This is a genomic window from Arthrobacter sp. NicSoilC5 (assembly GCF_019977395.1).
Classification (GTDB): domain Bacteria; phylum Actinomycetota; class Actinomycetes; order Actinomycetales; family Micrococcaceae; genus Arthrobacter.
Genome location: NZ_AP024660.1, coordinates 2,731,650 through 2,788,413 on the forward strand (window position 1 = coordinate 2,731,650; position 56,764 = coordinate 2,788,413).

At 65.7% G+C, this 56,764-nt stretch carries 52 protein-coding genes and 3 rRNA genes (2 of these 55 only partly in view); 29 read left to right on the plus strand and 26 right to left on the minus strand.

Translation table 11 applies throughout. The features are described 5' to 3' along the window. The 8 genes from LDO22_RS12770 to rpmB all read right to left on the minus strand — a co-directional run. On the minus strand, positions 1–1,581 hold the 5' portion of the coding sequence (locus tag LDO22_RS12770; protein ID WP_224023627.1) for a glycoside hydrolase family 2 TIM barrel-domain containing protein. It extends 1,470 nt beyond the left edge of the window; 1,581 of the gene's 3,051 nt are visible here — the first part of the coding sequence; the start codon lies at positions 1,579–1,581; its stop codon lies beyond the left edge, outside the window. A 90-nt stretch (positions 1,582–1,671) separates the two neighbouring features. Further along, complete coding sequence (locus LDO22_RS12775; RefSeq protein WP_224023629.1) at positions 1,672–2,679, minus strand: LacI family DNA-binding transcriptional regulator; 1,008 nt, start codon at positions 2,677–2,679, stop codon at positions 1,672–1,674. 159 nt (positions 2,680–2,838) lie between these two features. Beyond that, positions 2,839–2,955: ribosomal RNA gene (gene rrf / locus LDO22_RS12780) — 5S ribosomal RNA — on the minus strand. A 157-nt stretch (positions 2,956–3,112) separates the two neighbouring features. Continuing rightward, a 23S ribosomal RNA gene (locus LDO22_RS12785) occupies positions 3,113–6,241 on the minus strand. A 503-nt stretch (positions 6,242–6,744) separates the two neighbouring features. Then, positions 6,745–8,266: ribosomal RNA gene (locus LDO22_RS12790) — 16S ribosomal RNA — on the minus strand. The 16S, 23S and 5S rRNA genes sit together here, the layout of an rRNA operon. A gap of 658 nt (positions 8,267–8,924) precedes the next feature. After that, positions 8,925–9,230, minus strand: a complete 306-nt coding sequence (rpsN, locus tag LDO22_RS12795) for a 30S ribosomal protein S14 (RefSeq protein WP_015938870.1) — start codon at positions 9,228–9,230, stop codon at positions 8,925–8,927. A gap of 2 nt (positions 9,231–9,232) precedes the next feature. After that, entirely contained in the window at positions 9,233–9,400 is a 168-nt protein-coding gene (gene rpmG, locus LDO22_RS12800; protein WP_013602737.1) for a 50S ribosomal protein L33, read from the minus strand. Then, positions 9,400–9,636 (minus strand): 50S ribosomal protein L28, encoded by a 237-nt coding sequence (gene rpmB / locus LDO22_RS12805; RefSeq protein ID WP_018763944.1) that lies wholly within the window; start codon positions 9,634–9,636, stop codon positions 9,400–9,402. The genes rpmG and rpmB overlap by 1 nt, the downstream gene beginning before the upstream one ends. A 314-nt stretch (positions 9,637–9,950) precedes the next feature. Between rpmB and LDO22_RS12810 the strand changes: the two genes are divergently transcribed. Genes LDO22_RS12810 through LDO22_RS12820 form a run of 3 tightly spaced genes read left to right on the plus strand, consistent with a single transcriptional unit; the run spans position 9,951 to position 12,770 of the window. Next, positions 9,951–11,417 (plus strand): ferredoxin reductase family protein, encoded by a 1,467-nt coding sequence (locus LDO22_RS12810; RefSeq protein WP_224023631.1) that lies wholly within the window; start codon positions 9,951–9,953, stop codon positions 11,415–11,417. Continuing rightward, the gene (locus LDO22_RS12815; protein ID WP_224023633.1) at positions 11,414–11,959 is read left to right on the plus strand and encodes an FMN-binding protein; all 546 of its coding nucleotides are present in this window, start codon (positions 11,414–11,416) and stop codon (positions 11,957–11,959) included. The genes LDO22_RS12810 and LDO22_RS12815 overlap by 4 nt, the downstream gene beginning before the upstream one ends. Next, the gene (locus LDO22_RS12820; protein WP_224023635.1) at positions 11,943–12,770 is read left to right on the plus strand and encodes an FAD:protein FMN transferase; all 828 of its coding nucleotides are present in this window, start codon (positions 11,943–11,945) and stop codon (positions 12,768–12,770) included. Before LDO22_RS12815 ends, LDO22_RS12820 begins: the two co-directional genes overlap by 17 nt. Positions 12,771–12,793: 23 nt before the next feature. Here the strand turns inward: LDO22_RS12820 and LDO22_RS12825 are convergent, their stop codons facing one another. Further along, a complete protein-coding gene (locus LDO22_RS12825) occupies positions 12,794–13,555 on the minus strand; it encodes an SGNH/GDSL hydrolase family protein (RefSeq protein WP_224023636.1) in 762 nt (253 codons plus the stop codon). Positions 13,556–13,611: 56 nt separating this feature from the next. Then, entirely contained in the window at positions 13,612–14,097 is a 486-nt protein-coding gene (locus LDO22_RS12830) for a MarR family transcriptional regulator (RefSeq protein ID WP_159629765.1), read from the minus strand. Positions 14,098–14,156: 59 nt separating this feature from the next. Between LDO22_RS12830 and LDO22_RS12835 the strand changes: the two genes are divergently transcribed. Continuing rightward, on the plus strand, positions 14,157–14,462 hold the full coding sequence (locus tag LDO22_RS12835; RefSeq protein ID WP_159629763.1) for a YciI family protein: 306 nt from the start codon (positions 14,157–14,159) through the stop codon (positions 14,460–14,462). Here the strand turns inward: LDO22_RS12835 and LDO22_RS12840 are convergent. From LDO22_RS12840 to LDO22_RS12865, 6 genes are all read right to left on the minus strand, one after another. Further along, positions 14,459–15,322 carry an SGNH/GDSL hydrolase family protein gene (locus tag LDO22_RS12840; protein WP_224023638.1) on the minus strand — a complete coding sequence of 288 codons (864 nt, stop codon included), beginning with the start codon at positions 15,320–15,322 and terminating at the stop codon, positions 14,459–14,461. The genes LDO22_RS12835 and LDO22_RS12840 overlap by 4 nt on opposite strands. 136 nt (positions 15,323–15,458) lie before the next feature. After that, positions 15,459–16,511 (minus strand): siderophore-interacting protein, encoded by a 1,053-nt coding sequence (locus LDO22_RS12845; protein ID WP_224023639.1) that lies wholly within the window; start codon positions 16,509–16,511, stop codon positions 15,459–15,461. Continuing rightward, the gene (locus LDO22_RS12850) at positions 16,508–17,323 is read right to left on the minus strand and encodes an ABC transporter ATP-binding protein (RefSeq protein WP_263422180.1); all 816 of its coding nucleotides are present in this window, start codon (positions 17,321–17,323) and stop codon (positions 16,508–16,510) included. The genes LDO22_RS12845 and LDO22_RS12850 overlap by 4 nt, the downstream gene beginning before the upstream one ends. A 1-nt stretch (position 17,324) precedes the next feature. After that, positions 17,325–18,362 carry an iron ABC transporter permease gene (locus LDO22_RS12855; protein WP_224027234.1) on the minus strand — a complete coding sequence of 346 codons (1,038 nt, stop codon included), beginning with the start codon at positions 18,360–18,362 and terminating at the stop codon, positions 17,325–17,327. A 56-nt stretch (positions 18,363–18,418) separates the two neighbouring features. Continuing rightward, complete coding sequence (locus tag LDO22_RS12860; RefSeq protein WP_224023643.1) at positions 18,419–19,501, minus strand: iron ABC transporter permease; 1,083 nt, start codon at positions 19,499–19,501, stop codon at positions 18,419–18,421. A 10-nt stretch (positions 19,502–19,511) separates the two neighbouring features. Beyond that, a complete protein-coding gene (locus LDO22_RS12865) occupies positions 19,512–20,600 on the minus strand; it encodes an ABC transporter substrate-binding protein (protein WP_224023645.1) in 1,089 nt (362 codons plus the stop codon). Between the two features lie 357 nt (positions 20,601–20,957). Here LDO22_RS12865 and LDO22_RS12870 point away from each other — a divergent pair, with 357 nt between their 5' ends. After that, positions 20,958–21,452: an FBP domain-containing protein gene (locus LDO22_RS12870; RefSeq protein ID WP_224023647.1), complete on the plus strand. Its 495-nt coding sequence runs from the start codon at positions 20,958–20,960 to the stop codon at positions 21,450–21,452. Positions 21,453–21,519: 67 nt separating this feature from the next. Here LDO22_RS12870 and LDO22_RS12875 read toward each other — a convergent pair whose 3' ends face one another. The 4 genes from LDO22_RS12875 to LDO22_RS12890 form a co-directional block, all read right to left on the minus strand. Next, positions 21,520–22,197, minus strand: a complete 678-nt coding sequence (locus LDO22_RS12875) for a hypothetical protein (protein ID WP_224023649.1) — start codon at positions 22,195–22,197, stop codon at positions 21,520–21,522. 183 nt (positions 22,198–22,380) lie between these two features. Next, positions 22,381–25,842 carry an ATP-binding protein gene (locus LDO22_RS12880; RefSeq protein WP_224023651.1) on the minus strand — a complete coding sequence of 1,154 codons (3,462 nt, stop codon included), beginning with the start codon at positions 25,840–25,842 and terminating at the stop codon, positions 22,381–22,383. Then, a complete protein-coding gene (locus tag LDO22_RS12885; protein WP_224023653.1) occupies positions 25,839–26,744 on the minus strand; it encodes a DUF4194 domain-containing protein in 906 nt (301 codons plus the stop codon). The genes LDO22_RS12880 and LDO22_RS12885 overlap by 4 nt, the downstream gene beginning before the upstream one ends. Next, entirely contained in the window at positions 26,737–28,194 is a 1,458-nt protein-coding gene (locus LDO22_RS12890; RefSeq protein ID WP_224023655.1) for a DUF3375 family protein, read from the minus strand. Before LDO22_RS12890 ends, LDO22_RS12885 begins: the two co-directional genes overlap by 8 nt. 260 nt (positions 28,195–28,454) lie before the next feature. On the opposite strand from LDO22_RS12890, the gene LDO22_RS12895 reads away from it, so the two are divergent. The 3 genes from LDO22_RS12895 to LDO22_RS12905 all read left to right on the plus strand — a co-directional run bounded on the left by LDO22_RS12895 (position 28,455) and on the right by LDO22_RS12905 (position 31,732). Further along, the gene (locus tag LDO22_RS12895; RefSeq protein WP_224023657.1) at positions 28,455–28,757 is read left to right on the plus strand and encodes a hypothetical protein; all 303 of its coding nucleotides are present in this window, start codon (positions 28,455–28,457) and stop codon (positions 28,755–28,757) included. Positions 28,758–28,818: 61 nt separating this feature from the next. Continuing rightward, entirely contained in the window at positions 28,819–30,819 is a 2,001-nt protein-coding gene (locus LDO22_RS12900; protein ID WP_224023659.1) for an acyl-CoA dehydrogenase family protein, read from the plus strand. Between the two features lie 64 nt (positions 30,820–30,883). Next, positions 30,884–31,732 carry a hypothetical protein gene (locus tag LDO22_RS12905; RefSeq protein ID WP_224023661.1) on the plus strand — a complete coding sequence of 283 codons (849 nt, stop codon included), beginning with the start codon at positions 30,884–30,886 and terminating at the stop codon, positions 31,730–31,732. On the opposite strand, the gene LDO22_RS12910 is transcribed toward LDO22_RS12905, so the two are convergent. Next, complete coding sequence (locus tag LDO22_RS12910) at positions 31,733–32,131, minus strand: YchJ family protein (protein WP_224023663.1); 399 nt, start codon at positions 32,129–32,131, stop codon at positions 31,733–31,735. Between the two features lie 163 nt (positions 32,132–32,294). Here LDO22_RS12910 and LDO22_RS12915 point away from each other — a divergent pair, with 163 nt between their 5' ends. From LDO22_RS12915 to LDO22_RS12935, 5 genes are all read left to right on the plus strand, one after another. Continuing rightward, entirely contained in the window at positions 32,295–32,948 is a 654-nt protein-coding gene (locus LDO22_RS12915; protein WP_224023665.1) for a hypothetical protein, read from the plus strand. A 39-nt stretch (positions 32,949–32,987) separates the two neighbouring features. Then, complete coding sequence (locus LDO22_RS12920; protein ID WP_224023667.1) at positions 32,988–33,992, plus strand: aldo/keto reductase family protein; 1,005 nt, start codon at positions 32,988–32,990, stop codon at positions 33,990–33,992. Beyond that, complete coding sequence (locus LDO22_RS12925) at positions 33,993–34,853, plus strand: SDR family oxidoreductase (RefSeq protein WP_224023669.1); 861 nt, start codon at positions 33,993–33,995, stop codon at positions 34,851–34,853. It abuts the gene before it with no gap. A gap of 86 nt (positions 34,854–34,939) precedes the next feature. Further along, positions 34,940–36,055, plus strand: coding sequence for a sulfite oxidase (locus LDO22_RS12930; RefSeq protein WP_224023671.1), 1,116 nt, complete (start codon positions 34,940–34,942; stop codon positions 36,053–36,055). Between the two features lie 54 nt (positions 36,056–36,109). Further along, on the plus strand, positions 36,110–36,493 hold the full coding sequence (locus LDO22_RS12935) for an RNA-binding S4 domain-containing protein (RefSeq protein WP_142070227.1): 384 nt from the start codon (positions 36,110–36,112) through the stop codon (positions 36,491–36,493). A 16-nt stretch (positions 36,494–36,509) separates the two neighbouring features. Here LDO22_RS12935 and LDO22_RS12940 read toward each other — a convergent pair whose 3' ends face one another. After that, positions 36,510–37,022, minus strand: coding sequence for a hypothetical protein (locus LDO22_RS12940; protein ID WP_224023673.1), 513 nt, complete (start codon positions 37,020–37,022; stop codon positions 36,510–36,512). A gap of 102 nt (positions 37,023–37,124) precedes the next feature. Here LDO22_RS12940 and LDO22_RS12945 point away from each other — a divergent pair, with 102 nt between their 5' ends. From LDO22_RS12945 to LDO22_RS12985, 9 genes are all read left to right on the plus strand, one after another. Then, positions 37,125–38,516 carry an HNH endonuclease signature motif containing protein gene (locus tag LDO22_RS12945; RefSeq protein WP_224023675.1) on the plus strand — a complete coding sequence of 464 codons (1,392 nt, stop codon included), beginning with the start codon at positions 37,125–37,127 and terminating at the stop codon, positions 38,514–38,516. Further along, a complete protein-coding gene (locus LDO22_RS12950) occupies positions 38,503–39,384 on the plus strand; it encodes a cytochrome c oxidase assembly protein (protein ID WP_224023677.1) in 882 nt (293 codons plus the stop codon). Before LDO22_RS12945 ends, LDO22_RS12950 begins: the two co-directional genes overlap by 14 nt. A 209-nt stretch (positions 39,385–39,593) precedes the next feature. After that, positions 39,594–40,130 carry a uracil-DNA glycosylase gene (locus LDO22_RS12955; protein WP_224023679.1) on the plus strand — a complete coding sequence of 179 codons (537 nt, stop codon included), beginning with the start codon at positions 39,594–39,596 and terminating at the stop codon, positions 40,128–40,130. 79 nt (positions 40,131–40,209) lie between these two features. Beyond that, positions 40,210–40,968, plus strand: a complete 759-nt coding sequence (locus LDO22_RS12960) for a phosphatase PAP2 family protein (protein WP_224023682.1) — start codon at positions 40,210–40,212, stop codon at positions 40,966–40,968. Between the two features lie 9 nt (positions 40,969–40,977). After that, positions 40,978–41,628 carry a DedA family protein gene (locus LDO22_RS12965; RefSeq protein WP_224023684.1) on the plus strand — a complete coding sequence of 217 codons (651 nt, stop codon included), beginning with the start codon at positions 40,978–40,980 and terminating at the stop codon, positions 41,626–41,628. Positions 41,629–41,669: 41 nt separating this feature from the next. Then, the gene (locus LDO22_RS12970) at positions 41,670–42,380 is read left to right on the plus strand and encodes a FadR/GntR family transcriptional regulator (protein ID WP_224023686.1); all 711 of its coding nucleotides are present in this window, start codon (positions 41,670–41,672) and stop codon (positions 42,378–42,380) included. A 30-nt stretch (positions 42,381–42,410) separates the two neighbouring features. Next, entirely contained in the window at positions 42,411–43,457 is a 1,047-nt protein-coding gene (locus tag LDO22_RS12975) for an asparaginase (protein WP_224023688.1), read from the plus strand. A gap of 7 nt (positions 43,458–43,464) precedes the next feature. Further along, positions 43,465–44,886 carry an aspartate ammonia-lyase gene (locus tag LDO22_RS12980; protein ID WP_224023690.1) on the plus strand — a complete coding sequence of 474 codons (1,422 nt, stop codon included), beginning with the start codon at positions 43,465–43,467 and terminating at the stop codon, positions 44,884–44,886. Positions 44,887–44,916: 30 nt separating this feature from the next. Next, positions 44,917–46,431, plus strand: coding sequence for an amino acid permease (locus LDO22_RS12985; RefSeq protein ID WP_224023692.1), 1,515 nt, complete (start codon positions 44,917–44,919; stop codon positions 46,429–46,431). A gap of 87 nt (positions 46,432–46,518) precedes the next feature. Here LDO22_RS12985 and ggt read toward each other — a convergent pair whose 3' ends face one another. Further along, positions 46,519–48,351 carry a gamma-glutamyltransferase gene (ggt, locus tag LDO22_RS12990; protein ID WP_224023694.1) on the minus strand — a complete coding sequence of 611 codons (1,833 nt, stop codon included), beginning with the start codon at positions 48,349–48,351 and terminating at the stop codon, positions 46,519–46,521. Between the two features lie 88 nt (positions 48,352–48,439). Between ggt and LDO22_RS12995 the strand changes: the two genes are divergently transcribed. From LDO22_RS12995 to LDO22_RS13005, 3 genes are all read left to right on the plus strand, one after another. After that, on the plus strand, positions 48,440–49,387 hold the full coding sequence (locus LDO22_RS12995; protein ID WP_224023696.1) for an L-lactate dehydrogenase: 948 nt from the start codon (positions 48,440–48,442) through the stop codon (positions 49,385–49,387). Between the two features lie 122 nt (positions 49,388–49,509). Further along, positions 49,510–50,826, plus strand: coding sequence for a GNAT family N-acetyltransferase (locus LDO22_RS13000; protein ID WP_224023698.1), 1,317 nt, complete (start codon positions 49,510–49,512; stop codon positions 50,824–50,826). 77 nt (positions 50,827–50,903) lie between these two features. Next, positions 50,904–51,452 (plus strand): flavodoxin domain-containing protein, encoded by a 549-nt coding sequence (locus LDO22_RS13005; RefSeq protein ID WP_224023700.1) that lies wholly within the window; start codon positions 50,904–50,906, stop codon positions 51,450–51,452. Here the strand turns inward: LDO22_RS13005 and LDO22_RS13010 are convergent. Beyond that, the gene (locus LDO22_RS13010; protein WP_224023703.1) at positions 51,419–52,042 is read right to left on the minus strand and encodes an HD domain-containing protein; all 624 of its coding nucleotides are present in this window, start codon (positions 52,040–52,042) and stop codon (positions 51,419–51,421) included. The two genes, LDO22_RS13005 and LDO22_RS13010, sit on opposite strands and share 34 nt — an antisense overlap. A gap of 9 nt (positions 52,043–52,051) precedes the next feature. Further along, complete coding sequence (gene gluQRS / locus LDO22_RS13015) at positions 52,052–52,951, minus strand: tRNA glutamyl-Q(34) synthetase GluQRS (RefSeq protein WP_224023705.1); 900 nt, start codon at positions 52,949–52,951, stop codon at positions 52,052–52,054. 317 nt (positions 52,952–53,268) lie between these two features. On the opposite strand from gluQRS, the gene LDO22_RS13020 reads away from it, so the two are divergent. The 3 genes from LDO22_RS13020 (at position 53,269) to LDO22_RS13030 (ending at position 55,980) form a co-directional block, all read left to right on the plus strand. After that, positions 53,269–53,745 (plus strand): Lrp/AsnC family transcriptional regulator, encoded by a 477-nt coding sequence (locus LDO22_RS13020; RefSeq protein WP_159629701.1) that lies wholly within the window; start codon positions 53,269–53,271, stop codon positions 53,743–53,745. Between the two features lie 85 nt (positions 53,746–53,830). Next, positions 53,831–55,321: a WXG100 family type VII secretion target gene (locus LDO22_RS13025; RefSeq protein WP_224023707.1), complete on the plus strand. Its 1,491-nt coding sequence runs from the start codon at positions 53,831–53,833 to the stop codon at positions 55,319–55,321. 56 nt (positions 55,322–55,377) lie between these two features. Continuing rightward, positions 55,378–55,980: a hypothetical protein gene (locus LDO22_RS13030; RefSeq protein ID WP_224027235.1), complete on the plus strand. Its 603-nt coding sequence runs from the start codon at positions 55,378–55,380 to the stop codon at positions 55,978–55,980. Positions 55,981–55,995: 15 nt separating this feature from the next. On the opposite strand, the gene LDO22_RS13035 is transcribed toward LDO22_RS13030, so the two are convergent. After that, the gene (locus LDO22_RS13035; protein WP_082006995.1) at positions 55,996–56,451 is read right to left on the minus strand and encodes an Lrp/AsnC family transcriptional regulator; all 456 of its coding nucleotides are present in this window, start codon (positions 56,449–56,451) and stop codon (positions 55,996–55,998) included. A 106-nt stretch (positions 56,452–56,557) separates the two neighbouring features. Here LDO22_RS13035 and LDO22_RS13040 point away from each other — a divergent pair, with 106 nt between their 5' ends. Next, a protein-coding gene (locus LDO22_RS13040; RefSeq protein WP_224023709.1) for a LysE family translocator crosses the window boundary here: on the plus strand, positions 56,558–56,764 show its 5' portion. 435 nt of this gene lie beyond the right edge of the window; the window shows 207 of its 642 coding nt (coding positions 1–207); the start codon lies at positions 56,558–56,560; its stop codon lies beyond the right edge, outside the window.

The following is a 56,764-nucleotide window of genomic DNA, read 5'->3' on the forward strand; positions in this document are numbered from 1 at the left end:
GCCAGGCCCGTTGCCCATGGCGTGGACGTATTCGCACAGCATGAACGGCATGGCGCGGCGCCGCGCATCGAGTGCGGCATCCTCCAGGGCCGGTTCAATGCCCCGCCCGATGAGCTCCGTCTCGGCCTGGCTGGCGTACATCCGTGAGTAGACGTCCACGTCTGGCGAGGACCAGTCACCTTCGTAGTGGATGGGACGCGACGGATCACGGTCCTTGGTCCAGCGCGACATGGCCGCCAGGTTCCTGCCGGTGCCCGCCTCGTTGCCCAGCGACCACATGATCACCGAAGGATGGTTTTTGTCGCGCTCCACCGTCCGCTGCATCCGGTCCACCAGCGCAGCCTCCCACCGCGGATCATCGCTGGGGTTTTGTGCCCAGCCGGCGCTGTGGAAGCCGTGCGTTTCCAGGTCGCATTCAAGGACGACGTAAAAGCCCAGCCGGTCCGCCAGCGCAAGGAACTCGGGGTGCGGCGGGTAATGCGAGGTCCTGATGGCATTGATGTTGTGCTGCTTCATCAACCGCAGCTCGGCCTCCACCACATCCCGCGGCACCACGCGGCCAAGCCGGGGGTGGTGCTCGTGGCGGTTTACGCCGCGAAGCAGGATCCGCCGGCCGTTCACTTTGAACTGGGCGTCCTCGATGGTGATGCTCCGGAAGCCCAGCTGCAGCGAGACAGTCTCGCCGGGGGTGCTGACAGTGGCGTCGTAGAGGCGTGGGATTTCAGCGGACCAGGGCTCCACGCCGGGGATTTGCTGCTCCACCCCGGCGGCCAGCTCGAGGCCAAGTTCCGGAACGCGGACGACGGCGTCAATCGCCTGCCCCGAGCGGGTCACCTCAACGCGGAGTGAGCCGGCGCCCGTTCCCGGGTGGTAGCCCGCGTGGACAAAGACATCGTCGATCCCCTGCGCCGGCCGGCCCTGAAGCGTTACGTCCCGGAAGATGCCCGGGAGCCACCACATGTCCTGGTCCTCCACGTAGCTTGAGGCGGAGAACTGGGCCACCCGGACCGCCAGGGTGTTGGTTCCTTCCACCAGGACGCCGGAGACATCGAATTCGTGGGCCAGCCTGCTCCCGCGGGTAGACCCCAGTTCCACCCCGTTCAGCCACACGGTCCCGGCCGAATCGATGCCATCGAACCGGAGCACGGCGTGCGGGAGGAACTCCGGGCCTGCCTCAAAGGCCACCAGGTGGTCGCCGATGGGATTGGCATCCGGCACGTGCGGGGGTTCCACCGGGAAGGGGAACTGGACGTTGGTGTAGGCCGGAGAGCCGTGGCCATGCATGTTCCAGCTCGAGGGGACGGGAAGGGCAGTGAACCCGGACAGCCCGTTGCCGCGCTGCCACCCGTCGTTGGGTGCGGTCCGGATGCCGGGGCTCAGCCGGAACTGCCATTCCCCGTTCAGTGAGAGCCTGGGTGCGTCGGATTCGAGGTGCGCCCGCGCTGGAAGGCTTCCCCGCCCCGGTGCCGGCGAGGCCAATTCCCTGGCCTCCGCGGCACCAAGCTCCAGGAAGCGGGAGGGGGCCGTGGCTGTGGCGGCGGAGCCGTAACCGGCAGTTCCGGCTCGGTTGTGCAATGGCATGTGTCTTCCTTGGCGGGGAGGAGTACGGTACGTGAACGTTCACGGTGCTGCAGAAGAAGCCTAACCGTTCGATTTCCATTTGAGTAGGGGTCAGGCGGACTGCCGGAGGACAAGCTGATGCCGGAGGGTCAGGAAGGCCTCGGGGCTGCGGTCCTGGACTGCGCCGGAAAGCAAGCTGTCCACGAGTCCGACGGCGGCGCGGCCCACCGCGTGAAGGTCCAGCGAGAGGGTGGTCAGCTCAGGGGTGAGCAGCTCCCCGAGTGGTATCCCGTCCATGCCGATGACCGGACAATCGTCCGGGGCAGACCTGCCAGTTCCCTGGAGCGCCTTCAGTGCGCCTGCTGCCATCAGGTCGTTGAAGGCGAGAATGCCGTCGACGCGCCCCCCGCTCGTCAAGAGCAGGGCGATCGCCGATTTGGCAGCGGCCGCGGACGGCTCCGCCGGCAGGCGGGTGAGGTGCACGCCTGCCTCTTCGGCCTCGGCCGCTGCTGCCGCGCTGCGGCTGCTGGCGTTAGTGCCTTGGTCCGAGTCCAGGAAGATGATGTTCCGGCAGCCCCGGGACGACAGGTGCCTGAGGGCGAGCCGGGCAGCGTGACGGTAGTCGAAGGCGATTCCTCCGGCGGTGTCCGTGCCCGGGTAGTCGATGGCGACGACGGGGCGCCGGCCCATCAGCGCCTGCGCTTCATCGGGGTGCGGCGCAAGGTAGCCGATCAGCGCATCCACCTGGGGCGCAAGCCGGGCAGCGGCAGTTACGGCGCTGCCGGTGCCATGGCCGTAATCGTCCATCACCACGTTCCAGCCACGCTCGGTGGCAGCCTCCACCACGCTGGAGGCGAAGGCCGGAAAATACGGGTTTGTCAGGTCCGGGATGGCGAGTCCTACGGAAGTCCGGGCGCCCTGCACCAGGCCCTTCGCAAAGCGGCTGGGGATGTACCCCATTTCCGCCGCAAGTCCCTGGACCCGTTCCCTGGTTTCCTGGCTGATGCCGGCCATGTCATTCATGGCGCGGGTCACGGTCTGGCGTGATACACCGGCTGCAGCTGCCACATCCAGGATGGTGGCCCGCTTGCCCCTGGGTCCTTGGATCTGGGGGGTCATAGACGGTAAGTCTAGGCGGCTGAGCCACATGCGCCAGTAAATGTGGCTGGTGAGCGCGGGTTTTGGGGACCGTACCTGATGGAGCAGCCCAAGAATGTTTTGTTTGTTAAATGTGGGAGGCCCCAACCGTGTGGTTGGGGCCTCGACCATTAATAGTTGTTCCGGCGGTGACCTACTCTCCCACACCCTCCCGGGTGCAGTACCATCGGCGCTGTGGGTCTTAGCTTCCGGGTTCGGAATGGGACCGGGCGTTTCCCCCACGCTATGACCGCCGTAACCCTTGTACCCGAACCCCGCAGGGGGTTGGGAAGTCTTGTGGTTACAACATCCCTGCCCGCGGGCAGGGGGTGGTGTTGTATTCAATTGTTAGGTTCCGCCAACAGGGTTGTTGGTTGGGAACCACATAGTGGACGCAAGCAGAATGTTTTTCTGTGTGGTGTAAGTTATTGGCCTATTAGTACCGGTCAGCTTCACGAGTCGTTAGTCCTCGCTTCCACATCCGGCCTATCAACCCAGTGGTCTGGCTGGGGGCCTCTCACACATAATGTGTATGGAAATCTCATCTTGAAGCGAGCTTCCCGCTTAGATGCTTTCAGCGGTTATCCCATCCGAACGTAGCTAATCAGCGGTGCACTTGGCAGTACAACTGACACACCAGAGGTTCGTCCGTCCCGGTCCTCTCGTACTAAGGACAGCCCTTCTCAAATTTCCTGCGCGCGCAGCGGATAGGGACCGAACTGTCTCACGACGTTCTAAACCCAGCTCGCGTACCGCTTTAATGGGCGAACAGCCCAACCCTTGGGACCTACTCCAGCCCCAGGATGCGACGAGCCGACATCGAGGTGCCAAACCATGCCGTCGATATGGACTCTTGGGCAAGATCAGCCTGTTATCCCCGAGGTACCTTTTATCCGTTGAGCGACGGCCATTCCACAATGTACCGCCGGATCACTAGTCCCGACTTTCGTCCCTGCTCGAGATGTCTCTCTCACAGTCAAGCTCCCTTGTGCACTTACACTCGACACCTGATTGCCAACCAGGCTGAGGGAACCTTTGGGCGCCTCCGTTACTTTTTAGGAGGCAACCGCCCCAGTTAAACTACCCATCAGGCACTGTCCCTGACCCGGATTACGGGCCGAAGTTAGATGTCCAAAGTGACCAGAGTGGTATTTCAACGATGACTCCACCCGAACTGGCGTCCGGGCTTCAACGTCTCCCACCTATCCTACACAAGCCACTCCGAACACCAATACCAAACTATAGTAAAGGTCTCGGGGTCTTTCCGTCCTGCTGCGCGTAACGAGCATCTTTACTCGTACTGCAATTTCGCCGAGTTTATGGTTGAGACAGCGGGGAAGTCGTTACTCCATTCGTGCAGGTCGGAACTTACCCGACAAGGAATTTCGCTACCTTAGGATGGTTATAGTTACCACCGCCGTTTACTGGGGCTTAAATTCTCAGCTTCGCCGTGAGGCTAACCGGTCCTCTTAACCTTCCAGCACCGGGCAGGAGTCAGTCCGTATACATCGTCTTGCGACTTCGCACGGACCTGTGTTTTTAGTAAACAGTCGCTTCCCCCTGGTCTCTGCGGCCCCGATCCCCTCCCGGACGCGAAGTCCGTTCAAGGTTGGGGCCCCCCTTCTCCCGAAGTTACGGGGGCATTTTGCCGAGTTCCTTAACCATAATTCTCTCGATCGCCTTAGTATTCTCTACCTGATCACCTGTGTCGGTTTGGGGTACGGGCGGCTAAAACCTCGCGTCGATGCTTTTCTCGGCAGCATAGGATCACCAAATCCCCCCAAACGGGGGTCCCATCAGATCTCAGGCTATATGAGTGGCGGATTTGCCTACCACTCGCCCTACATCCTTAGACCGGGACAACCATCGCCCGGCTCGGCTACCTTCCTGCGTCACACCTGTTAATACGCTTGCCTCCCAGGATCAGGTCCCGCGCTCCACCAAAACCCTTCACCCACAAGGGGTGTCAGGCAGGTCTCGGGCGGTTAGTATCCCCTGTTCAACATGGACGGTTTTTCGCCGGTACGGGAATATCAACCCGTTGTCCATCGACTACGCCTGTCGGCCTCGCCTTAGGTCCCGACTTACCCAGGGCAGATTAGCTTGACCCTGGAACCCTTGATCATTCGGCGGACGGGTTTCTCACCCGTCTTTCGCTACTCATGCCTGCATTCTCACTCGTGTAGGCTCCACCGCTGGTTTACACCGCGACTTCACTGCCCACACGACGCTCCCCTACCCATCCAGACGCCTGAACCACAAGGGCTTAGCTAAATATCTGAATGCCACAACTTCGGCGGTGTACTTGAGCCCCGCTACATTGTCGGCGCGGAATCACTTGACCAGTGAGCTATTACGCACTCTTTTAAGGGTGGCTGCTTCTAAGCCAACCTCCTGGTTGTCTGGGCAACTCCACATCCTTTCCCACTTAGCACACGCTTAGGGGCCTTAGTTGGTGGTCTGGGCTGTTTCCCTCTCGACTATGAAGCTTATCCCCCACAGTCTCACTGCTGCGCTCTCACTTACCGGCATTCGGAGTTTGGCTGACGTCAGTAACCTTGTAGGGCCCATTAGCCATCCAGTAGCTCTACCTCCAGCAAGAAACACGCAACGCTGCACCTAAATGCATTTCGGGGAGAACCAGCTATCACGAAGTTTGATTGGCCTTTCACCCCTACCCACAGCTCATCCCCTCCATTTTCAACTGAAGTGGGTTCGGTCCTCCACGACGTCTTACCGTCGCTTCAACCTGGCCATGGGTAGATCACTTCGCTTCGGGTCTAGATCACGCCACTCACACGCCCTATTCAGACTCGCTTTCGCTACGGCTGCCCCACACGGGTTAACCTCGCGACGTAACACTAACTCGCAGGCTCATTCTTCAAAAGGCACGCCGTCACCAGAATCAGACTGGCTCCGACGGATTGTAAGCACACGGTTTCAGGTACTGTTTCACTCCCCTCCCGGGGTACTTTTCACCTTTCCCTCACGGTACTGGTCCGCTATCGGTCATTAGGGAGTATTTAGGCTTATCAGGTGGTCCTGACAGATTCGCACGGGATTTCTCGGGCCCCGTACTACTTGGGATACTCTCACAGGCGGTACAAACACATTACGGTTACGGGACTAACACCCTCTCTGGCCGGCCTTTCAAAACCGTTCACCTATGCGCGCACATCACACCCCACCAGCCCGGCAGAACTGGTATGGAAAGTCCCACAACCCCGACCATGCAACGCCCGCCGGCTATCACACATGGAACGGTTTAGCCTGATCCGCGTTCGCTCGCCACTACTAACGGAATCACTATTGTTTTCTCTTCCTGCGGGTACTGAGATGTTTCACTTCCCCGCGTTCCCCCCACGCACCCTATGTGTTCAGGTACGGGTCACCAAGTCACTCGCGCGCTTGGCGGGGTTTCCCCATTCGGACACCCTGGGATCACAGTCCGGTTATCGACTCCCCCAGGCTTATCGCAGATTCCTACGTCCTTCTTCGGCTCCTAATGCCAAGGCATCCACCGTGTGCTCTTAAAAACTTGACCACAAAGATCAAAAACATTTTCGAGAGAACCACGAAAACTGTCCCGCGCACCCAAAGGCACACGAACCAGATCCAGGTTCATTTATCTTGGAAATTGCTTCTTATACAAGATGCTCGCGTCCACTATGTAGTTCTCAAACAACAACCCCACACCACACACCCCACACACACGTGCGTGGACCGTCATGGCAGGGAAACCAGAAACAAACAAACCCACCAGAACACCACCCACACCCCGAAAGGCGAAGACAGCGAACCCGTGGTCCTGTTGCCTCAGGACCCAACAGTGTGCCAAACACGAAAACCACCACATCACCACGCCCACCGTTCCAGAACCACCAGGGTTCGTACTAGGAAAAGACACGACAACACAACGGCCGCTATTTGTTGATATTCCACCCATGAGCACCCGCCGCAGGACAATCGCCTGCGCAACGGGCTTGCTTCCTGACAACCCCCACACCCGGACATACATCCAGGCCGGTTGTTGTAGGTGCTCCTTAGAAAGGAGGTGATCCAGCCGCACCTTCCGGTACGGCTACCTTGTTACGACTTAGTCCCAATCGCCAGTCCCACCTTCGACAGCTCCCTCCCACAAGGGGTTAGGCCACCGGCTTCGGGTGTTACCAACTTTCGTGACTTGACGGGCGGTGTGTACAAGGCCCGGGAACGTATTCACCGCAGCGTTGCTGATCTGCGATTACTAGCGACTCCGACTTCATGGGGTCGAGTTGCAGACCCCAATCCGAACTGAGACCGGCTTTTTGGGATTAGCTCCACCTCACAGTATCGCAACCCTTTGTACCGGCCATTGTAGCATGCGTGAAGCCCAAGACATAAGGGGCATGATGATTTGACGTCGTCCCCACCTTCCTCCGAGTTGACCCCGGCAGTCTCCTATGAGTCCCCACCATCACGTGCTGGCAACATAGAACGAGGGTTGCGCTCGTTGCGGGACTTAACCCAACATCTCACGACACGAGCTGACGACAACCATGCACCACCTGTAAACCGACCACAAGTGGGGGACCTGTTTCCAGGTCTTTCCGGTTCATGTCAAGCCTTGGTAAGGTTCTTCGCGTTGCATCGAATTAATCCGCATGCTCCGCCGCTTGTGCGGGCCCCCGTCAATTCCTTTGAGTTTTAGCCTTGCGGCCGTACTCCCCAGGCGGGGCACTTAATGCGTTAGCTACGGCGCGGAAAACGTGGAATGTCCCCCACACCTAGTGCCCAACGTTTACGGCATGGACTACCAGGGTATCTAATCCTGTTCGCTCCCCATGCTTTCGCTCCTCAGCGTCAGTTAATGCCCAGAGACCTGCCTTCGCCATCGGTGTTCCTCCTGATATCTGCGCATTTCACCGCTACACCAGGAATTCCAGTCTCCCCTACATCACTCTAGTCTGCCCGTACCCACCGCAGATCCGGAGTTGAGCCCCGGACTTTCACGGCAGACGCGACAAACCGCCTACGAGCTCTTTACGCCCAATAATTCCGGATAACGCTTGCGCCCTACGTATTACCGCGGCTGCTGGCACGTAGTTAGCCGGCGCTTCTTCTGCAGGTACCGTCACTTACGCTTCTTCCCTACTGAAAGAGGTTTACAACCCGAAGGCCGTCATCCCTCACGCGGCGTCGCTGCATCAGGCTTGCGCCCATTGTGCAATATTCCCCACTGCTGCCTCCCGTAGGAGTCTGGGCCGTGTCTCAGTCCCAGTGTGGCCGGTCACCCTCTCAGGCCGGCTACCCGTCGTCGCCTTGGTAGGCCATTACCCCACCAACAAGCTGATAGGCCGCGAGTCCATCCAAAACCACAAAAGCTTTCCACCAACCACCATGCGATAGTCGGTCATATCCGGTATTAGACCCAGTTTCCCAGGCTTATCCCAGAGTCAAGGGCAGGTTACTCACGTGTTACTCACCCGTTCGCCACTAATCCACCCACAAGTGGGCATCATCGTTCGACTTGCATGTGTTAAGCACGCCGCCAGCGTTCATCCTGAGCCAGGATCAAACTCTCCGTTGAAAACAAACAGACACAACCAAAACCACCGGAAATAACGGTCATAATGGCTGCACAAAATTTGAAACCAGCTAAAAACACCAAACCACACCACAGGGGCGGCACGATTCGGCAAATTCAACCAATTACATACATAATCGGTATCAACAAACTTGGCACACTATTGAGTTCTCAAACAACAGACACACCCGGCACCACCCAAACCAACGTTCAGGATCGCTCCGGAGCAACTTTTCAAAGTTACCCGATCCCCACCTCCGAAGCAAATCCATCTTTCAGGATTCACATCGAATTGAAGACCGCCCCACACCGATTTCCAGCGCCCTAAAGAGCAACCAGATTCTGGCCTTGATTTGGGGTTTTGGCCACCCGGTGAACAGTTCTTCACTGTCTCCCCCGCGGCGACTTAGAAAACAATACACGCACACCGGTCCCATCGCAAACCGGCCCTTCGGAGGCCGGAAATCCCCGGTATTCCGCGCGAAACCCGGGGTGGAGCGCCTGCGCAACCTGCCGTCGTCGTCATTCTGCCGCTGTGTGCTGCCGCACAGGTGTTTCCTGGCAGGGCCGGCCGCTGAACAAGCAATGGGTTAAACGCAGAAGGGCCGGCAACCCTAAGGTTGCCGGCCCTTCTCAAGCAGCTGGAATCAGCGGTGCTGGATTACCAAGAAGACTTGGTGATGCCCGGGAGCTCACCGCGGTGAGCCATGTCGCGGAAGCGAACACGGGAGATACCGAACTTCTGGAAGGTGCCACGGGGGCGGCCGTCGATGATGTCGCGGTTGCGCAGACGGATCGGGGACGCGTTGCGGGGCAGCTTCTGCAGGCCCAGGCGGGCTGCTTCGCGTGCTTCGTCGGTTGCGTTTTCGTCAACCAGGGTCTTCTTCAGTTCGAGGCGCTTGGCAGCGTAACGCTCAACGATGACCTTGCGCTGCTCGTTGCGAGCAATCTTGGACTTCTTAGCCATGTTTAGCGCTCCTCTCGGAATTCGACGTGCTGGCGGATCTTGGGGTCGTACTTCTTCAGGACCATGCGGTCCGGGTCGTTACGACGGTTCTTGCGGGTCACGTAGGTGTAACCCGTGCCCGCGGTCGACTTGAGCTTGATGATCGGACGTACGTCCTTGTCCTTAGCCACTAGAGCTTCACCCCACGAGCCAGAATGTCGGCGACGACTGCGTCGATACCGCGCACGTCGATGGTCTTGATGCCACGTGCAGAAACCTGCAGCGTGACGTTACGGCGCAGGGACGGAACCCAGTAGCGCTTCTTCTGGATGTTCGGATCGAACCGACGCTTGTTGCGGCGGTGCGAGTGCGAAATGCTGTGCCCAAAGCCCGGCTCGGCCCCGGTCACTTGGCAGTGTGCTGCCATGACTTCTCCTCAAGAATTGAAAGTAATGATCCGCATATCTGCTGCTGGACCATGCTGCCAAGTGCGACCCACAGAATGTACGGGCAACGGTTAGTTACGCAACTTGAGCCCCTAACTACCGGCCACCCTGGAGAAAATTACCGGGCAACCGGAGCAATTGCGCACGCTCCGCGCACTTAGCGCCTACCAAGTCTACGAGTTGACGCAATTAAAGACCAATCGGGTGTATAAGGGCTTGCCCCTGTTGAAAGGTCACAGCAGCCGCTGGCCCCTTTTCACAGCAGGGACATAGCTTCCCCAAGCATGTTTGATGCATGAACACACAGCTCCTGCCGGCATCACCGGCCGCAAGCAGCTCCGGCCGCCCGGAGCTCTCACCACCGAAGATACCCGCCCGCGGCTGGTTCGCCCGCCAGTACCGCCGGCGCCTGCTGCGGACGGACTTCCTGACCGTCATTGCCTGGGCATCCGTGGCTGCCGCCATCGCCTTATGGCTGGCAGACGGCGGGGCCACCAGCATCACCTCGCCCGCCTCGCTGTTCACGGCGGCGGGAATCGTGGCCGGCCTGGCGGGTATGGACCTGGTCCTGCTGATGCTGCTCCTGGCCGCGAGGATCCCGTTCATCGACCGCACCATCGGCCACGACCGGGCCCTGGAATTCCACGGCAAACTGGGCAAGCCCTCCCTCTACCTCCTGTTGGCACACGGCCTCCTGCTGGTCATCGGGTACGGCATGGCCGAGGGACTGGACCCGGTCAGCGAATCCATCAACCTGTGGGTGCAGGTCCCCGACATGTGGCTGGCGTTCGTCTCCATGGCCCTGTTCATCGCCGTCGTGGTGACCTCCCTGGTGGCTGTGCGCCGGCGCTTCCCGTACGAGTTCTGGTACGTGGTCCACCTGCTGACCTACGCGGCGGTGGCAACGTCAATCCCGCACCAGTTCAGCGTGGGCGGCCTCTTTGCGGCCGGCACCTGGCAGCGGTGGTACTGGCTCGCCATCTGCATCTACACCGGCAGTGCCCTGGTGTACTTCCGCATCCTTGAGCCGGTTCTGGCCACCGCGCGCCACCAACTGACGGTGGCCCGCGTGGAGGCCGTGGCTCCGGGCGTGGTGAACATCGTCATGCGGGGACGGAAGCTGGACCAGCTGGCGGGGACGGGCGGACGCTTCTTCATCTGGCGCTTCCTGGCGCCGGGCATGTGGTGGCACCCCCACCCGTTCAGCCTGTCCGCGGAGCCCGTGGTCAACGGCCGGGACGGCCAGGGGACGCTGCGGGTCACCGTCCGGAACCTCGGCGACGGCTCCGCCCAGCTGCTCCGGCTGCGGAAGGGCACCAAGGTGGCCCTGGAGGGTCCCTACGGATTGCTCAGCACGGCAGCCCGGACGAAGAACAAGGTGGTGATGATCGGCGCCGGCATCGGCATCACTCCCCTGCGCGCGCTGTTGGAGACCACCCCGTTCGCTCCAGGCGAGGCCACGGTCCTGCTCCGCGGCCACACTGACAAGGAGCTTTACCTGGGCACCGAAATCCTTGACCTCTGCCAGGCGCGCGGGGCCCGGCTCTTCCACCTCACCGGGCCGCGGGGCCCTGGCCGGTCCACCTGGCTTCCCGAGGACTCGGTGCGCAACGGCTACAGCCTTACCTCCTATGTGCCGGACATCAGGGATGCGGACGTCTACGTCTGCGGCCCGGCGGCGTGGGCGGCCAATGTCATTGCGGACGCCGGGAAGGCCGGCGTCCCCGAGGAACAGATCCATCACGAAAGGTTTGACTGGTGAAAATTCGCGGAACAGTCGCAGCAGCTTTGGCCTCCGCCGGGATCCTCCTGGCGGGCTGGCAGACAGGCACGCAGGCCGGCGGCATCAGCACCGTCGCATCAAGTACGACGGCGACCGGCACCACGGGTGCAACAGGCACCGGGTCCACGGGGACGGGTTCGTCCGGGTCGGCCGGGTCCTCCAGCTCATCGGGCACCGCAGGGTCTTCCGGGTCAGCAAGCTCCTCCGGGTCCTCCGGTTCGTCCAGTTCGTCCAATTCCTCCGCGTCCGGCACCTACAAGGGCAACACCGTCCAGACCCGGTTTGGCCCCGTGCAGGTCCAGATCACGGTGGCGAACGGGAAGATCACCGATGTCACGGCGCTGCAGCTGACCAATACGGACGGCAAATCCATCCAGATCAGCAACCGCGCGGCACCCCTGCTCCGCAGCAAGGTCCTGGCGGCGCAGTCTGCCAATGTCCAGACCGTCAGCGGCGCCACCATCACCAGCGACGCCTACCTCACCTCACTCCAGGCAGCCCTCGATGCAGCAAACCTCTAACCCCCTGCCCGCCACGGCAGGCACCACCCTGAAGGCCCGCACCTTTGACTGCATGGGAACGGTCATCGGCCTGACACTGCCGGTGGACTCCCCCGCGGAAGGGCAGCCGGGGCTCGACGAGCTCGCAGCCGCCACCGCCGTCGTCGAACGCCTGTTCCGGGACCTGGACGAAACGTTCAGCCTGTACCGCCCCGATTCGGAAGCCAGCAGGCTGGCGCGCGGTGAACTGACGCTGCCCCGCGCCTCGGCGCAGATGCGCGAGCGTTATGCCGAAGCCCACGAGTGGCGGCTGCGCACGGAAGGGGCCTTCACCCCTGAAAGGCCAGACGGGGTGCTGGATCTGTCCGGGATCATCAAGGGCCATGCCATCCGCGCGGCCGGGACGTCGCTCGTGGCCCTGGGCCGCCGGGACTGGTGTTTGAACGCCGGCGGCGACGTCCTGGTCAGCGGTTCGCCGCACCCCGGCAGCGCCGAACCCTGGAAAGCCGGCGTGGTGGACCCTGCCGACCGACTGACCCTCATCACGGGATATCCGCTGGGCGGCAACAGCCGGCACAGCGCGATGGCCACCTCCGGCTCCGCTGAACGCGGCGAGCACATCTGGCGGGTGGGAAGCAGGGCCGGTGACGACGGGTTTGTCCAGGTCACCGTTGCCGCCGGGGATATTGTCACCGCCGACGTTCTGGCCACGGCGATCGTTGCCGGCGGGACACGGATGCTGGACCGTGCCGCGGACAACTGGGACGTTGCCGTGCTGGCCATCCGCGCGGACGGCTCGATCCTGGCGACTCCGGCGTTCCAGCCGGGGTAGGAGAGGCGCAGCCAGGACCCGCGCTACAGCCGCGTGAGCTGGGGGTACTTGGCCTGCAGGTTGTCCCCGGAGGATTTCCCGGTGACGCGGCGGACCACCCACGGCGCCGCGTATTCGCGGAACCACTGGGCGTTGGCACGGATGGCGTCGGCCCCGCTCAGTTCCGGCACCGGAGTCATGGGCGGGACGTCGATGGAGTGGTCACATTTGAGGACCTCAAGCACGCGCTTGGCCATGTTCGCGTGGCCGGCGGCGGACATGTGCATCCGGTCGTGGGCCCACATGCCCCAGTCGTAGTACTCGCTGAAGCGCCAGTAGTCCACCAGCAGGGCGCCGTGGTCCCCGGCGATCCCGCGGACCAGTTCGTTGTAAATGGCAGTGCGGCCCCGCATGGTGCCGAATACCTTCGAACCCCGGGCGTCGAAACCCGTGAACATCACCACGGTGGCGCCGGTGGCAGCGAGCTTCGCCACGGCGTCGTTGTATTCCACGAGGAGATCATCGATGTCCACGCGCGGGCGGAGGATGTCATTGGCGCCGGCGTAGATGCTCACCAGGGTGGGGTTGAGTTCGACGGCGGCGTCCACCTGTTCAGCCAGGATTTGGCGGAGCTTCCTGCCACGGATGGCCAGGTTGGCGTAGCCGAAGTCCGGGTCCGCGGCGCAGAGCTGTTCCGCCACACGGTCGGCCCATCCGCGGACACCGTTGGGACGTGCCGGGTCGTCGTCACCGACGCCTTCGGTGAAAGAGTCGCCGAGTGCCACAAACCGGGAAGTGAAATCCATGCGGTTAGTTTGCCACCCGTTGCCGGAAGCAACCAATCGCCCGGGATGCTCTCGGGTCAGGCCTGGGTTTCGCGCAGGATCCAGTGGTCCGAGTCCAGGCGTCCCACCACTTTTTCACCGATCCGCGCCAGGTCCAGCACGTCCTGTTCAGTCAGGGCATCGAGGAACAGGTCACGGACGTCCTCAACATGCGCCGGGGCCAGGCCGACAATCGTGGCCATGCCTTCCTCGGTGAGGTGGGCCGTGGTCACCCTGGCGTCGTGGGGGTGCGGGCGGCGTTCCACCCAGCCGCGCTTCTGCAGCTTGGTCACCACGTGTGAGAGGCGGGAGAGGGAGGCGCTGGTGCGGGCTGCGAGCTCGCTCATGGGCAGGAACCGGTCCTCGGCTTCGGACAGCATGGCCAGGACGGTGTAATCGAACAGGGACAGTTTTCCCGCGGCGTGCAGCTTGGTGTCCAGGGCGGCAGGCAGCAGCGTATTGATGCTTACCAGCGCCAGCCAGGCGCGGCGTTCGTCAGCGTTGAGCCAGCGGGGTTCGGTCATGTTCCCTATTCTACGATTGATCCTTCAAGTAGCTGGTGCGGCGCCGGTAGGCTTGCCCCATGTATGTTGTCTCCCTCACCTACCGCGTGCCCCAGGAGATCGTCGACTTCCACAACGACGCCCACATCGCCTGGCTGCAAAAGGCGTTCGACGACGGCGTGTTCATCGCCGCCGGACGCAAGATTCCGCGCACCGGCGGGTTGCTGCTGTCGCAGGCCGAACGGGAAACCCTGGACGCGAGCCTGGCGCAGGATCCGTTCTACACCAACGGGGTTGCCGACTTCGAAGTCATGGAATTCCATGCAGGCCGGGTGGCCCCGGGCTACGAAATCCTGCTGGACACCCCTCCCCAGCCCGCACCCTAAGGCGGGCTGCTTCCCGAAGGTATGCTGCCGGCGTCGGACGTTCCGGCGGCGAGCTTCTTCAACCCGCCGTTCCGCGGAACCTTCACCGGCTGGGGCCAGCGCGGGGTGAGGGTGTCCCCCAGCGTGACCCCACGGAGCTTGCGGCCGAAGAGCGGCAGGACCCAGTCGTGGACCCAGCGGCGCTGGCGCCGCTCCCACTCGCGCAGGCCGGGCCGGGCGGGTGGTTCCCAGTCCCTGGGTTTGATCTTGTGCGGCACGCCCAGCTGGTCCAGCACCTGCCCGGCAAGGTATTTGTGCCCGGCTTTGGACATGTGAAGCCGGTCCGAGTCCCACATCCGCCGGTCGTGGAAGGCGTCCAGGCACCAGTAGTCCACCAGCACGGCCCCGTATTTATCCGCGATGTCCCGGACCCGCTGGTTGTAATAAGTGTTGCGCTTCTTCAGTGGCTCCAGCAGGGCGGACACCTTGACGTCGAACCCCGTGAAGAGGACCAGCGTGGCCCCGGTACCGGCCAGCCGGGCCACCAGCTGTTCGTAGTCCGCCATGAGCGCCGGCATGTCGGTCTTCAGGTCCAGGATGTCGTTGCCGCCGGCGTAGAGCGTGACAAGCGTTGGCCGCATCCGCAGCGCCGGTTCCAGCTGCTCGTCGACGATGTGCCGCAGCCGCTTGCTCCTGATGGCCAGGTTGGCATATTTCCACCCTGGCTGCGCCTTGGCGAGTTTCTCGGCCACCCGGTCGGCCCACCCCCGCACCCCGTTGGGCAGCCGCTCATCCCGATCCCCCACCCCTTCGGTAAAGGAATCCCCAAGGGCAACAAACACCCGCCGCCCGGAGTCAGGAAGCAAGGGATCAGAGGACACAGCCACGAAAGTACCGGGACAAGTCAAAGGAATCACGACGCCGGGATGAACAGTAAGTGATGGGGCGTCCCGGAAATGCTGGCAGGATCTGATGGGGCGTCCCAGAAATACCGGCAGGATCTGATGGGGCGTTTGGCTAGCCTTCGGCTTTGCCCTGCCGCCAGTACCCCATGAACGCCACCTGTTTCCGGTCGATGCCCACGTCCCGCACCAGGTAGCGGCGCATGTCCTTGATGACGGCTGCTTCACCTGCGATCCAGGCGTAGAACGGCATGGCACCGGCGGGCATGTCCGGGTTCTTGGTGGCGCTGATGGCGGCGGTTTCCATCCGGGACGGTGTCTCCCAAAGGATGTCCTCGTCCACGTTGACGTCTTCGGGCTCGGGACCTGCGCCGGCGTCGGAGGCTTTGATGCCCACCCAGCCCGGCACGGGGACGGCTTTGCGCACGGCCTCATGCAGCAGCTGCCCGTGTGGCCGGGACCGCCCGATGGCGGCGCCGCGGGCGAGCCAGGTGATTTCGATGTCCGCCGGGGAGCTGAGTTCGAGGAAGTCGCCTGCCTGCGGGACTTCCAGGAGGGCGTGGCCACTCATGTATGGCGGGAGCGTTTCCAGGATCGCGGAGATGGCGGGGACGGCGGTTTCGTCGCCGGCGAGCAGGACGCGCTGGGCCATGCCGGGGCGCCACTCGATACCGGAATAGGTTTCGGCGGTGACGCAGTGCGCGGCGCGGTTGTTCGGGCCGATGAGGGTGAGCGGGTCGCCGGGTTTGGCCTTGGATGCCCAGTCCGCTGCCGGCCCGGCGTGCCCATCCTCGTCGGCGTGCATCACGAAGTCGACGTCGATCTCGGGGTACACCGCATCCAGCCGCGCCTCCCGGACCGTATAGGTGCGCATGGAGCCGCGCACGGCCGGGTCCATGGCCAACCAGTCCCGGTACCAGCCGGCGTGGGCGGTGTCGAAGGCGGGGACCGGCAGGACCGACCCGTCGGGGGCCTGCGATGGAATGACGAGCTTCACCCGCAGGTCCAGGGTGTGGCCGTGGACGCCGAAGTCACGCAAGGAGTAGCCGCCGAAGGTGATCCTGCGGAACGTGGGGCTCAGTTGCTGGACAGCTGAGACGGTCACCTCGAAGGCAAGGCTCATCGGCTGGGTTGCCGGCTGGGTGGCGGCGCTTTCCCGGGTCTTCATGAAACGAGCTCCAGTTCGGTGGTTGTGGCGTGGTGGCGACCAATGGGAAGGATCAGCGGGGTACCGGAGACGGGGTCCGGGATGACGCGGCTCTCCAGGCCGAAGACGTTTTTGACCAGGTCCTCCGTCACCACGTCGTGCGGGGACCCCAAGGCCGCCACGGCGCCGTCCTTCATGGCGATGACGTGGTCAGCGTAGCGGGCGGCCAGGTTGAGGTCGTGCAGGACGATGGCCACGGTGGTGCCGCGCGTGCGGTTCAGGTCCGTCACCAGGTCCAGGACCTCCACCTGGTGGGCCAGGTCCAGGTAGGTGGTGGGTTCGTCCAGCAGCAGGACGTCGGTTTCCTGGGCAAGGGCCATGGCGATCCAGGCCCGCTGCCGCTGGCCGCCGGACAGTTCGTCCACGTCCCGCCCGGCGAGCTCCAGCGTTCCGGTGGCTTCCAGCGCGCGCTGCACCGCGGCGTCGTCCTTGACACTCCAGTTGCGGAAGAAGCCCTGGTGCGGGTAGCGTCCCCGCCCCACCAGGTCGCGGACGGTGATCCCGTCCGGGGCGCTGGGGTGCTGGGGTAGCAGGCCCAGGGTGCGGGCCAGTTCGCGTGCCGGGCGGGAATGGATGTCCTTGCCGTCCAGGGTCACGGCGCCGCTGGCGGGTTTCAGGAGCCGGGACAGGCCGCGCAGCAGGGTCGACTTTCCGCAGGCGTTGGCGCCCACGATCATGGTCACCCTGCCTTCGGGGAGCCGGACGCTGAGCCCGTCCACCACGCAGCGCTGGTGGTAGCTGAGGGTCAGGTCCTTGGCTTGGAGAACTGCCACGTCAGGCATCCTTTCGGTTGGCCGTGACCAGGAGCCACAGCAGGAACGGGGCGCCGAGCGCGCCGGTGACCACGCCCACCGGGAGCACTGTGCCGCCCAAAAACAAGGGGGCCAGGTTGGCGGCGAAGTAGTCGGCCGCCAGGACAATCAGGGCGCCCACCATGGCCGACGCCGGCAGGCTGGCTTTGCCTGTGAAGCGGCGGGCGATGGGACCGGCCAGGAAGGCGACGAACGAGACCGGTCCGGCAGCCGCCGTCGCCACTGCTGCCAGCGATACCGCGACGACCACCAGTGCCAGGCGCGCGGTGTTGACCCGGACGCCCAGCCCGGCCGCTGCGTCATCCCCCAGTTCCAGGATTCGCAGCGGCCCGGCGATAAGCCCGGTGGCGGGAAGCAGGGCGGCGAGCGCAAGGAAGAGGATCCCGGCGCGGTCCCAGTTGGCGGAGTTCAGGGATCCGTTCAGCCAGACCAGGGCGTCGGCGGCGGTGCGGATGTCGGCCCGGGTCATGAGGAAGCTGACCACGGCCTGGAGGGCTGCCGCGGTCCCCACACCGGCCAGGACCAGCCTGTTTCCGGCAGCGGTTCCCCTGCCGGTTCGGCGGGCGCCTCGGGAGATCGCGTAAATCAGGGCCGCCACGGCCAGGGCACCCGCCAGCGCCGCCGCGGACACAGCGGCACCGGATACGCCGAAAACAACGATCGCAACAACCGCCGCCGCACTGGCCCCCGAGCTGATGCCAATAACGTCGGGGCTGGCGAGGGGGTTCCGCAGCATGGTCTGGAACAGGGCGCCGGCCAGGCCGAACGCGATCCCGATCAGGGTGCCGATGACCGCGCGGGGAAGTTTGTTCTCCATCACGATGAAGCTGGCTCCCGGAATCTTCGCGCCGCCGGTGAGGTGGTTGATGACGATGGTGAAGAAATCCGAAATGGTCACCGTGTAGCTGCCCAGCAGGACGGACGCGAAGAACAGGATCACGACGGCGGCAGCCAGCATCGCGGTCCGGTGCAGTCGCCCCCGTCCCCCGCGCTGCTCCATCACTTCTGGCCCCTTGGGACCGGTTTTGGCAGCCATATCTGATAGCGCAACGCCGGTCACAGGCCTGCCCCTTTCCCGCGGCGGACCAGCCACACGAACACGGGGGCGCCGACCAGGGCGGTCATGATGCCCGCCGGGATTTCACCGGGAAGCAGCACCACCCGGCCAACGATGTCCGCGCCCAGCAGCAGCGCCGGGGCGGCCACCAGGGACAACGGCAGGATCCAGCGGTAGTCCGGGCCGGTGAGGAAGCGCACAGCATGCGGGATCACCAGGCCAACGAAGCCGATGGGCCCCGCCAGCGCGGTGGCCGTGCCGCACAGCAGGACCACCCCCAGGGCCACCACGGCGCGGGCCAGGCCCACCCGTTGGCCCAGCCCGCGGGCAACGTCGTCCCCCAGGGCAAGGCTGTTGAGGGTCCGCCCGGCCAGCAGCACGACCAGCGCACCCGCCGCCAGGAACGGCAAACCCGGCAGGAGTACCGGCCAGTCACGGCCCGCGATGCCGCCCACCTGCCAGAAGCGGAACCGGTCGAGGGTGTCCTGGCTGGAGACCAGGATGACGTTCATGAGCGATGACAGCCCGGCGCTCAATGCTGCTCCCGCCAGCGCGAGCTTCACCGGCGTTGCGCCGTCCCGGCCCAGCGAGGCGATGAGGTACACCACGACGGCGGCCGCGGCGGCCCCGGTGAACGCGAACCAGATGTAGCCGGTGAAGGTGGTGACGCCGAAGAGGTAGATTCCCGTGACCACCCCCAGGGCAGCTCCGGCGTTGACACCGATGATGCCGGGATCGGCCAGCGGATTGCGGGCAACACCCTGCATCGCCGCACCGGCCAGGCCCAGCGCACCGCCGGCCAGCAGGCCCAGGACGGTCCGCGGGATACGGGCGTGCACCACGGCGTGGTCCCCGTTTGCGGGATCGAATGCTGTGAGCGCCTGCCACACAGTGCCGAGGGGAACGTCACGGGCGCCCACGGCCAGCGATGTGCCGGCCAGGAGGACCAAAACGACGACGGCGGCCAGCAGCCAGGCAGCAGGTTTCCTTCCCCGAGCATCACCCCGGAGGGTGCCCGGGGCTGCCGTGACCGGCACCTGGGTGCCGTTGTCCGCTGCCGGAGGCGCCGTCGTCGTACTCATGGAGGTGCGCCTACTTCACTGCGTCCGCTGCTGTGGCAAGCTGCGGGAGGAACGTGTCCAGGGACCACGGCAGGCTCAGCGGCGACGATGCCGAGATGGAAAGGGTCAGCATGTTGTCCGAATCGGCCACCAGGGCACCATTCTTGATGGCCGGGATCTGGCCGAGGAGCGGGTCCGCCTTGATGGCGTCGGTTGTGGAGGCATCCGGAACCCAGGTGACGAAGATGTCCGACTGCAGTTCATTGGCTTTTTCGGCGGACCACGGAATGTAGAACTCCTTGGAGCCCTTGGAGTTGTCCGCCACCACCGGGGCGAGGGTCATGCCGATCTCGCTGAGGAAGCGGGGGCGGTTGTCGTTGGCGGTGTAGACGTTCACGCCGTCGCCCTTGGCGGGCTCCAGGTTGCCGTAGATGAAGCTCTTGCCTTGGATCTGCGGGTACTGGGCCACCTTGTCCTTGACCGTCGATTCGGTGTCGGAAACCAGTGTGGCGGCTTCGGCGTCCTTGCCCAGGGCCTTGCCGATGATGATGGTGGAGTCCTGCCAGGACGTCCCATAGGCCACCTCGGGGTGCGCCACCACGGGAGCGATTTCGCTGAGCTTCTTGTAGTCCTCTTCCGTCAGGCCCGAGTAGGCGGCGAGGATGACGTCCGGGCTGAGCTTGGCAATCTCCGTGAATTCGATCCCGTCCGCTTCCGAGTACTGGGCGGGGGCCTTGGCCGAACCGAAGCCCGCGCCCAGTTTTTCCAGCGCGGCGTCCTTCCAGGGGGTGGAGCCCTTGTCATTGCCGCCCCACTCGTTCCTGGGGACGCCCACCGGAACCACGCCCAGCGCGATGGCGACATCGTCGTTGACCCAGGAAACGGTGGCAACCCGGGTGGGCTGCTTCTCGATGGTGGTACTGCCGTACACGTGCTCGATGGTGACGGGGAAGGCGGTGCTGCTGCTGGAACTGCCGGCATCCGCAACGGTGGTGGCGGGACCTGTGCTGCAGGCAGACAGCGTGAGGGCCGCCGCAGCCAGCACTGCGGCAGCCTTTCCGGCCGAGGAAAACAGCGTGCGGCGGGTGGGCGCTGGGCCGGGGAAGAGGGGGAACGACACGGGGCTCCTTGAATCGGGCTGATCAAAACTTAAGTAAGGCTAACCTATGTAAATACGCATTACGCAACACTTTTATCACCTAATCCACCATCGTGACGAAAACCACATTCTGCGATTGGCTGCTTGGACAGGACCCGCATCCTTTGGCAGGATGGCCCTTGCTGGTCCGGCTTTTGAGACACAGGACGGCTGAACAGGAAAAGGACAACGGGAACGATGCGCACGCAGAGGGCCAACCGGGCCGCCGCTGCCGTGGAGAGCGGGGTGGCCGCATTGGCCTGCACCGCGGAGACTGACTGACTCCCCCGTTACCCCTGGCCCGGCTCCGGGCTGCCCACCTTCACGAAAGTTTCAGCCATGCAATCAGTCACGTCCCAGCAGATCCGTTCATCCTTCGTCAACGCCAGCCGCTCGGAAGCTGCAAAGCTCACCCTGCCCAAAAACTTCGAATCCCTCGACTGGGGCAGCCTGGAGTTCCTCGGCTGGCGGGACGAGAAGATGCCGCTGCGCGGCTACCTCGTGGTCCCAGGGCAAAAGGGCCTCACCGGGATCATGCTCCGGGCACCCGAAGGAGGGGCCAAAAAGAACCGGTCGGTGCTGTGTGAGCTCTGCCGGGATGTGTTGTCCAAGGAGGACGTCTTGTTGTGGGTCGCCAAAAGGGCGGGCCAGTCCGGGCGGAACGGCAACACCGTCGGCACCCTGATCTGCGCCGACTTCGTGTGCTGCGGCAACGTCCGCAGGGAGCCGCCTGTCAATGAGATCAATCCAGATCCCGCAGCCGTGGTGGAACGCCAGATCAAGGGGCTTCAGGACCGCACGGCGCAGTTCCTGGCGCGCGTTCAGGCCAAGTAGGACGTCAGGCGAAGCAGGCGGGGGAAGTCCCGTTCACGGCCGTGAGCGGGACTTCCCTGCCTGCCGGTCAGCGGTAGGAGAAGCTCATCAGCACAGCCTTCAGCGCCTGGCCTTCGGCGCCCCAATACCAGGCCTTCGCCGCGTCATCGTTGGCGAACGGCTGCGCGTCGAACAGGACGTCCGCGCTCAAGACCCGGTCGCCAAGCAGTACCGGACCTTCCCGCACCTGTCCGTCCGGGGAAACAGGCAATCCAGCCGTGAGTTCCATGCGGTATCTTGCGGCGCCTTCACTGCGGTCTACAAAGAACGATGCATGCGGCGTGGGAACAGAATGGTCCCGGAGGCCCAGGACAGGGTCTGTTTCGATGACGGTCCGGGTGGCAGAGCCGGCGACGACGTCGGCGATTTGACCGTAGTAGATGTTGATGCGGCTGCTTCCTTCGGCATCGTGAACCGTAGCCGTTCCCACATACGGAGTTTTCGGCGGCTCGAAAAGCTCCACCGTCCAGTCCGCCGGGTGGCTGAAGGACAGCCGGCCGTCGGGAAAGGTGAAGACGTCCGGCCCCGGGGGAACCGGGGAAGATGTGGCGGCGGGAACTATTGCCCGGCCCGGGTCCGGGGCCACGGTGGAACTGGCGGCGGACGCCGGAGATGAACCGACATTCGCCGGGGTCCCCTCCGCGCAAGCTGCGAGAGGGAGCAGCGCAGCAGCGAGCGCGAGCGGTGCGCATTGAAGAAGGCGCATGGGAAGGCCTTTCAAGAGGACGCCATTGTTCACTCTTGGAACAGCGCGGACCCAGCTTCCCGCAGTACCGATGGGATTTCTTCAGGCGAGGTGTGGTTGGTCATCCCAGAGTGGCACAACGAAAACACCGGCCACCATTGCCCGCACAATAATTCCACCTATTTGTTATATTGCCCGGCTTTCTCAGCGAAGGACGATGTCCACCGGGTTCGCCTCCGACCGCCAGGCGCCCTCCTCGCCGGCGCGGGGACGGATCACCGGCGCTGTGAGGACACCGGAGCGGTTGGTGCGCCGGTCCCGGAGGATCTCGGTGACGGAGCCCAGGTGCCGGGACAGGTCGATCACGTTTTCAGGTGCGGCCAGCAGCAGCTGGAATCCGAATTCGTGCAGCGCCTTAATTCCGGCGCCGGCGAACTCCTCCGACGCGAGCACAAAGGCCTCGTCCATCATCACGGTGCCGTAGGTGGTGAAGCCCTGCTCGGCGATGCCCAGCTGGTAGCTCAGGGCCGCGGCCATGATGAAGGCGGTGAACCGTTGCCGCTCGCCGCCGGACATGGAGCCGGTGTCGGCGTGCATGAACACTTCGGTCTTCTTACCGCCACGGGGGCCGGTGACTTCCCGGTGCTCCTTGCACTGGATGAACAGGTGCCCGCGCACGTCCAGCACCTCGGCCCGCCACCTCCGGTCCTCGGGCGCCTGGGAGCCAAGCCGCTTCACCAGCGTCTCCAGGGATTTGTAGCGGGCGGTGAGCTCGCCGTCGTCGTCCCCCTCAGCGCCGGAACCCTCCGCCCGGCCGGCCTCCGATTTGGCCGGGCGGCTGTGCCGGGCCTTCAACGCGTTCTGGATGGCATCCTTGAACTGCTTGGCCGTCGGTGGCAGCGTCTGCTTGATGTCCAGTTCCAGGTAGCTGCCCTCGTGGAAGTTCACCTGCGACAGGATGCCGTTCAGGGGCAGGATGCGGCTGGTGATGGAGCGGCGTTCCTCGTCCAGCAGGTGCAGCAGGGTACTGAAGGACTCGTGCGTGCGCTGGTTGAAGAACTGCCGGAACTCCGCCTCCTGCGCGGGCAGGCCGTCGTTCACGATCGCGTGGTAGCGCGCCTCGAATTCGCTCGCGGCGCCGATGCTGGTGCCGTGGTCCGCCGAGATGGCGCTGCCCCACTCGCGCACGAAGCCTTCGAAAATGCGGGTAAGCCGCTCCGCCGTCGCCTGCCCCCGCGACTCCGCGGTGTGCAGTTCGCCCAGCAGCGCGGTCCGCACCCGGTTGGCCAGGTTGTCCAGCTCGTGCATTTCCGTGATCTCGCCGAAGTCGGCGAAGTAGGGTTCCAGGGCTTTGACGGTGGCGTCCGACGGCGGCGCCTGGGCCAGGCGGTCGCGCGCGGCTTCCAGCAGGCTGTCGGCAGCCGTCAGCTGGCGGTCGAGTGCCTTGTATTCGCTTTGCAGGACCGCTGCGGACTCGGTGCTGGACTGGTGCTTGTGCCGGACTTCCTCGATGGTGGCACGCAGCGGCTCCAGGTCCGCCTGTGCCGCCAGGGCATCCTTGAGCCGCTGCTCGATCCGCGCCAGCTCATCGGCCGCCACCGCGGCAGACACCTGTTCCCAGGGACGGTCGTCTTCCGCGATCCGGCGCAGTGCGTCAAGCTGCCGGCTCATGCCCTGGTGCGAATCCTCGCGGCTCTGCGCCAGTTCGGCGGCCTTGGCCACTTCCTGCCGGAGGTCCTCCACCTGCCCGGCCACGAGCTCCAGCTTGGCCGCGTTGTCGAAGCCCAGGACGTAATCCTGGCGGCTGGTGAACCGGTCGTCCTTCTCCACCGTGTGGCGGTTGCGCTTGACCACGCCGCCCAGGCTGAGGCCCTTGTCCAGGGCGGCCAGTTCGTCAGGATCCTCCACGCAGGGGTAGGCGAAGTCGAGGGCGATCCGCTCGCGGACCCATTCGCCGGCTTCAGCAGCCGCACCCGAGGCGAGGATGTCCAGCTTGGTGAGCAGGTCGCCGTCGCGCGCGTCCTCCACGGCGAGCGCGCCGCCGGCGAGCGGCTTGGAGACATCCACGGCCCGCAGCGCGCCGCGGACGTTGTGGTCGTTGAGGTAGCGGGTCACGGCGCCGAAGTGCTCGCCGGGAACCAGCAGGGTGGTGGCCAGGTTGCGCAGCGCCCGTTCGGCAGCGGGGCGCCACCGTTCCTCCCCTTCGGCGAGGTCCATGAGCTCGCCGGCGAAGGGCATGCGGTCCTCGGGGATGCCGGTTGCCGCGGCAATGGCGGCGCGGTTTTCAATGCTCGACGGCGGCAGCAACGATTTGCGCGTCTTCAGTGAGACGAGTTCCTGCTCAGCCGCGGCCAGTTCGCGTTTCCGGCTGGCGTGCGCGTCGAACGCCTCGAACCGCAGCTCCTGCAGGGCCTGCGAATCATCCTTCAGCTCGGCGGACCGGGCCGCCGCCTGCTCGTGTGCCTGCTCCCAGCCGGCGGCGCTCCACTCGAGCTGCAGGCCGGCGTCGGCCAGTGCCTGCTGGGCTGCCTCCTCCACCTGTTGGCGGAGTTTCAGGCCAACCCGGGCGTTCTCAAGCGACTGCTCGATTGCCGAGATCGCGTTGCCGCCCTGGTTGTTGTAGTCGGTTTCAAGCTGCCGCAGCTCCTTGGCCAGGCCGTCCCGGACCGCACGCTCGGCGCCGAGTTCCTTGGCCTTTGCCTGCGCCAGCTCGCGGAAACGTACCAGGGTCTTCTGGTGAACCGTGACGGCCAGCTGCTGCCGGTACGCCTCGAACTCCCCGCCCACCAACTCCCGGAGCCGGTTGGCATCCAGCAGCGACTGCGCGTACTCCCTGTTCAGTCCCGGGACCGGAGCCAGCTGGTCCCGCTGCTGCCGGACGTCCTCGAGCCGCTGGCGGATGGACATCAGGTTGCTGAACTCCTCCACCACATCGTCCGCGGCGGCCAGCGTGGCAGGAGCATCCAGGACCTGGTCGCGGAAGAAGGTGTTGACGCTGCCGCCGAGGCCCTTGCCGGCCTGGATGACGCGCAGCAGGGGCAGGGCCTGGTCCGAGCTGATCCCCAGGAGGCGCCGGAACCGCTCCGCGAATGCCTTGTGCACGTCGAACACCTGGGCGTGCGGGAAGAGCGTCTCCAGCGCGCCTTTGGTGAAGCGCTTGTCCGCGATGCCCTCCACCGCCTCAAGGTCCAGCGGCACGTTGTCGATCAGGTAGAACCGGCCCACGCTGGACTCGGTGCCGTTCTTTGGCAGGTCGAACAGGGCCGAGACCGTCACCCGTGTCCCGGCGGCGTTGTCGAACGTGAGGGCGACGGCGGACCAGGTGGCACCCGGGCGCTGGAACGCGCTGGCCGAGCCCTCGCCCACGGCCTTGTCCCCCACCTTGCCGCGCATGTACGTGAAAGTGGTCCGCTTGTCCTCCACGGCACCCGAACGCTGCGCGGCGGCCTCGTTCGACCTCGGCCGGGCGTCGAACACCCGCAGCATCGCATCGAACAGCGTGGACTTGCCCACGCCGGAGTTACCCGTCAGCAGGGTTCCGTTCCGGTCCACGTGCATCGTGTGCGCGCCGTGGAACGTCCCCCAGTTGACCACCTGCACCAGCGCCAGGCGCATCTGCCCGGGGTTGGTCACGTCCCCCAACGGAAGCATGCTCGCGATCGTCACTTGGTCACCTCAGTCTTGCTTTCGTCCGCCTCGGCACCGGCGTCGTCGTCCCCCGCACCGTCCTCGTCCTCGTTCTCGTTCGACGAAGAGTCATCGAGGTCCAGCATTGCCTCTGTGCCGGCGGCGTCGGCCGAAGCCGCTACCAAGGCCTCGATGTGGGCCGGGATGTCGCCGATGTTTTCGAACGGGAGGGCCAGGGGCAGGGCGTTGGAGATGGTGTAGACGTCGTCCAGCCCAGTGGGGAGCAGGAGTTGGCGGGCCAGGAGCTTGGTGATGGCTCGCGTGACCACGTCCGAGTCCCGCAGGGCGTCCTGCTGGCCGGCGGGCTGGTAGTGCGCCACCAGGTCCGTGATTTCCTCGCGGGTGATGGTGGGGTCCGTCTGGGCCGTGACGTGCCGGTCCAGCAGCAGGCGCAGCCGGAGGAGCACGATGGTTTCCACCCGGCTGAGGGCGCGCTGCTGGCGCAGGATGCTGGACCGCGTGTTGCCGCCGATCACCTCCGGATCCACGGGGCGCAGGACGGCGATCTTCCGCTCGTGGTCCAGCTGCAGGGTCAGGAACAGCTCGGAAAGGCGGCTGCGCAGGATCACCTGGTTGTCCAGCAGCACCGTCCAGAGCTTTTCGTCCCGGCCGCCGTCAATGTAGGGGCCCTTGAGGAGCTTCACCAGGGCCTGCCGCACCTTCATCGACAGGACTCCGGTGTCGCCGGGGAACAAGGCGGCGCCGTCGACGAAGGTGTCGCGGGGTGAAACTGCAAAGGGGTACTCAGCGCCCGATGCCGCCCCCGCCCCTTCGCCGCGCGGCTGATCTTCGATCAGCCCAGCGCGCGGCTCCGACAGGCCCGATGCCACTCCCTGGGCGGCATCGGGCGCTGGGGTCGTGTCGTGTGAAACCTCAGTCATCTGAATCCTTTGCGAGCGTGACCACCGGCAGGTAGGCCTTGCGGGTGGAGCCGTCTATCTGTTCGAAGTCCAGGCCATCCCAGGCGCCGCGGTTGAAGTCCGCCCCGGCGTGGAGGGCTTCCGACAAGAGGGCGCGGATGGTGTTGATGTGCTGCTCTTCGGGCGGCAGCTGGTGCCAGGCATCGGCAAGGGTTGCAGCTCCTGCCATGGCCGCCCGGACCACCGCCGGTTTGGCCTTGCCGGTCCTCGGCGAGCGCACCCGGTCCGAGTCCGTGAAGGCGATGGGATCGGCCAGGCGGGGCGGTGCCGCGAACTCGTCGGGATCGAAAAGCTTCACCATGGACAGGGACTCAAAGCCGGCGTTGTAAAGGACCGGCCCGGGGACCAGCCCAGGGCGTTCCCGCTCGTACGGCAGGGAACGGATGGCCTGCTCCGCTTCGCGCAGGACCTGCCGCAGCCGGACCGACTGGCGGAAGTCGTCGCTCTGGACGTAGGTGTTGAGGCTTTCGCTCAGCTTGCCGTAGATGCGCTGGATCTGGCTGTGCTGCTGGCGGAGTTCGGCCACCAGGTTCTTCAGCGTTTCCCGGTCGTCGGGCGAGAGGTCGTCGGCGAACTGCCGGCTCAGCACCTCGCCGATCGCCGACCGGAACCTCAGCTGCTGCTGCGGATCCTCCAGGAACGCCGTGAAGGACCGGAACGTCCTGCCCTCGGGACTTTGGCGGAGCCGCTTGTCGGCTTCCAGGACCTGCGCCATGGTGGCGCCCTTGGTCAGGGACTCCTCGATGATCTGGTTGCGGAGGCCGCCCACCAGTTCCTCGATCCGGTCACGCATCTTCTTGTAGTCCGCGGGCAGGCTGGCCGCCAGGTCCAGGATGTTTCCGGCGGCCTCCACCGCTTCATCGTCGTCCAGCAGGCCGTCGAACTCGCCGGTACTGATGTCCTGGATGAGCTGCTGCCGCTCTTCGATTTCCTCTCCGAGGGCTTCGAGCCGGGCGCTCTGGTCCGGGTTGGTTTCGTTGGCGAGCTTTTCCACGTCTCCCAGCAGGGTGCCCAGGCGGGACCCGTTCAGGGTGGACCGCTCGCTGGAGAGGCTGTCCAGGAAGGCGAGCACACGGGCCGCAGGCTCGGTTGCCTCGTAAACGATCTGGCCTGACTGGTTGCGGCGGGTCAGGAACTGCCGCCGGGTCCATTCGTCGCCAAAAGCCTTTCCGTTGGCCCCTCCTCCCAGCCCGGGATCCTGGCGGCGGAGCTCCTCAAGGAAGGAGTCGACGTCGGCATGGAATTCCTCGAGCGGAACCTGCGGCCGGGTGCGGGTGAAGGAAGCCTGGAGCACGGCAATCACCCACGGCGCCGAACGCGTCAGGGCCCAGGCAGGTCCCTTGGTGAGGAGTTCGAGGTCCCGGAGCCGGGCGCTGATGGCGTCAGCGGATGACCTGGCGGAGCGGGGCACGCACTCTCCTTGGGCTGGTGGGCGGGGGCTGGGCAGGAGGTGGCCCGAAGTGGACGGACCGGAAAACTGCCAACTACAAGGTTAACGCAGGCCGCCGCGACCGCTTCGTGACCTACCTGCGGGTAGTGTTTCAATCCCGTATCAACAGTCACATCTGCCCCATCCAGCACTGGCTGGGCGTGCGGCCGTCCCCCTACGCTTCTGCTACTGGTCTTCGCCACCGCAGTCTTTTGCACAGCAACGTCGCAGCAGGGGGATTCATGCAGTTCGATTTAAGCTCAGTGGAAACAGCCACCCTGGTCTTCATCGGGACCCTGGTATTTGGCGCATTATTAGCCGCCTTCGTCCTCACGGCCGGACTGGTTGCCCTGGTAGTGCTGGGGGCAGGAAAGCTCACCTGGATGGTGGTGGTCAATACCCTGATGGCCGTAGTCCACGGAATCAACGCCGGCTGGGAAAGGCTGGTCCACCGCGCCTCAGCCGTCGAGCTTCCCGGCGATTTCCAGCCCCAGCCATCCCCTAGCACCGGAACCTACCCGCGGGTAATCTTGAGGGACAGCTGAAGGGTTCTCCAACCCGGCGGATCCATGGCTACACCGGCCAATCCGGCCAAGGAGATAACCCATGACCTCCGCAACTGACAGCCAGGCCAAAGACGCCCCGGCTGAAGAAACCCCCGTCCCCGCCGGAAACATCGGCGCCGGAGCTACCGCCGAAGATGCCCGGGCCGTCGCCGAGGCCGCCCGGGAAACAGGCTGGGACCGCCCCAGCTTCGCCAAGGGCCTCTACCTCGGCAATTTCGACCTGGACCTGGTCCATCCGTGGCCCGCCGCGGACCCCGCCTCCGTGGACCGGGGCGAGGAGTTCATGTCCCGCCTCACCGAGTTCGCGAAAACCATGTCCGGGCGGGTCATCGAACGGGATGCGAAGATTCCGGACGAATACATCAAGGGCCTGGCGGACCTGGGTGTGTTCGGGATGAAGATCCCGGAGGAGTACGGGGGGCTGGGCCTCTCCCTGGTGTATTACGGCCGGGCCCTCGCCCTGCTGGGCAGCGTGCACCCGAGTCTTGGCGCCCTTATCTCCGCCCACCAGTCCATCGGCGTGCCGGAGCCCGTCAAGGTCTTCGGCACGCCCGAACAAAAGCGCGAGTACCTTCCGCGGTGTGCCGCAGGCGCCGTCACGGCCTTCCTCCTCACCGAACCCGACGTCGGGAGCGACCCCGCCCGCCTGGGCAGCACGGCAACGCCAACGGACGACGGCGAAGCGTACCTTTTGGACGGCGTGAAGCTTTGGACCACCAACGGTGTGATCGCCGAACTGGTGGTGGTGATGGCCGTGGTTCCGGCGCACACCGACGCACACGGCACCCGGCACAAGGGCGGCATCAGCGCCTTCGTGGTGGAGATGGATTCGCCCGGCATCACGGTGGAGAACCGCAACGCGTTCATGGGCCTGCGCGGCATCGAGAACGGCGTGACCCGCTTCCACCAGGTGCGCGTGCCGGCCGCCAACCGGCTGGGCCGCGAGGGCCAGGGCCTGAAGATCGCACTCACCACACTCAACACCGGCCGCCTTGCGCTCCCGGCACTGTGCGTGGCGTCCGGTCGATGGAGCCTGAAGATTGCCCGCGAATGGTCCAATGCGCGCACCCAGTGGGGCAGGCCCGTGGGTGAACACGAGGCCGTGGGTAAGAAGATTGCGTTCATCGCGGCCTCGGCCTTTGCCCTGGACGCGGTGTTTGAACTGTCCGCCGAACTTGCCGATGCGGGGCAGAAGGACGTCCGCATCGAAGCGGCGCTCGCAAAGCTCTGGGCCACGGAAATCAGCTGCCGGATCGCGGACGAGCTGGTCCAGATCCGGGGCGGGCGGGGGTTCGAAACGGCCGAGTCACTGGCCGCCCGCGGGGAACGCGCAGTACCGGCGGAGCAGCAGCTGCGGGACCTCCGCATCAACAGGATCTTCGAAGGGTCCTCCGAAATCATGCGGCTGCTGATTGCACGGGAAGCTGTGGACGCGCACCTTGCCGCCGCGGGCGACCTCGCCTCCCTGGATGCGAGCCTGGCCGACAAAGCGAAAGCCGCCGTCGGCGCTTCCGGCTTCTACGCCAAGTGGCTCCCCAAGCTGGTGGCGGGCGCCGGCATGGACCCCCGCTCGTATGGCGAGTTCGGCAGGCTGGCCAGGCACCTTCGCTTCGTTGAACGCTCATCGCGGCGCCTGGCACGGCAAACTTTTTACGGCATGGGTCGGTGGCAGGCCAAGCTTGAGCGCAAGCAGGCGTTCCTGGGCCGCGTGGTGGACATCGGCGCGGAACTGTTTGCCATGACCGCCTGCTGCTCCCGGGCCGAGATGCTCCTCAAGTCCTCCCCTGACAAGGCCGCCGGCGCCTACGAGCTCGCCGATGCCTATTGCGAGCAGGCAAGGGTGCGCGTGGACGAATACTTCGACCAGCTGTGGCGGAACACGGACGACGCCGACCAGGCACTGACGCACAAGGTCCTCGCCGGCGATTATGAATGGCTGGAAGTGGGGGTCCTGGACCAGTCCGAGAGCACGGGCCCGTGGATCGCCGACGCTTCGCCCGGGCCTTCTGCCAAGGAGGACCTCCACCGGAAGTACCGGTAAAACTGCAGGTCACAAAATAGTAAGCACGCTTGCTATCACTCGGGGCGGGTGGTTGAGTTGAGCCATGAGCAGCTCAACGGACCCAGAGAACCTGCCTCCCCGCCGTTCCCGGGAGGACGAAACCACCCGGGGCGGAGGCCACCGGGAAGCAGCCGCGGACGACGCCGCCACACGCTCGATGGACCAGGCACCGGTCCGCCCCAGGGACCGCGACCGGGCCGTGGACCGGGACTATGTGGCGCCGACGGCCGAGCGGACGTACGCTCCTGCCCCGACCAGAGCGACACCCGTGGTGGCACCCGCGGCGGACCCAACCCTGGCAGACAGGGAAACTGCCGTGGCGCGCCAGAAGGAGCGGTTCGGCGGCATCAAGGTTGGCTCTGCCTTCTTTGGCTGGCTGACCGCCACCGGAATGGCCGTCCTGCTGACCGCACTGGTGGCAGCGGCCGGGACCGCCGTGGGCCTCGCCAGCAACACCGACGTCAACCAGGCCGTAAACCAGGCCGCCCAGAACAGCGGCACGGTCGGTTTGGTGGGGATCATCGTCCTGCTGGTGATCCTGTTCCTCTCCTATTACTGCGGCGGCTACGTGGCAGGCCGCATGGCCCGCTTCAACGGCGTCAAGCAGGGGATCATGGTGTGGATCTGGGCCCTGATCGCGGCCGTTGTGGTGGCGATCCTGGGGCTCGTGGCAGGGCAGCAGTTCAACGTCCTGGCCAACCTGAACAGCTTTCCGCGCATCCCCATCAATGAAGGACAGCTGACCACCACCAGCATTATCGCCGCGGTGGTGGTTGCGGCGGTGGCCCTCGTGGGTGCGGTGCTCGGCGGCCTGGCGGGCATGCGGTTCCACCGGAAGGTTGACCGTGCCGGGTTCACCCCGGACAGCGAGTTTTACGACGACGAGGAGTAGTCAGGCGAGGATGTCGCCGTCCACGTACAGCCAGTGCCCGCCCTCCCGGACGAACCGGCTGTTCTCGTGAAGGACGCCGCGGTCCTTGCCGTGCCGGTAGAACGCCTTGAATTCCACGGTTCCCTCCGTGTCGAAGGGACCCCCGTTCCCGGTGGCCACAATGTCCAGGCGGCGCCATTCCATGGCAGGGTCCAGGTCCAGGGCTGCCGGCGCGGTGGACGGATGGTAGGTGCGCAGAAGGTAGGCCTCGTCGAGCAGGGCAAAGGCGCTGTACCGGGACCGCATCAGCTGTTCCGCCGTGGCGGCCTCCGCCCGGCCGGAATGGAACCGGCCACAGCACGCCGCGTACGGATCTCCGGACAGACATATGCAGTTTGCGGAATCTTTTGATGCGGTCACCCGGTGATGCTGTCATATCGGGTAACAGCTTCGCTACAACCTGGCACCGGGCCCTGCCCGCCCGGGCACGGCCGGACAAAAATCCGTATGGTGGAGAAGGAGCTTTGCGCCCGGCCTTGTGCGCCGCACGCGGGCCCAGGATGTTGGCCAGAGAGGAGAAGACGTGGAGAACCCGGACACTCTCGTCCTCAACCTGACCTTCCTGGGCACGATGGGCGTGGCTCTCCTGATGTTCCTGGTCCTCTTCCTGCTTGGAGTTATCACCCTGGTCCTCGCGGGCCTGGGGCGCCTCACGGCCGTCGTGCTGATGACCCTGCTCGGGCGGGCGCCCGGCAAACGGGACTCCGCCGGTTCCGCCGGCGCACCCGCCCGGCAGCCCCGCCCGCGAACGACGTTCCGGGAACGTGCCGCCGCGCTGAAGCCGGGCCGGCTGAAGGAGTCGCTGCGGACCGCCGTCGTACGCCGCCCGAAACTTGCCGCAGCCCGCCCTGAACCGCAGGTCCTCGCCGAAGACTGGGCCTCCGCCGTCGCGGAAGCCGACAAGCGCGCCCAGGCCAGGGCGCGGGCGGCTGCACCGGAAATCAAACTGTCCGTGCGGGATCTTCCGGATCCGGCCGTCCCCGCGGACAAGGTCTACGAGGTAGCCCCGCTGGTGGAGTCCGCCCTGCACAACCACCGGCCGCCCCATGAGATGCCGCGGTCCTTCAAGAAGCCCCAGCCGCTGCATCCGCTGCCGCCGCTGGATACTGGGTCCCTCGTATCGCTGGCCGGCCCGCAACAGGTACTCAAGGAGCAGCAGGCCAAGGAGAATGGCTAAGCCCTTACCCTGAGCAACCATGTGGGTTAGCGTGAACACATGGAATTCAGATACCTCGGAAACAGCGGCTTTAAAGTCTCGGAAATCACGTTCGGCAACTGGCTGACCCACGGTTCACAGGTGGAAAACGACGTCGCAACCCAGTGTGTGCGCGCCGCCCTCGATGCCGGCATCAGCACCTTCGATACGGCGGACGTCTACGCGAACACAGCAGCGGAAACCGTCCTGGGCCAGGCCCTGAAGGATGAGCGCCGCGAGTCCCTGGAAATCTTCACCAAAGTCTTTGGCCCCACCGGCCCCAAGGGCAAGAACGATCTTGGCCTGTCGCGCAAGCACATCATGGAATCCATCAACGGTTCGCTGCGCCGGCTGCAGACGGACTACGTGGACCTCTACCAGGCCCACCGCTACGACTTCGAAACGCCGCTGGAAGAAACCATGCAGGCGTTCGCGGACATCGTCCGGCAGGGCAAGGCGCTGTACATCGGCGTAAGCGAATGGACAGCGGAACAGCTCCGCGAAGGCCACAAGCTGTCCAGGGAACTGGGCTTCCAGCTCATCTCCAACCAGCCGCAGTACTCCATGCTCTGGCGCGTGATCGAGGCCGAGGTGGTCCCGGCGTCGGAAGAGCTGGGCGTGTCTCAGATTGTCTGGTCGCCCATGGCCCAGGGTGTCCTCAGCGGCAAGTACCTGCCCGGCCAGCCCGCCCCCGAAGGCACTCGCGCCACGGATGAAAAGGGCGGTGCCAAAATGATCCAGCGGTGGATGCGCGACGACGTCCTGGCAGCCGTGCAGGAACTGAAGCCGATCGCCCAGGAGGCCGGCGTCACCATGCCGCAGCTCGCTGTGGCCTGGGTGCTGCAGAACCCCAACGTTGCATCCGCCATCGTGGGCGCCTCCCGTCCGGAGCAGATTGCCGACAGCGTGGGCGCGGCCGGCGTGAAGCTGGAGGCGGAGGTCCTCAAGCGGATTGACGACGCCGTCGGTGGCCTCGCCGAACGCGACCCCGCACAGACCAAGTCGCCGGCTACCCGGGAAGCCTAAGTGGCATCCCGGACGGAACTGCCGGACCTCGCTGTCACCGGATCCACCGGAGGCCTGGGCGGAATGGTGGCGCGGCAACTTGCCGCGTCCGGTTTCGCCCAGCGCCTGCTGGTGCGCGACGCCGCACGCGCTCCGCAGCTGGATGACGCACATCCGCTGGTGTGTTCCTACGGGGACGGCGCCGCCTCCCGCCAGGCGCTGGACGGGGCGAAAGTCCTGTTCATGGTGTCCGCCGCCGAGGCCGAAGACCGGCTGCAGCAGCACTACGCATTCGTGGATGCTGCTGCAGCTGCCGGGGTGGAGCACGTGGTGTACACCTCCTTTTTCGGCGCGGCACCGGATGCCACCTTCACCCTGGCCAGGGACCACTACGCCACCGAGGAACGGATCAAGGCGTCCGGGATGGCGTACACCTTCCTGCGCGACAACTTCTACCTCGACTTCCTGCCGCTGATGACCGGCGACGACGGCGTGATCCGGGGCCCTGCCGGGGATGGTGTTTTCTCCGGGGTGGCGCGGGAGGACGTTGCCCGCAGCGCCCACGCCGTGCTGCGGGATCCTGCCATCCACACGGGCAAGACGTACGACCTGACCGGCCCGGAGGAACTGAGCATGGCGCAGGCTGCCGAGGTGCTGAGCGCCGGCACGGGGCGGTCGGTGCGCTACCAGCCGGAGACGGTGGAGGAAGCCTACGCGTCACGGGCTTCCTACGGCGCCCCGCAGTGGCAGCTGGACGCGTGGGTCAGCACCTACACGGCCATGGCGGCCGGCGAGATGGCAGGGCTTTCGCCGGATGTGCACGGACTGACCGGGCAGGACCCCATCAGCCTGGCCGAGTTCCTGACCCGGCCGGTGCTGTAGCCCGGTTAATTTCGTTGACGGGCGGGTTGGCCCGGCGTAGACCTGTGGCGGGGGGACTTTAGTCCGCCGAGCAGAATCGCACCGCCATGAATCCCAGCAACCAGCAGTCCACCCGGCAGGAGCCAGCGCCTGCTCCGGCGCCAGCCGCACAGCCTTCCTCCGGCCCGCTCACCTCGGAGGAACTGCAGCTCGCCGCCCGCAACCATTCCATGCCGCTGGAGGCACTACGCCGCGAGGTCACGCCGCCCGGACTCCACTACGTCCTCACGCACTTCGACATTCCCGACCTGGACGTTTCCTCCTGGCACCTGCGGATCGGCGGTGCCGTGGAACGTGCCCTCGAGCTGAGCATGGCCGCGCTTCGCCGCGACCCGGCCATCACTGTGCCCGTCACCCTTGAGTGCGCGGGCAATGGCAGGTCGCTCCTGGAGCCGCGGCCCCTCAGCCAACCCTGGGTCCTGGAGGCGGTGGGCACCGCACAGTGGACCGGCGTGCCGCTTGCCTATCTTCTGGGCAAGGCCGGGGTGCTGCCGGACGCGGCGGAGGTGGTGTTCACGGGGGCAGATGCCGGGGTGCAGGGCGGCGTCCCCCAGCGCTACGCACGCAGCCTGCCGATTCGCGAGGCCCTGCGTCCCGACGTCGTCCTTGCCTACAAAATGAACGGAGCCGTTCTGCCGCCGCAGCATGGTTACCCGCTGCGGCTGGTGGTCCCGGGCTGGTACGGGATGGCCAGCGTCAAGTGGCTGGAGTCCATCGAGGTGGCCAGGGCACCGTTCACCGGCTTCCAGCAACAGGTTGCCTACCGCTACCAGAGCTCCGCGGACGACGGCGGGAGCCCGGTTTCGCGGATCAGGGTGCGCTCGTTGATGGTCCCGCCGGGTGTCCCGGACTTCTTCACCCGGCGGCGTTTCCTCCGTGCGGGCCCGGTGATGCTGGAGGGCCGGGCATGGTCCGGGGAAGGCGCCGTGACCGCCGTCGAGGTGGGGATCGACGGCACCTGGCTGCCCGCCCACCTGGATAAACCGGCAGGTGGTTTCGCGTGGCGGAGGTGGAGCCTGCCCTGGGTCGCGGACCCGGGCGAACACGTCCTGGCCTGCCGCGCCACGGACATCACCGGCGCCACCCAACCACAGGAGCAGAACTGGAATTACCAGGGAATGGGAAACAACGTGGTGCAGCGGGTCACCGTGACGGTGGAGTGACGCTGGACCGGCTTCCCGGGGCGGCACCCCCTGGGGCTATACTCGGTGCCAATTATGACCAGCCTCCCATCCGCTCCCGCCAGTGTCCGAATCGATGCGTGGCTGTGGGCCGTCCGCGCCTACAAGACGCGGTCTGCCGCCACTGCAGCCTGCCGCGCAGGGCATGTCCGGCTGAACGGCAACCCCTCCAAGGCTTCGGCAACGCTGGTGACCGGCGATACCGTCACGGTCCGCATGCCAGGCTACGAGCGCATCCTTGAGGTGCGGCGGCTCATTGCCAAACGCGTCGGGGCCGAGGCGGCATCGCACTGCTTCACCGACCACACTCCCCCGCGGCCCGTCCTTCCGGCGCTTGGGTTGCCGCAGCGCGACCGGGGCGCCGGACGGCCCACCAAGAAGGACCGCCGAGAGATGGAGCGGTTGCGGGGCCCTGCCTAGCGGACGTGCTGCCGCGTCAGGCACCCGCCTTGGTGCGTGCCTGCACCAGGTTGGCGAACGGCAACCGGCCATATTCCTCCACAAAGGCAGCGTGGTAACCCGCTTCCGCGCTGCTCAGCTGGCCGGCCGGAAGTTCCTTCCACGCAACGGCCAGTGATTCCGCGTCAGCGAGCTGCCAGACAAGCCGCCCGTCCCAGTGGCCGGGCGGCTTTCCTTGCCCAAAGTCAACGAACTCCTGGATCTGGCGCCGAAGCCCCCGGTTACCCTTGCTTCCGGGTCCGGCCTTTCCCAAGTAGAGAACGACCGCGGCGTCCACCCATTCGGTGGCCAACACGGCTTCGGGGAGGGAAGGGTCCTTCTTCTTGAAGACTCCGGCGGTGCTTTTCGTGAGAAAGCGCCCCTGGAAGTCTTCCGGCACAACGACGGCGAAGAGGCCTGTGCCCTGCGGAATCCTCATGGTTTCGAGGTTTCGGATAGGCCGGAATCCGGCGAAGCCTTCGACCTTCAGGCCCTTCCTGGTGAACTGCATAATTCATTGAACCGCATGGCACGGGCCATTGCTGCGTTTGCGTTTTCCACATAGGGACTTTGGGTGGCCGGGATTGTCACACCCTGCTGGAAGACTTTGGCTATGGAAGCGGTTTTGGAATCGGCGGCAGTACAACAGGGGGTGCGGTGCGCCGAACCTTCCAGTGTTGGTCCCACGCCATACCCGCCCGCCGCACCTTCCATTGGGGATGTCCTGGACCTGCTCGCCCGCGTCCCGGTCCCTGGGGATGGTGCGGGCATGATCGAGCAGATTCGTGGGTTGGAGCATCTGAAGTCCTTGGCGGGTGCCCGGCAGGCTGATACCGCTGTCGCTTTTGATTTATCCCAGCGGCGGGAGCAGGCCGAGGCCGGGGTCCCGGCTGACGAGCAGGGCGCCGGGGTCGCGGCGCAGATCGCGTTGGCCCGGCGTGAGTCCCCCGCCCGGGGTTCCCGGTTGCTCGGCCTGGCCAAAACCCTCACCGGCATGCCGCACACGTTCCAGGCGTTCCGGACCGGCCTGTTGAGCGAGTGGCGGGCCACGCTGATCGTGAAAGACACCATCTGCCTGAGCACCGAGGACCGGGCCGGGGTGGATGAGGAACTCGCCGCCGACACCGGCGCCCTGAACGGCCTGGGCGACAGGGCCATCATCGCCGCGGTCCGCGCCGCCGCGTACCGGCGGGACCCCGCCTCGGTCGCGAAGCGCGCCAGCCGGGCCGTGGGCGAGCGGTGCGTGAGCCTGCGCCCGGCCCCGGACACCATGACCTGCCTGACCGCGCTGCTCCCCGCCGCCCAGGGCGTCGCCGCGTACGCCGCGTTGTGCCGGGACGCCGACACCGCCCGCTCGAACGGGGATCACCGGTCCCGGGGCCAGGTCATGGCGGACACCCTCGTCGAACGCGTCACCGGCACCCCCGGCGGGATCAGCGGCGTTCAGATCCAGCTCGTCATGACCGACCACACCCTCCTGCAGGCCGGCGCCGAACCCGCACGACTGCCCGGCTACGGCACCATCCCCGCCGAACAGGCACGAACCATCGCCCTCACAGCCCCTGGTGAGACCGACCTCAACCTCTGGGTCCGCCGGCTCTACACCGCCCCCGGCACCGGCGAACTGGCGGCCATGGACTCCACAGCCCGGCTCTTCCCGCCAGCACTGAAACGCTTCCTGCAGATCCGGGACGACACCTGCCGGACCCCCTACTGCGACGCCCCGATCCGGCACCACGACCACGTCACCCCCTGGCACCACCGCGGACCCACCACCGCCGGAAACGGCCAAGGCCTCTGCGAAGCCTGCAACCACACCAAAGAAACCCCAGGCTGGACAGCCACAACCACCCCCGGCTCACGCCACACCGTGGCGACTACCACCCCCACCGGCCACACCTACCACTCCACAGCACCACCACTCCCCGGCACCCCACCTGCAGGAGGCACACGGTCATGCGGCTCTCAGGAACGGCGGCTAACCTTGGCGCGTGCCACCCCTTGAGATCCTTGTTTCTTCCTGGCAGTTCGACTGGGCCGCCGCGGCTTTCGCCGCCGTGGCCGGCATTCTGTACGGCTGGGGAATACGGTCAGCCGCGCGCCGGGGTCAGGGACGGCCAGTGTGGCGGGCGGTGGCGTTCTACGTCCTGGGCCTGGGCTCATTCATCATCCTCACCTGCGGGTTCACTGGGGTATACGGAGCGCAGCAACGGTGGGCCTTCACCATCAAATTATCCCTGATGCTCTTTGTCGTCCCGTTGCTGATCGGCCTGGGCAAACCGCTAACCCTGGCGCGGGCAGCACTGCCGGCCAAGGGCACAACAGCCTTGGACAAGGTCCTGTCCAGCACGCCCGTACGGTTCGTCAGCAATTCATTTGGCGCACCCCTGCTGGGGCTGGCCCTCTTCTCCACGTTCCTCACGCCGGCCTTCTTCACGCTGCGGACCGACCCCGTGGCAGGCGCCCTCCTCACAGTTGGCGTGCCGCTGCTGGGCATGCTGATGGCACTGCCGATCATCGAAGAGTCCGATTTCCAGCGCTCCAGCGCCTACCTGACCCTTGAATTCATGTTCGTGTTCATCGAGTTGCTGATCGATGCGGTCCCGGGCATCCTGCTGAGCCTCAACGGCCAGGTGCTCGACCACGTGATGTCCGTTCCCAACCCCCAATGGTGGTTCCGGGACGCTCTCCAGGACCAGCAGTTCGCCGGAAATTTGCTGTGGTTCATCTGCGAGGTGCTGGACCTGCCGCTGATCATCCTCATGTTCATCCGCTTCTCACGCAGCGACAAGAGGGAAGCAGGCGCCTTCGACGAACTGACCGACGAGCAGTTCGACGAACTTCAAAACCAGCACCTGCGTGGGCGGCAGTAACCATCCCGCGCCCGCTGCCCGGCACCGGGAAGGGTAGTGCGGAATTCGGTGTGTCCACCCTTTCCCGGGGAAGCGTAGAGTGACATAGGACGCCTGATTCTGGACGCCTCGCTGCCAAGGGAGAAATCGTGACGATTGATTGGGACGAAAAAAAGGCCCTGCTACAGGAACCGAATATCGCGAAGGTAACCCAACTTTGCGATGAGCTGATGGAAAAAAAGCCTGGTTCCACTGTCCCCTATATCGACCCCGTCCACGACGAGGACGAATGCAGGATCATCAGCCTCCAGGCCAGCCCCGGCAAAGGGACCGAGTCCGGGTTCGTCTCCCACAACAACGACGACGAAGCTGCCCGACGCGCCACGCAGATCTATGAGCTGGCCGAGCTGGACCCCCGCTACGTCATGCCGTGGAATGCCTACCCCTGGGTGCGTGAGAGCGGCAGCCCCTCCGCGCTGAGTGTCCAGGAAAAGACCGATGGCCTCCGTCCGTTCCGCCAGTTCCTGAAGATCAATTCCCGCGTCTCCGCCATCATCGCGCACGGCACGGACGCGTCCACATTTCTGACCCTCTTTGAGAAGACCTACCACTCATCGCTGAAGAACAGCGGCATCAAGATCTACAAGGCCTCCGCCCTTGGCGGCAGGGCCTTTGCTGTTTCCGAGGCCAAGCAGGAAGAGCTTCTCGCCAAGAGCATCGAAACCTATCGTGACGCGATGCAGCGGGCGGGCATCCAGCACCTGTAAGGGAAAGTCCCAGGGTTCTTTCAGCCACGCGAGCGCATACTCGTAGGTACCCGGACCAGCGAAAGAACCAGGCTGAACCTTGACGTCCCACACCAACCGCTCCCCCGGGGCGGCATCCCCAGCAGAGGCTGCAGCCGTACGCATGGCGGCCCTGCCCCAGCTCCGGCACTGGATTGCCGTGCCGGTCACGGCGGCTGTCCTGATCGTGGCCGCCGGCCTGGCCCTGCGGTTCATTCCGGCGCTGACGTCTGCGGACATGTCCGTGGATGCCGAGCTGAGCCGTGACCACACGGCGCCGCTGACGGGTGTGGCCATGTTCATCAATGTGGTGTTCAGCCCGGCAGGGGGCGTGCTGATGATCGCCGCCCTGTGCCTGTACCTGCTGCTGGTACGCCGGAGTCCTGTCAACGCGGTTGCCACAGGGCTAGTCGCTGCCGGAGGCTGGGTCAGCAGCGAACTGTTCAAAGTACTCGTGGCCAGGCACCGGCCGGACTCCACCGCCCTGTTCAACCCGCTGATCCCCGAACCGGGAACGGACAGCTTCCCGAGCGGACACGTGGCACTGGCCTCCGCGCTGGCCATCTCCGTCTACCTGCTGGCCCGCGGCACCAAGTGGCAGCGGCCCGCGGCCATTATCGGGATCGTCGTGGCGGTTGCCGTCGCATTCTCGCGCGTCTACCTCGGGGTGCACTATCCCACCGACGTCACGGCGTCCTTCCTCACGGCAGCCACCGGTGCGGCGTTCCTGACAGGCTTGTGGAACCGGTTTGGCCTGGCGCTGCTGGCCCGCATACCGTTCCTGGCGAAACTGGGCCCCGTCCCGGCACCCCAGGCCTGATCCACTGTCATGACGGGCTTCATTGACGGACTCCTGAACGTCAGCCCGCTTGTGGCGTACATCGCCGTCTTTTGCCTGGTATTCGCGGAGGACGCCTTGTTCGTGGGCTTCGTCATCCCCGGTGAAACCGCCGCCGTCCTGGGCGGAGTGGTGGCCAGCCGGGGCGAAGTGCAGCTGGGCACCATGATGGCCCTGGTGGTGTGCGCGGCCGTCATCGGCGACAGCGTGGGCTACGAGGTGGGCAAGCACCTGGGCGGCCGGCTTATGAAGACGAGGCTGCTGGCCCGCCACTCCGGGAGGCTGGAAAACGCTCAGGACTTCCTCCGGCGCAGAGGCGGGTCCGCTGTGTTCCTGGGCCGCTTCACCGCCTTTTTCCGCGCCGTCATGCCCGCCCTGGCCGGCACGTCCCGGATGCCCTACGGCCGCTTCATCGCCTACAACGCTGCGGGCGGCGTGGCCTGGGGCATCGGCTTCGTCCTGCTGGGCTTCCTCGCCGGCAACTCGTACGAGACCGTCGCCCAGGCAGTGGGCCGGGACCTCGCCGTCGTGATCGCCTTAGTGGCGGTGGCGGCGCTCGTCGCCTGGCATGTCCGTTCACGACGGCGGCAGCAACGGCGGCGCCCGGCCAGCCAAGGGCGGGACAAGGGCCCGAATTCATAGAAGGGTTTGACAGCAACTGTGACCAGTGCCATATTTAAGGCGTGAACCTGTCAGACAGCCGGACAGCAGGACAGCCTGCATCGTTCCGCCCCCTTGCCCGGCTGAGCGCTGCCGAGGCGGTGTTCAACGCCATCCGCCAGGACATCGAATCGGGCGGCATCCCGGTGGGGAGCAAACTCAGCTCGGAAGCCACCCTCTCGCAGCAGTACGGAGTAAGCCGCTCGGTAATCCGGGAAGCCCTCCGCTCCTGCACCGCCCTGGGCCTGACGGTCACGCGGACCGGCAAGGGCACCTTTGTCATTGCCAGCAAGGTGGCCAACGACCTCACGTTGGGCCAGTACTCCGCCCGCGACCTTACCGAAGCCCGCCCCCACATCGAAATTCCCGCCGCCGGACTGGCCGCAGAGCGTCGAACGGAGGAGGAACTGGACACCCTCCGCCACATCATGGGTGCTATGGCCACCGAAACGGATCCGGAATCCTGGGTAGCCCTGGACTCCACCTTCCACGCCACCATCGCCCGCGCCAGCGGCAACAAAGTGTTCGCAAGCGTCGTGGCTGACATCCGGGACGCGCTGGCGCATCAATCCGAGACCCTGAACATGGTGGCAGACCGCCAACATGCTTCCGATATTGAGCACCAGCAGATCCTTGCCGCCATCGAGACAGGCTCCGCGGAAGAGGCCCGCGCCGCCATGGCCCACCACCTGGAGGCCGTGGGCGTGGCCCTGGACTCCATCCTCAACAGCTAGCAAGATCCAACCAACCCTCCCAAGGACCCCATGCCATCCCCCGTGTTTTCTGCTGCCCACACTGCTGCCCCGGCCGGGCTGTCCCTGCCGCAGCACACCCCACTGGTCGCCGCCGTCCGTGACGGCCTCGTGGAAAGTGTCCACTACGGCTCCGCGCTTGCCCTCGCGGCGGACGGCACAGTGGCGGCATCGGCAGGGGACCCCCTGGCACCGTTCTACCCCCGGTCAGCGCTCAAACCCCTCCAGGCAGTGGCCATGGTCCGCGCCTGCCTTGAGCTTCCCGCCGACCTCCTGGCACTGGCCGCGGCAAGCCATTCAGGTGCGGCAGAACACCGCGACGGCGCGCTGCGCATCCTCGAAGTGCACGGACTTGCCCCCACGGACCTGGAAAACAGCACCGACCTGCCCTACGGCACGGTCGAACGGGAAGACTGGCTCCGCACCGGCGGCAGCGCTACCCGGATCACCCAGAACTGCTCCGGAAAGCACGCTGCCATGGTGGCCACCTGCCTGATCAACGGGTGGCCCGTCCAGGGCTACCTCGATGCCTCCCATCCGCTGCAGCAGCTGGTGGCCCGGACCGTCACCGACCTCACCGGCGAGGAGCCGGCCGCCGTCAGCACCGACGGCTGCGGCACTCCCTTGTTCGCCCTCACGCTGCGCGGCATGGCCCGCGCCTTCGGCCGGATCGCCCAGGCTGCAGCGGACGACGACGGCAGCCCGGAAGCCGCCGTCGGGCTCGCCATGCAGCAGCACCCCGGGATGGTGGCCGGGGACGGCCGCGACGTCACCGCACTGATGCGCCTGCTTCCCGGGGCCGTGGCCAAGGACGGCTTTGAAGGCGTGCAGCTGGTGGGCCTGCCCGACGGCAGTGCCGTGGCCGTCAAGATTTCCGACGGCGGCGACCGCGCCCGGATGCCCGCCACCGTCCGCCTGCTGGAGGCGCTGGGCGTGGAGACGGAGCCGCTTGCCGGCATCGCCACGGCCCCGGTGCTGGGCGGCGGCCACGAGGTGGGCCGGCTGCTGGCCACCGACTTCCTGAATCACTTGTCCGCACCCGTCAACGAAGCCCTGTAAGGACACCATGACAACCATCGAAACCGCCGCACCCGCACAGGTCCGGTCCGAGCACGACCTCCTCGGCGACCGGGACGTGCCCGTGCACGCCTACTGGGGCGTGCACACGCTCCGCGCCGTGGAGAACTTTCCCATCACCGGCCAGAAGCTGTCCTCCAACATGCACCTGGTCCGCGGGCTTGCCGCCGTGAAACTGGCCGCCGCCCGCACCAACCGCGAGCTCGGCCTGCTGGACGCCGAACGCGCCGACGCCATCGAGCAGGCATGCCAGGACGTCATGGCCGGCCGCCTGGCCGACCAGTTCGTGGTGGACGTCGTCCAGGGCGGTGCCGGGACGTCGTCGAACATGAACGCCAACGAGGTCATCGCCAACCGGGCCCTGGAAATCCTGGGACACCCCAAGGGCGACTACGCGCGGCTGCACCCCAACGACCACGTCAACCTCAGCCAGTCCACCAACGACGTGTACCCCACGGCCGTGAAGCTGGGCACCATCTTCGCCGCCCGGGAACTGCTGGCAGCCCTCGAAGAACTCGAGGATGCCTGCGCTGCCAAGGCACTGGAATTCCGCACCGTAGTGAAGATGGGCCGCACCCAGCTCCAGGACGCCGTGCCCATGACCCTGGGCCAGGAGTTCGGCAGCTACGCCGTGACCATCGGCGAGGACCGGCTGCGCCTGGCGGAGGCCGAGCTGCTGATCCACGAGATCAACCTCGGCGCCACCGCCATCGGCACCGGCCTGAACGCCCCTGCCGGCTACGCCGCAACAGCCTGCCGGCACCTGGCGGAGATCACCGGGCTGCCCCTGGTGACCGCCGTGGACCTCATCGAAGCCACCCAGGACGTGGGCGCCTTCGTGCACCTGTCCGGCGTGCTCAAGCGCGTTGCCGTGAAGCTGTCCAAGATCTGCAACGACCTGCGCCTGCTCTCCTCCGGCCCGCGTGCCGGCTTCGGTGAAATCAACCTGCCGGCCGTGCAGTCCGGCTCCTCCATCATGCCCGGCAAGATCAACCCGGTCATCCCGGAGGTGGTCTCGCAGGTGGCCTACGAGGTGATCGGCAACGACGTCACCATCACCATGGCCGCCGAGGCCGGGCAGCTGCAGCTCAACGCCTTCGAACCGATCATTGTCCACAGCCTCCACAAGAGCATCTCCCACCTCGAGGCAGCCTGCCGCACCCTTACGGCCCGCTGCATCCGGGGAATCACCGCCAACACCGACCACCTGCGCCGCACCGTGGAGCAGTCCATCGGCCTGGTCACCGCTTTGAACCCCCACCTCGGCTACACCACGGCCACGGCCATCGCGCAGGAAGCACTTGCCACCGGCAAGGGCGTGGCCGAGCTGGTCCTGGAACACGGGCTCCTCACCGACGCCCAGCTCCAGGAACTCCTGAGCCCCGAACGCCTGGCAAACCTCAGCAAGTAGTCCCCCAACTGCTCCCCGAAGGACACCCCCATGACTAATACTCCCCTTCCAGACCACTTGATTGATGGTGGTCACGCGCATGCGTCCGAGACCTCCCTGCACGCGGAGGACAAGGGTTACCACAAGAACCTGAAGCCGCGGCAGATCCAGATGATCGCGATTGGCGGTGCGATCGGTACCGGCCTGTTCCTGGGCGCCGGCGGCCGGCTCAACGCCGCGGGCCCGTCCCTGGTCATCGCGTACGCGGTGTGCGGGTTCTTCGCGTTCCTGATCCTGCGCGCGCTGGGCGAACTGGTCCTGCACCGGCCTTCCTCGGGCTCGTTCGTTTCCTACGCCCGTGAATTCTTCGGTGAAAAAGCCGCGTTCGTCTCCGGCTGGTTCTACTGGATCAACTGGGCCACCACCACCATCGTGGACATCACCGCCGCCGCCCTCTACATGCACTTCTTCGGCAACTACGTCCCCTGGATGGCCGATGTCCCGCAGTGGGCCTGGGCACTGACCGCCCTCGTCGTGGTCCTGGCCCTGAACCTGGTCTCCGTGAAGGTCTTCGGCGAAATGGAATTCTGGTTCGCCCTGATCAAGGTCGCCGCCCTCGTCGCCTTCCTCATCATCGGCACCTACTTCGTCATCTTCGGCACCCCCGTGGACGGCCAGCAGGTCGGCATCAGCCTCCTGTCCGATAACGGCGGGATCTTCCCCAACGGCCTGCTGCCCATGATCATCCTCATGCAGGGCGTCCTGTTCGCCTACGCCTCCATCGAACTCATCGGCACCGCCGCCGGCGAAACCGAGAACCCCGAAAAAATCATGCCCAAGGCCATCAACTCCGTGGTCTTCCGCATCGCCGTGTTCTACGTCGGCTCCGTGATCCTCCTGGCCCTGCTGCTGCCCTTCACCTCCTACCAAAAAGGCGTCAGCCCCTTCGTGACGTTCTTCGGCTCCATCGGCGTCCAGGGCGTGGACGTCATCATGAACCTCGTGGTCCTCACCGCAGCCCTGTCCTCCCTGAACGCCGGGCTCTACTCCACGGGCCGGATCCTGCGTTCCATGTCCGTCAACGGCTCCGCGCCCAAGTTCGCCTCCCGCATGAACAAGGCAGGCGTCCCGTACGGCGGCATCGCCATCACCGCCGTCGTCTCCCTCCTCGGGGTCCCGCTGAACTACCTCGTCCCGGCCGAAGCCTTCGAAATCGTCCTGAACATCGCCTCCGTCGGCATCATCATGACCTGGGCCACCATCGTGCTGTGCCAGATCCAGCTCAAACGCTGGGCCGACAAAGGCTGGGTCGAACGCCCCTCCTTCCGGATGTTCGGCGCCCCCTACACCGGCTACCTCTCCCTGCTCTTCCTCGTCGGCGTCCTCATCATGGTCTTCATCGACTCACCCCTGACCATGCTCGTCACCGCCATCGCGTCCGTCCTCATGGTCCTCGGCTGGTACGCCTGCCGCCACCGCATCCGCCAAATCGCCGAAACCCGCGAAGGCTTCACCGGGACGTCCCCGGTGGTGGCCAACGCGGCGGCTGACACCTTCAAGAAGTAACTGCCTTAAACGTCCGACGGCGGCACCTGGGTTCTGGAAGTCCGGAACCCAAGTGCCGCCGTCGGGGTTTAAAGGTGGCTCACCCCGTCACTTGGACGGCTTGACCACCATGGCTGATCCGCCGCCGCGCCTGACCGGCTCGGCTGCGGCCAGGGTCCGTCCGTCGTCGAGGAACTCGATGGCGGTGGCGGCCCCGATCTCCGAGGCGGACGTGAACGAGTCACCCGACGGCGTCAGGATGTGGCCGAACCGGGACGTCAGGGCCGGGCCGTACTTGTCGATGAACGCCGGCTCTGCGGTTACCTTCTCGGTGTTCCGCTGGGAAGCCCGGGGGGCCGCAATGGCATCCGGGATGCTCATGCCCAGGTCAATGCGGTTGACGATGGTCTGCAGGACCGTGGTGATGATGGTGGAGCCGCCCGGGGAGCCCAGTGCCAGGAACGGCTTGCCGTCCTCGAGCAGGATGGTGGGCGACATGGACGACCGCGGCCGCTTGCCCGGCTCAATCCGGTTGGGGTCCTCGGCGCTGTAAACCGTGGAGAAGTCGGTGAGCTCGTTGTTGAGCAGGAACCCGCGGCCGGGAACAACCATGCCGGAGCCGCCGGTCTGTTCAATGGTCAGCGTGTACTCCACCACGTTGCCCCACTTGTCCGAGACGGTCATGTTGGTGGTGGAGATGTTCTCTGTGTCCTTCTCATCGGCGAGCGCGGCCGGTTCCGCCGGGCAGCTTCCGTCGTAGGAGGTGACGTTGCCGGGCTTCACGGGTTTGGGTGCCGCATGGTTGGGGTCAAGCTCGCAGGCGCGTTCCTTGCCGAAGACGGGATCGGTCAGCGCTTCGGTGGGCACGTCCACGAAGGCGGGGTCACCCACATATTTTCCCCTGTCCGCGAAGGCCAGGGCGCTGGCCTCCAGATAGTGGTGCAGCACGGCCGGCTGGTCATTCTTCAGTGCCGGCAGGTCGAACACGTCCAGGATGTTCAGCGACTCCCCCACCGTGGTGCCGCCACTGCTTGAAGGTGCCATGCCGTAAACGTCATAGCCGCGGTAGTTCACGTGCGTCGGGTCCTGGTCCAGGGCCTCGTAGCCGGCCAGGTCATCGGTGGTCATGGAACCCACGGGGACGGGGAGCTTGGTGTCCGGGGACTTGGGCGGGTTCTGGACCGTCTTGGCGATTTCCTCCGCGAGCGGGCCGGTGTAGAACGCGCCCATGCCCTTGCGGGCCAGCAGGCGGTAGGTGTCCGCGAGGTCGTGGTTCTGGAAGACCGAGCCCACTTCGGGCAGCTTGCCGCCCTGCAGGTACAGGTCCTTGGTGGAGGTGAAGGCCTCGAACCTCGCCTGGTTGTCTGCGGTCTGGCTGCGGAACGTCTCATCCACCACGAACCCGCGGTCTGCCACCTTGATGGCAGGTTTCAGTGCGTCCCCCAGGCTGATGCTGCCCCAGCGTTCCAGTGCCCGCTCCCAGGTGGCGGGCGTACCGGGAACGCCCACGGAGACGCCACTGGTGACGAGCTCCGGGGTGAACCGGTACGGCTTGCCGGTGGCGGGATCGATGAAGGCATCCTGCTTGATTCCTGCCGGCGCCGTTTCCCGGCCGTCGATGGTGCTGACCTTTCCGGACTTGGCGTCGTAGTAGACGAAATAGCCGCCACCACCGATCCCGGCGCTGTACGGCTCGGTGACTCCAAGCGTGGCTGCCGCGGCAACGGCCGCATCCACCGCGTTCCCGCCCTTGCGGAGGACCTCGATGGCTGCCGCTGATGCTTCCGGGTCCACCGTACTGACCGCGCCGCCGTAGCCGGTGGCCGTGGGGTCCTTGTCTGTCTGCCGCGGATCGGCCGAAGCGGGGCTGATGGCCCCCGTGGTGACGCTCATCGCCAGCGCCGCAGTAACAGCTGCGAGCCGGCGTCCCAGATGTGGCATGGTGGCTCCTAAAGGGGATGTTGAGTGATGTGGGCCACGCTACTCTTCGGGTAGGACACACTCAACGACTCCGGGAAGGAAGGGCATCATGCCAGGATCCAAACTCGCGGTGGTGGGCGCCGGCAGCGTCGGCACTTCGCTGGCATACGCGGCACTGATCCGTGGTTCGGCCAGCAGCATCGCCTTGTTCGATGTCAACGCGCCCAAGGCGGAGGCGGAAGCCCTGGACCTTGCCCATGGCAGCCAGTTCGCTGCGGCGTCGGCCACGGTTGCGGGCGGCGGGGATACCGCTGTCACGGAAGGCGCCGACGTCGTGGTCATCACGGCCGGCGCCAAGCAGAACCCGGGCCAGAGCCGGCTGGACCTGGCCGGCACCAATGTGCGGATCCTGGAACAGCTGATGCCGCCGCTGCTTGAGCGGGCACCGGACGCCGTCTATGTCCTGGTGACCAACCCGTGCGACGTCCTGACGGTGGCGGCCCAGCGTATTTCCGGACTGCCCCCGCAACGGATCTTCTCCTCCGGCACCGTTCTGGACACGTCCCGGCTGCGCTGGCTGCTGGCCCGCCGGGCAGGGGTTTCCGTCTCCAGCGTCCACGCAAGCATGGTGGGCGAGCACGGCGACACCGAATTCCCGCTCTGGTCCGGCGCCACTATTGGCCCGGTGCCGATCCGCGAGTGGACAGAAGGCGGCGAGCGGATCTTCACGCCCGAATACCTCGCCGGCACTGCCACGGAAGTGGTGCAGGCCGCCTACAAGGTCATCGCCGGCAAGGGCGCCACAAACTACGCCATCGGCCTGTCCGGCGCCCGCATCGTGGAGGCGCTCCTGCGCGACGACAATGCCGTCCTGCCGGTTTCCACCGTCCTGTCGGGGCTTCACGGTATCTCCGGGGTGGCCCTGTCCCTGCCCAGCGTGGTGGGCCGCGGCGGCGTGCACCGCGTCCTGGAAACGCCCATGGACGACGGCGAACTGGCGGCACTGCGGCACTCCGCGGACACCCTGCGCCACACCATGGACGCGCTGGGCCTCTGAAAGGAAGTCATGCAACGCCGCCGCAACCCTCCCGGGCGACGGGTTCGCATAAGCTCACTTCCAGGTGCCAAACGCTGACCCGAACACGGCTGGCTCAACGACGAACCAACAGGAGTAGACCCATGACCAACTGGCGGATCAGGGATTTCCATTCGGCTGACCTGGACGGCATCCTGCACCTGTGGGAGACGCTGAAGGCCAACAACGTCGAGCCCGTCTACGCCCTGTCCGAGGTCCTCGCCTCCTGCGAGAAGGACCACGCCGTGGTGGCGGTGCTGGGTGAGCAGGTGGTGGGCGCCGCCGTCGGACGTGCCGCCCACGACCAGGGCTGGATCGTGTTCCTGGCCACCCTGCCCGAGTACCGCGGCCGCGGCATCGGCACCTCACTGTTGGCCGCCGTCGAAAACCGCATGGCCCCGCACGGCCTGAACAAGCTCTCGGCGCTGATGCCGGAATCCGAAACCCGGGTAGAGGCCTTCCTGGGCCGCGGCTTCGCACTCAAGAAGAACCTCCGCTACTTCGAACGCACCATCCCGGTCCAGCGCCAGGAGCTGGGCGCCCTCGGCCAGCTCGGCGGCCGCGTCCTGGCCCGCGACCTGTGGGAAAACGTGGCCGGCATGCGCAAGGAAAAGGAACTGCTCGAACGCCGCCTGGTGCTTCCGCTCGCCGAGGCGGACCTGGCTGATGAATTCGGCGTGGTGCCGCCGCGCGCCGTCGTCCTGTTCGGCCCGCCCGGCACGGGCAAGACCACCTTCGCCAAGGCCATCGCGTCCCGGCTCGAATGGCCGTTCGTGGAAGTGTTCCCCTCCCGGCTGGCCGGCGATCCCCAGGGGCTTGCCGGCGCGCTCCGCGAAACCTTCCTGGAGATCGCCGAGCTGGAGCACGCCGTGGTGTTCATCGACGAGGTGGAGGAGATCGCCTCCCAGCGTGCCGGGGATCCGCCGTCGCCGCTGCAGGGCGTCACCAACGAGCTGCTGAAGATCATCCCCGCGTTCCGCGAACAGCCCGGCAGGCTCCTGGTCTGCGCCACCAACTTCATCCGCGCCCTGGACTCGGCGTTCCTGCGCCACGGCCGGTTCGACTACGTCATTCCCATTGGGCTGCCGGACCGGCAGGCGCGGGAGGCGATGTGGCAGCGCTTCATCCCCGCGGCCGTGGTGGACGCCGTTGACGTGGAACTGCTCGTGGAACGCACGGAGGGCTTTTCGCCGGCGGACATTGAGTACGCGGCCCGCAGCGCGTCCCAGCGGGCCCTGGAGAAAGCAGTGTACGACGACGGCGGGCTGGCCTCGGGAGGCGACGTCTCGGTCCGGGAGGCGGTCCGGAAGGGTCCCTCCACCCAGGACTACCTCGACGCCATCGGGGATACCCGGACCACCGTAAGCCCCGAGGTGCAGGCCGACTTCCTGGAGGACATCGAAGCCCTGGGACGGGTGTAGCCTGCCGGCCTTCCGGCCGGGGCGTGGGGGACCTTTGCCTCTTTGCCCGGCTGCTGCGCACCGCCAAAGTGGTGCCCATGGCAAAGATCCTGATCCCGTACGGAACCTCGGAGGGCCAGACGGCCCGCATCGCCGACTACATCTCCGACGTGCTGCAGGCCCACGGCCACCAGGCCGACACACTGGACCTCAAGCACGCAGACCACGACCTCCCGGACGGCTATGACGCCGTCATTGTGGGCGCCTCGGTCCATGCCGGAAAACACGAAGGCTACGTGGCCGATTTTGTCCGCAGGAACCTGCCCGCCCTGCAGAACCTGCCGGCCGCCCTGTTCTCGGTCAGCCTCTCAGCCCATGGCGACCCGGAGGACGCGGAAAAGTACGTCGCGGAATTCGAGGACGGCACCGGCTGGCGGCCGGACAAGGTGGCGATGTTCGGCGGTGCACTCCTCTACACCCAGTACGGGTTCCTGAAGCGCACGATGATGAAGAAGATCGTCAGCAGCCAGGGCAGCCCGGATACCGATACCGGCCGGGACTACATCTATACGGAATGGGACGGCGTCCGCCGGTTCGCGGAGGAGTTCCTGGTCTACATGGAGCGGAATCCGGGTCCGGTGTCGTAGCGGAGGTTCTCGTAGTCAGTGTCGTCCGCCTCGTCCAGCTGCGCGTCGAATTCCTCCAGCAGCCAGGGATTGACCCGCGCCAGGATCTTCCGTACCTCGTCCACCTCCACGGCGGCATAGAGCACGGGCCGGGCATCCCGGTACTTGGTCACCGGAGGCTTGTCCGGCCACTTCGCCGCCAGCGCCTCGACACGCTCAGGCAGCGAGTTATGCGCGTTGTCGGCGATCTTGACCAAGGCGGCGTCATGGTCCTCGGCGATCTCACGGATGCCGGACTGGTAATCGTCGGGGTTGCTGTGCAACCGGTTGGTGACGCGCTCAATGATGTCCACGGAGCGCTCAGGGACGCCCATCTCCAGCAGGGCCTGCCGTGTCATCGGCGTGTCCTCGGCAATGTCGTGAAGGTAGCCCGCGATCCGGATCTCGTCGTCGAAGTCCGCCAGGGCATCTCCGACGGCCAGGACGTGGTCCCGGTAGGGCCGCTTCAGCTTGTCCTTTTGCCGGTTGTGGGCCACCTCGGCGAGGACTTTGGCGGTTTCCACCGTGAATGTTGGCGTCCGGCCCTGGGCCGGAATCTGCTCGTCTGACATCCACCAAGCTTAGCCAGCCGGCGGACGCTCCATCCCTGGCCACACCCAGGGTTCGCGGGGCAACTGTGCCGGGTCGAGGGCGTGCAGGGCCTGGTCCAGTGTTCCGGCGGGCAACCCCAGGGACTCCAGCAGCAGGTTCCGCACCTCCCGGGCTGTTACGCCGGCTTGGGCGAGGTCCGCCAGCGTGACCGCGCCGTCGCGCTTGGCCAGCCGCGCGCCGTCGCGGTTCACCACCAAGGGCACATGGACATATTCCGGCACGGGAATATTCAGGAGGGAGGCAAGGTAGGCCTGCCGGGGCGTGGACGGGAGCAGGTCGTCGCCGCGGACCACCTGGTCAATGCCCTGCGCGGCATCATCCACCACAACGGCAAGGTTGTAGGCGGTCACGCCGTCGTTCCGGCGCAGCACGAAATCATCCACGACGCCGGTGAACGTCCCGTGCATGACATCCTCCACCGCGTATTCATGAACGTTGGCGCGCAGCCGGATGGCCGCAGGCCGGGTGGACCGTTTGTAGTCGAGCTCTGCCCGGTCCAGGTTGCGGCAGGTGCCGGGGTAGGCCCCCTGTGGAGCGTGCGGCGCGGACGGCGCCTCCTGGATTTCACGGCGGGTGCAGAAGCATTCGTAGGTCAGCCCCGCCGCTTGAAGCCGGTTGATCGCCTCGGCGTACACGGGTCCGCGGCTGGTCTGTCGCACCACCTCCCCGTCCCAGGTGATGCCCACCGCCGCCAGGTCACGCAGCTGCACCGCTTCCGCACCGGCACGGGCACGGTCCAGGTCCTCCACCCGCAGCAGAAACCGGCGGCCGGTGGAGCGGGCGAAGAGCCAGGCGAGGATTGCGGTTCGAAGGTTCCCGACATGGAGTTCACCCGATGGGCTGGGGGCAAAGCGGCCGGCGGAAGTCATGGAACAACCCTAGACGGAAGCACACAAGAGCCCCTCAGCTACCGATGACTTCCGGGAACCGGGCGTCGGTAGCTCAGGGGCTCTTGCCGTGTTTGCAGAATGAGCGTGGTGTGAACAAGCCTCAATCAGCGGCAGCCTCCTTGCGGGAAACGTGTCCAGGAGCCGGGTGGTGTTCCGGGGAACCTGTAGCCTGCGGGGGACCAGCGGTAGCTTTTGCCCTTGTTGCCACTATTCCAGCAGACACCCTACAGTTGGAACAACCACCAGTACTTCGGTTGGTCAGACTGACCAATCCATGGAGTTCCCAGCGACAGGAAATGATCAGATTGCAGGAACTGGACCCCACCGACCGGCGCATCCTCAGCGCCCTTGACGAGGATCCCCGGGTTCCCATCATGGTGCTCGCGCAACGCCTGGGCCTTGCCCGGGGAACCGTCCAAAGCCGGCTGGAGCGGATGGCGGCATCCGGAGCCCTCCGCCCCAACAGCAGCCGGGTGCTCCCAGCGGCACTGGGCCGCGGCGTGGCCGCCGCCGTGAGCGCTGAACTGGACCAGAGCCACCTCAACGAGGCCATCGCGGCGCTGCGCGACATCCCGGAAGTGCTGGAATGCCATGCCCCTGCCGGGGACACCGACCTGCTGATCCGCGTGGTGGCCAAGAGCCCGGACGATCTGTATCGGGTGTCCGAGGAGATCCGGCTCTGCCCGGGCATTGTCCGTACCTCCACGAGCATGTTCCTTCGCGAGGTCATCCCATACCGGACCACCGGGCTCCTGAAAGGCCGGCCGGAATAGCCGGCGGGCCACAGGGAACCTCTCCCCATCGCCGCCCGCAGGCTGCCCGGCTAGGCTGGCACGGAAGATCCAACAGGGGGACAACATGGCGGGGAACTTTTACGGCGCGGATGTGGCGCAGCTGCGGCAACTGGCCAAGGAGCTGTCAGCCGGCGCCAACCGGCTTAATGCCCTGGGGCAGCAGCTCGGCAGCAGCATCAGCTCCGGCCTTTGGAAAGGGCGCGACGGCGACAGGTTCCGCAGCGAGTGGACGGCATCGCACGCGAAACTGCTGAGGTCGGCCACGTCAGGGCTTGAATCAGCAGCCAGGACGCTCCTGGCCAATGCGGACGAACAAGAGAAGGCAAGCACCAGCAGTCCGGGCGGCGCCGGCGGGTCCGGAGCCGGCGGGGCTGGCGGGACCGGCGGGGCAAGCGCGCAGGACCTGACGGATATCCTCACCGCCATGACGCCTGCCGAGCGGCGCGCCTACCTGCAAAGCGACGAGTTCCGCCGGTGGGCCCAGGCAAACCCTGAAGCTGCCAAAGCCGCCATGGATGCCGCCGCGGACTCGGGCCTCATCAGCAAGAACTCCAAGGGGTACCAGGACTTCCTCAACGACTACTGGAACGGGCAGGCGATGCTGGCGATGGGCATCGATCCAGCCGACTGGGACACGTCCAAGGGCACGGAATACAACTGGGAGACCATCGCCAAGGTCTATGACTTCTACGGCCGCGCCTACCTTGCCAATCCCGATCTGCAGTGGGCAGGCATGGCCAACATGATTGGCCCGTCCTTCGCCGGCGGTTTCCGGGACATGGCCATGCTGCGGGACCTGGCCCAGCAAATCACCGACAACCCCGCCTCTGACATCCCGCTCCCGGTCCTTGACCAGCTGGAACAGCTCGCAGGCATGACGGACGACGAAATCCGTTTTTATGAGACCAGCATGCTGGACATGAACAAGGAAATCTTCCTGGACCAAGCCCGCCAGCACCAGGCGTATATGGACGGCGGCATCGCGGAGATCAACCGTCTTCGCGACTCGGGCGCCATCGACCAGGCCACGGCCAACGCGTGGGCGCAGATCGATTCCGGCGATCCCAGCAAGGTTCGCGAGGGCAATACCACACTCCTCTACCGCGAACAAAACGAAATCATCGCGGACGACTACGACGCCATGCGCAGCCACCCCGGAGGCGAAGCGGTTACGTACATGGTCACGCTCGCCGGGGAACCATCCATCCCGGGAGCCAGGAGCTACCCCGAGGTGTTTCCCTACACCTTCAGCGTGGAAAGCCCGGGGCCGGAAAACATCCCCTTCACCAGCTGGGACAATCCCGCCCAGTTCCGCACCGACTTCACCACCGGCTTCCCGGACGGAAACATCGCCAACGCGGACCAGCGCTGGAACCTCATCAGGCAGGACACCCTCCCCGCCTACCAGCACCTTCTGGCCACGGACCCCGAGGGTGCTGCACAGATTATCGGTTCCGATTTCAACGGGAGGGTGGTCCAATACCGGCCCACCAACAATATTCCCGGCATCATGGACCGGTTCCTTGGCGGCTTCGACGCGGAGGTCCACCAGTGACTGCCACCCACCGCATCGCCGCCCCCGGGCCGTGCGCCGCCGTCGCCAGTGCCCTGATGTCCCTCCTTGTCCTGACCGGCTGCCAGGCCGCCGCGCCGGCTCCGGCCGATCCCACCACCGCCACTTCATCTTCTGCAGGGAGCACCGTGAAAACCTCTTCGTTCTCCACCCTTGACGCCGCCGGTGTGGAAAGCATCCGCAACAGCCGGACGGCCCGCCTGGACATGAGCTCGGGGCGCCTTGAGAAGGAGGCAGTGCGGGTCACCAAGGACAGCTACGGCCCGGAGATCAACACCCGGGACTTAGGCAAGATCAGCCTCAGCATCCTGGCGCCCAGCGGTGAGATCACGGCCGAAACGGACCGGATCCGTTTCAACACCACGGACTCGCGCACGGATTTCAGCGAGGTGACCTACTTCCTCACCGCCGGCTCACCCGAGGAGTACTTCGAGCTGATCAGGGACGGCGTGCAGCGGTACGGGATAGCTGCGGATGCGGCCGAGGAATGGATCAGCAGCACCCAGGCGGACCCCGGCTCCAAGAGCGACTTCTCCATCACGCCCGGGACCGGCACCGGGCTGGTGGTGAACTACGATCTCCGCTACGACGGCAGCAAGGACACCCAGGTGATCATCGTCCACGTCCTCCCCGCACCCTGACCCGCCGGGCCACGCCTAGACCGGCGGTCCGGCGTTTGACTTCAGGTTCTTCATGACGAGTGTTGAAGTCAGCCGCTCGACGCCGGGCAGCGATGTGAGTTCGGTGTCATAGAAGCGCTGGTAGGCGGGCAGGTCCGCCGCGATGACCTTGAGCAGGTAGTCCGGGGATCCGAACAGCCGCTGGGCCTCCACGATGTTCGGGTTGTCCGCCACCCGGTTCTCGAAGATCTCCATGGTGGGCCGGTCCACCTGCCGGAGCGTGACGAAGACGATTGCCTCAAATCCCAGGCCCACCGCGGCGGGGTCAACGTCCGCCTTGTACCCGCGGATCACTCCCGACTGCTCCAGGTCCCGCAGCCGCCGATGGCAGGGCGCCACGGTCAGGCCCACCTTCGAGGCGAGGGCGGTGGCGGTCATCCGGCCATCTTCCTGAAGGTGTCGCAAAATGTTTCTGTCGATGTTGTCCAGCACGCAATAAACATACTGCCTCTGCTGCGAGGCGCGCGAAAAAGGGACAGCACTTTTGGTGCCATTCTTCCTATGGTTGCTCCTGAGAGACGTTCGACAGGAGAAACCGATGAATCCGCAGCTGTTCCTGGCCTTCCTGGTGGTGGCCGCAGCCCTGGCCTGCACGCCTGGAGTGGATTGGGCGTACACCATCGCGGCCGGACTCCGGCACCGCAGTTTCGTGCCCGCGGTGGCCGGGCTGTGCGGCGGCTACGTCCTGCACACCGCCCTGCTCGTGGCCGGCCTGGCCGCCGTGCTGGCCGGCATGCCCGGCGTC

What these genes read in the sequence shown, in the direction of transcription:
- rpsN (WP_015938870.1), bottom strand. Translation starts at nt 9,230, where the DNA reads ATGGCTAAGAAGTCCAAGATTGCTCGCAACGAGCAGCGCAAGGTCATC.
- LDO22_RS12930 (WP_224023671.1), top strand. Translation starts at nt 34,940, where the DNA reads ATGAATCCCAGCAACCAGCAGTCCACCCGGCAGGAGCCAGCGCCTGCT.
- LDO22_RS12875 (WP_224023649.1), bottom strand. Translation starts at nt 22,197, where the DNA reads ATGCGCCTTCTTCAATGCGCACCGCTCGCGCTCGCTGCTGCGCTGCTC.
- LDO22_RS12900 (WP_224023659.1), top strand. Translation starts at nt 28,819, where the DNA reads ATGACCTCCGCAACTGACAGCCAGGCCAAAGACGCCCCGGCTGAAGAA.
- LDO22_RS12995 (WP_224023696.1), top strand. Translation starts at nt 48,440, where the DNA reads ATGCCAGGATCCAAACTCGCGGTGGTGGGCGCCGGCAGCGTCGGCACT.
- LDO22_RS12940 (WP_224023673.1), bottom strand. Translation starts at nt 37,022, where the DNA reads ATGCAGTTCACCAGGAAGGGCCTGAAGGTCGAAGGCTTCGCCGGATTC.
- LDO22_RS13010 (WP_224023703.1), bottom strand. Translation starts at nt 52,042, where the DNA reads ATGTCAGACGAGCAGATTCCGGCCCAGGGCCGGACGCCAACATTCACG.
- LDO22_RS12965 (WP_224023684.1), top strand. Translation starts at nt 40,978, where the DNA reads ATGACGGGCTTCATTGACGGACTCCTGAACGTCAGCCCGCTTGTGGCG.
- LDO22_RS12885 (WP_224023653.1), bottom strand. Translation starts at nt 26,744, where the DNA reads ATGACTGAGGTTTCACACGACACGACCCCAGCGCCCGATGCCGCCCAG.
- LDO22_RS13005 (WP_224023700.1), top strand. Translation starts at nt 50,904, where the DNA reads ATGGCAAAGATCCTGATCCCGTACGGAACCTCGGAGGGCCAGACGGCC.
- LDO22_RS12985 (WP_224023692.1), top strand. Translation starts at nt 44,917, where the DNA reads ATGACTAATACTCCCCTTCCAGACCACTTGATTGATGGTGGTCACGCG.
- LDO22_RS12905 (WP_224023661.1), top strand. Translation starts at nt 30,884, where the DNA reads ATGAGCAGCTCAACGGACCCAGAGAACCTGCCTCCCCGCCGTTCCCGG.
- ggt (WP_224023694.1), bottom strand. Translation starts at nt 48,351, where the DNA reads ATGCCACATCTGGGACGCCGGCTCGCAGCTGTTACTGCGGCGCTGGCG.
- LDO22_RS12920 (WP_224023667.1), top strand. Translation starts at nt 32,988, where the DNA reads ATGGAATTCAGATACCTCGGAAACAGCGGCTTTAAAGTCTCGGAAATC.
- LDO22_RS12975 (WP_224023688.1), top strand. Translation starts at nt 42,411, where the DNA reads ATGCCATCCCCCGTGTTTTCTGCTGCCCACACTGCTGCCCCGGCCGGG.
- LDO22_RS12810 (WP_224023631.1), top strand. Translation starts at nt 9,951, where the DNA reads ATGAACACACAGCTCCTGCCGGCATCACCGGCCGCAAGCAGCTCCGGC.
- LDO22_RS12820 (WP_224023635.1), top strand. Translation starts at nt 11,943, where the DNA reads ATGCAGCAAACCTCTAACCCCCTGCCCGCCACGGCAGGCACCACCCTG.
- LDO22_RS12775 (WP_224023629.1), bottom strand. Translation starts at nt 2,679, where the DNA reads ATGACCCCCCAGATCCAAGGACCCAGGGGCAAGCGGGCCACCATCCTG.
- LDO22_RS13020 (WP_159629701.1), top strand. Translation starts at nt 53,269, where the DNA reads ATGATCAGATTGCAGGAACTGGACCCCACCGACCGGCGCATCCTCAGC.
- LDO22_RS12895 (WP_224023657.1), top strand. Translation starts at nt 28,455, where the DNA reads ATGCAGTTCGATTTAAGCTCAGTGGAAACAGCCACCCTGGTCTTCATC.
- LDO22_RS12945 (WP_224023675.1), top strand. Translation starts at nt 37,125, where the DNA reads ATGGAAGCGGTTTTGGAATCGGCGGCAGTACAACAGGGGGTGCGGTGC.
- LDO22_RS13030 (WP_224027235.1), top strand. Translation starts at nt 55,378, where the DNA reads ATGTCCCTCCTTGTCCTGACCGGCTGCCAGGCCGCCGCGCCGGCTCCG.
- LDO22_RS12825 (WP_224023636.1), bottom strand. Translation starts at nt 13,555, where the DNA reads ATGGATTTCACTTCCCGGTTTGTGGCACTCGGCGACTCTTTCACCGAA.
- LDO22_RS12845 (WP_224023639.1), bottom strand. Translation starts at nt 16,511, where the DNA reads ATGAAGACCCGGGAAAGCGCCGCCACCCAGCCGGCAACCCAGCCGATG.
- gluQRS (WP_224023705.1), bottom strand. Translation starts at nt 52,951, where the DNA reads ATGACTTCCGCCGGCCGCTTTGCCCCCAGCCCATCGGGTGAACTCCAT.
- LDO22_RS13025 (WP_224023707.1), top strand. Translation starts at nt 53,831, where the DNA reads ATGGCGGGGAACTTTTACGGCGCGGATGTGGCGCAGCTGCGGCAACTG.
- LDO22_RS12870 (WP_224023647.1), top strand. Translation starts at nt 20,958, where the DNA reads ATGCAATCAGTCACGTCCCAGCAGATCCGTTCATCCTTCGTCAACGCC.
- LDO22_RS12980 (WP_224023690.1), top strand. Translation starts at nt 43,465, where the DNA reads ATGACAACCATCGAAACCGCCGCACCCGCACAGGTCCGGTCCGAGCAC.
- LDO22_RS12935 (WP_142070227.1), top strand. Translation starts at nt 36,110, where the DNA reads ATGACCAGCCTCCCATCCGCTCCCGCCAGTGTCCGAATCGATGCGTGG.
- LDO22_RS12830 (WP_159629765.1), bottom strand. Translation starts at nt 14,097, where the DNA reads ATGACCGAACCCCGCTGGCTCAACGCTGACGAACGCCGCGCCTGGCTG.
- LDO22_RS12835 (WP_159629763.1), top strand. Translation starts at nt 14,157, where the DNA reads ATGTATGTTGTCTCCCTCACCTACCGCGTGCCCCAGGAGATCGTCGAC.
- LDO22_RS12855 (WP_224027234.1), bottom strand. Translation starts at nt 18,362, where the DNA reads ATGGAGCAGCGCGGGGGACGGGGGCGACTGCACCGGACCGCGATGCTG.
- rpmB (WP_018763944.1), bottom strand. Translation starts at nt 9,636, where the DNA reads ATGGCAGCACACTGCCAAGTGACCGGGGCCGAGCCGGGCTTTGGGCAC.
- LDO22_RS12860 (WP_224023643.1), bottom strand. Translation starts at nt 19,501, where the DNA reads ATGAGTACGACGACGGCGCCTCCGGCAGCGGACAACGGCACCCAGGTG.
- LDO22_RS12955 (WP_224023679.1), top strand. Translation starts at nt 39,594, where the DNA reads ATGGAAAAAAAGCCTGGTTCCACTGTCCCCTATATCGACCCCGTCCAC.
- LDO22_RS13000 (WP_224023698.1), top strand. Translation starts at nt 49,510, where the DNA reads ATGACCAACTGGCGGATCAGGGATTTCCATTCGGCTGACCTGGACGGC.